Origin of the sequence: Flavobacterium sp. Arc2 (genome assembly GCF_041431385.1) — a bacterium.
GTDB lineage: Bacteria > Bacteroidota > Bacteroidia > Flavobacteriales > Flavobacteriaceae > Flavobacterium.
Window position 1 is genome coordinate 115,344 of record NZ_JASMRH010000003.1, and the last position, 57,671, is coordinate 173,014.

General features: G+C 35.1%; 44 protein-coding genes, 1 tRNA gene and 1 pseudogene (2 of these 46 cut by a window edge). 29 read left to right on the forward strand and 17 right to left on the reverse strand.

Annotated elements, in window-relative coordinates; genetic code table 11:
• Positions 1 to 197, reverse strand: the start of a protein-coding gene (locus QO182_RS02875; RefSeq protein WP_371559846.1) for a type III pantothenate kinase. Its footprint begins 538 nt before the window's first position; 197 of the gene's 735 nt are visible here — the first part of the coding sequence; its start codon is at positions 195 to 197; the stop codon falls past the left edge of the window.
• A 128-nt stretch (positions 198 to 325) separates the two neighbouring features.
• Here QO182_RS02875 and QO182_RS02880 point away from each other — a divergent pair.
• Positions 326 to 398 (forward strand) — tRNA-Phe (locus tag QO182_RS02880).
• A gap of 146 nt (positions 399 to 544) precedes the next feature.
• Here QO182_RS02880 and QO182_RS02885 read toward each other — a convergent pair.
• The 11 genes from QO182_RS02885 to QO182_RS02935 form a co-directional block, all read right to left on the reverse strand.
• Positions 545 to 1,204 carry a CoA transferase subunit B gene (locus QO182_RS02885; protein WP_371541491.1) on the reverse strand — a complete coding sequence of 220 codons (660 nt, stop codon included), beginning with the start codon at positions 1,202 to 1,204 and terminating at the stop codon, positions 545 to 547.
• 3 nt (positions 1,205 to 1,207) lie between these two features.
• Positions 1,208 to 1,909 (reverse strand): CoA transferase subunit A, encoded by a 702-nt coding sequence (locus QO182_RS02890; RefSeq protein ID WP_371541494.1) that lies wholly within the window; start codon positions 1,907 to 1,909, stop codon positions 1,208 to 1,210.
• Positions 1,910 to 2,014: 105 nt separating this feature from the next.
• A complete protein-coding gene (locus tag QO182_RS02895; protein WP_371541495.1) occupies positions 2,015 to 2,785 on the reverse strand; it encodes a 3-hydroxybutyrate dehydrogenase in 771 nt (256 codons plus the stop codon).
• The gene (locus tag QO182_RS02900; protein ID WP_371541498.1) at positions 2,778 to 3,560 is read right to left on the reverse strand and encodes an alpha/beta fold hydrolase; all 783 of its coding nucleotides are present in this window, start codon (positions 3,558 to 3,560) and stop codon (positions 2,778 to 2,780) included. Before QO182_RS02900 ends, QO182_RS02895 begins: the two co-directional genes overlap by 8 nt.
• 23 nt (positions 3,561 to 3,583) lie before the next feature.
• A complete protein-coding gene (locus tag QO182_RS02905; protein ID WP_371541500.1) occupies positions 3,584 to 6,052 on the reverse strand; it encodes a carboxypeptidase-like regulatory domain-containing protein in 2,469 nt (822 codons plus the stop codon).
• Between the two features lie 136 nt (positions 6,053 to 6,188).
• Entirely contained in the window at positions 6,189 to 7,616 is a 1,428-nt protein-coding gene (locus tag QO182_RS02910) for a hypothetical protein (RefSeq protein WP_371541503.1), read from the reverse strand.
• 18 nt (positions 7,617 to 7,634) lie between these two features.
• Positions 7,635 to 8,498, reverse strand: a complete 864-nt coding sequence (locus QO182_RS02915; protein ID WP_371559848.1) for an alpha/beta fold hydrolase — start codon at positions 8,496 to 8,498, stop codon at positions 7,635 to 7,637.
• 65 nt (positions 8,499 to 8,563) lie between these two features.
• The gene (locus QO182_RS02920) at positions 8,564 to 10,069 is read right to left on the reverse strand and encodes a class I adenylate-forming enzyme family protein (RefSeq protein ID WP_371559849.1); all 1,506 of its coding nucleotides are present in this window, start codon (positions 10,067 to 10,069) and stop codon (positions 8,564 to 8,566) included.
• Positions 10,066 to 11,553, reverse strand: a complete 1,488-nt coding sequence (locus tag QO182_RS02925; RefSeq protein ID WP_371559851.1) for a sodium:solute symporter — start codon at positions 11,551 to 11,553, stop codon at positions 10,066 to 10,068. The genes QO182_RS02920 and QO182_RS02925 overlap by 4 nt, the downstream gene beginning before the upstream one ends.
• A gap of 254 nt (positions 11,554 to 11,807) precedes the next feature.
• Positions 11,808 to 12,422, reverse strand: coding sequence for a PolC-type DNA polymerase III (locus QO182_RS02930; protein ID WP_371559853.1), 615 nt, complete (start codon positions 12,420 to 12,422; stop codon positions 11,808 to 11,810).
• On the reverse strand, positions 12,423 to 14,342 hold the full coding sequence (locus QO182_RS02935) for a DUF294 nucleotidyltransferase-like domain-containing protein (protein WP_371559855.1): 1,920 nt from the start codon (positions 14,340 to 14,342) through the stop codon (positions 12,423 to 12,425).
• A gap of 219 nt (positions 14,343 to 14,561) precedes the next feature.
• Here QO182_RS02935 and QO182_RS02940 point away from each other — a divergent pair, with 219 nt between their 5' ends.
• The 8 genes from QO182_RS02940 to acs all read left to right on the forward strand — a co-directional run bounded on the left by QO182_RS02940 (position 14,562) and on the right by acs (position 25,595).
• Positions 14,562 to 14,981 carry a helix-turn-helix domain-containing protein gene (locus QO182_RS02940; RefSeq protein WP_371541518.1) on the forward strand — a complete coding sequence of 140 codons (420 nt, stop codon included), beginning with the start codon at positions 14,562 to 14,564 and terminating at the stop codon, positions 14,979 to 14,981.
• Between the two features lie 108 nt (positions 14,982 to 15,089).
• Positions 15,090 to 16,328: a hypothetical protein gene (locus tag QO182_RS02945; RefSeq protein ID WP_371559856.1), complete on the forward strand. Its 1,239-nt coding sequence runs from the start codon at positions 15,090 to 15,092 to the stop codon at positions 16,326 to 16,328.
• Positions 16,329 to 16,355: 27 nt separating this feature from the next.
• A complete protein-coding gene (locus QO182_RS02950) occupies positions 16,356 to 16,616 on the forward strand; it encodes a DUF4212 domain-containing protein (RefSeq protein WP_187009457.1) in 261 nt (86 codons plus the stop codon).
• Positions 16,617 to 16,644: 28 nt separating this feature from the next.
• Positions 16,645 to 18,396: a sodium:solute symporter family protein gene (locus QO182_RS02955; RefSeq protein ID WP_371541524.1), complete on the forward strand. Its 1,752-nt coding sequence runs from the start codon at positions 16,645 to 16,647 to the stop codon at positions 18,394 to 18,396.
• Positions 18,397 to 18,664: 268 nt separating this feature from the next.
• Complete coding sequence (locus QO182_RS02960; protein WP_371559858.1) at positions 18,665 to 21,379, forward strand: ATP-binding protein; 2,715 nt, start codon at positions 18,665 to 18,667, stop codon at positions 21,377 to 21,379.
• Positions 21,376 to 21,738, forward strand: a complete 363-nt coding sequence (locus QO182_RS02965) for a response regulator transcription factor (protein ID WP_371541529.1) — start codon at positions 21,376 to 21,378, stop codon at positions 21,736 to 21,738. The genes QO182_RS02960 and QO182_RS02965 overlap by 4 nt, the downstream gene beginning before the upstream one ends.
• Positions 21,739 to 21,754: 16 nt before the next feature.
• Positions 21,755 to 23,671, forward strand: a complete 1,917-nt coding sequence (locus QO182_RS02970; RefSeq protein WP_371541532.1) for an acetate--CoA ligase — start codon at positions 21,755 to 21,757, stop codon at positions 23,669 to 23,671.
• 16 nt (positions 23,672 to 23,687) lie between these two features.
• The gene (gene acs, locus QO182_RS02975; protein ID WP_371559861.1) at positions 23,688 to 25,595 is read left to right on the forward strand and encodes an acetate--CoA ligase; all 1,908 of its coding nucleotides are present in this window, start codon (positions 23,688 to 23,690) and stop codon (positions 25,593 to 25,595) included.
• Positions 25,596 to 25,734: 139 nt separating this feature from the next.
• Here the strand turns inward: acs and QO182_RS02980 are convergent, their stop codons facing one another.
• The 4 genes from QO182_RS02980 to QO182_RS02995 all read right to left on the reverse strand — a co-directional run bounded on the left by QO182_RS02980 (position 25,735) and on the right by QO182_RS02995 (position 34,341).
• Positions 25,735 to 28,593, reverse strand: a complete 2,859-nt coding sequence (locus QO182_RS02980; RefSeq protein WP_371559862.1) for an alpha-amylase family glycosyl hydrolase — start codon at positions 28,591 to 28,593, stop codon at positions 25,735 to 25,737.
• A 73-nt stretch (positions 28,594 to 28,666) separates the two neighbouring features.
• On the reverse strand, positions 28,667 to 29,758 hold the full coding sequence (locus QO182_RS02985) for a SusE domain-containing protein (protein WP_371559865.1): 1,092 nt from the start codon (positions 29,756 to 29,758) through the stop codon (positions 28,667 to 28,669).
• 21 nt (positions 29,759 to 29,779) lie between these two features.
• Positions 29,780 to 31,372 (reverse strand): RagB/SusD family nutrient uptake outer membrane protein, encoded by a 1,593-nt coding sequence (locus tag QO182_RS02990; RefSeq protein ID WP_371541542.1) that lies wholly within the window; start codon positions 31,370 to 31,372, stop codon positions 29,780 to 29,782.
• 17 nt (positions 31,373 to 31,389) lie between these two features.
• On the reverse strand, positions 31,390 to 34,341 hold the full coding sequence (locus QO182_RS02995; protein ID WP_371559867.1) for a SusC/RagA family TonB-linked outer membrane protein: 2,952 nt from the start codon (positions 34,339 to 34,341) through the stop codon (positions 31,390 to 31,392).
• 333 nt (positions 34,342 to 34,674) lie between these two features.
• Here QO182_RS02995 and QO182_RS03000 point away from each other — a divergent pair, with 333 nt between their 5' ends.
• From QO182_RS03000 to QO182_RS03055, 12 genes and pseudogenes are all read left to right on the forward strand, one after another.
• On the forward strand, positions 34,675 to 35,700 hold the full coding sequence (locus QO182_RS03000) for a LacI family DNA-binding transcriptional regulator (protein ID WP_371559869.1): 1,026 nt from the start codon (positions 34,675 to 34,677) through the stop codon (positions 35,698 to 35,700).
• A 292-nt stretch (positions 35,701 to 35,992) separates the two neighbouring features.
• Positions 35,993 to 37,522, forward strand: a complete 1,530-nt coding sequence (locus tag QO182_RS03005; protein ID WP_371541549.1) for an MFS transporter — start codon at positions 35,993 to 35,995, stop codon at positions 37,520 to 37,522.
• Positions 37,515 to 38,168, forward strand: coding sequence for a beta-phosphoglucomutase (gene pgmB / locus QO182_RS03010; RefSeq protein ID WP_371559871.1), 654 nt, complete (start codon positions 37,515 to 37,517; stop codon positions 38,166 to 38,168). The genes QO182_RS03005 and pgmB overlap by 8 nt, the downstream gene beginning before the upstream one ends.
• Positions 38,169 to 38,277: 109 nt before the next feature.
• Positions 38,278 to 40,593, forward strand: coding sequence for a glycoside hydrolase family 65 protein (locus QO182_RS03015; protein ID WP_371559873.1), 2,316 nt, complete (start codon positions 38,278 to 38,280; stop codon positions 40,591 to 40,593).
• Between the two features lie 213 nt (positions 40,594 to 40,806).
• Complete coding sequence (locus QO182_RS03020) at positions 40,807 to 42,684, forward strand: glycoside hydrolase family 13 protein (RefSeq protein WP_371559875.1); 1,878 nt, start codon at positions 40,807 to 40,809, stop codon at positions 42,682 to 42,684.
• A 52-nt stretch (positions 42,685 to 42,736) separates the two neighbouring features.
• On the forward strand, positions 42,737 to 44,401 hold the full coding sequence (locus tag QO182_RS03025) for an alpha-amylase family glycosyl hydrolase (RefSeq protein ID WP_371541561.1): 1,665 nt from the start codon (positions 42,737 to 42,739) through the stop codon (positions 44,399 to 44,401).
• An 82-nt stretch (positions 44,402 to 44,483) separates the two neighbouring features.
• Complete coding sequence (locus QO182_RS03030; RefSeq protein ID WP_371559879.1) at positions 44,484 to 45,161, forward strand: glycerophosphodiester phosphodiesterase; 678 nt, start codon at positions 44,484 to 44,486, stop codon at positions 45,159 to 45,161.
• Complete coding sequence (locus tag QO182_RS03035; RefSeq protein WP_371541566.1) at positions 45,158 to 46,366, forward strand: NAD(P)/FAD-dependent oxidoreductase; 1,209 nt, start codon at positions 45,158 to 45,160, stop codon at positions 46,364 to 46,366. Before QO182_RS03030 ends, QO182_RS03035 begins: the two co-directional genes overlap by 4 nt.
• 132 nt (positions 46,367 to 46,498) lie before the next feature.
• On the forward strand, positions 46,499 to 47,599 hold the full coding sequence (locus QO182_RS03040; RefSeq protein WP_371559881.1) for a leucine-rich repeat domain-containing protein: 1,101 nt from the start codon (positions 46,499 to 46,501) through the stop codon (positions 47,597 to 47,599).
• A gap of 130 nt (positions 47,600 to 47,729) precedes the next feature.
• Complete coding sequence (locus tag QO182_RS03045) at positions 47,730 to 48,473, forward strand: hypothetical protein (RefSeq protein ID WP_371559883.1); 744 nt, start codon at positions 47,730 to 47,732, stop codon at positions 48,471 to 48,473.
• A 76-nt stretch (positions 48,474 to 48,549) separates the two neighbouring features.
• Positions 48,550 to 48,788 (forward strand): annotated as a pseudogene (locus tag QO182_RS03050) (aminoacetone oxidase family FAD-binding enzyme); the annotation flags it as partial.
• A 104-nt stretch (positions 48,789 to 48,892) separates the two neighbouring features.
• Complete coding sequence (locus QO182_RS03055) at positions 48,893 to 49,636, forward strand: hypothetical protein (protein ID WP_371541573.1); 744 nt, start codon at positions 48,893 to 48,895, stop codon at positions 49,634 to 49,636.
• A 33-nt stretch (positions 49,637 to 49,669) separates the two neighbouring features.
• On the opposite strand, the gene QO182_RS03060 is transcribed toward QO182_RS03055, so the two are convergent.
• Positions 49,670 to 50,146, reverse strand: coding sequence for a TspO/MBR family protein (locus QO182_RS03060; protein ID WP_371541575.1), 477 nt, complete (start codon positions 50,144 to 50,146; stop codon positions 49,670 to 49,672).
• A 137-nt stretch (positions 50,147 to 50,283) separates the two neighbouring features.
• On the opposite strand from QO182_RS03060, the gene QO182_RS03065 reads away from it, so the two are divergent.
• From QO182_RS03065 to QO182_RS03100, 8 genes are all read left to right on the forward strand, one after another.
• Positions 50,284 to 51,387: a diphosphomevalonate/mevalonate 3,5-bisphosphate decarboxylase family protein gene (locus QO182_RS03065; protein WP_371541578.1), complete on the forward strand. Its 1,104-nt coding sequence runs from the start codon at positions 50,284 to 50,286 to the stop codon at positions 51,385 to 51,387.
• 42 nt (positions 51,388 to 51,429) lie between these two features.
• A complete protein-coding gene (locus QO182_RS03070) occupies positions 51,430 to 51,624 on the forward strand; it encodes a hypothetical protein (RefSeq protein WP_371541581.1) in 195 nt (64 codons plus the stop codon).
• Positions 51,625 to 51,674: 50 nt separating this feature from the next.
• Positions 51,675 to 52,613, forward strand: a complete 939-nt coding sequence (locus tag QO182_RS03075; RefSeq protein WP_371541583.1) for a mevalonate kinase — start codon at positions 51,675 to 51,677, stop codon at positions 52,611 to 52,613.
• A 72-nt stretch (positions 52,614 to 52,685) separates the two neighbouring features.
• Entirely contained in the window at positions 52,686 to 53,642 is a 957-nt protein-coding gene (locus QO182_RS03080) for a geranylgeranylglycerol-phosphate geranylgeranyltransferase (RefSeq protein WP_371559885.1), read from the forward strand.
• Positions 53,643 to 53,901: 259 nt separating this feature from the next.
• A complete protein-coding gene (locus QO182_RS03085) occupies positions 53,902 to 54,810 on the forward strand; it encodes a pseudouridine synthase (protein WP_371541588.1) in 909 nt (302 codons plus the stop codon).
• 84 nt (positions 54,811 to 54,894) lie between these two features.
• Positions 54,895 to 55,257 carry a nuclear transport factor 2 family protein gene (locus tag QO182_RS03090; protein ID WP_371559886.1) on the forward strand — a complete coding sequence of 121 codons (363 nt, stop codon included), beginning with the start codon at positions 54,895 to 54,897 and terminating at the stop codon, positions 55,255 to 55,257.
• 183 nt (positions 55,258 to 55,440) lie between these two features.
• Positions 55,441 to 56,292 carry a cytochrome c family protein gene (locus QO182_RS03095; protein ID WP_371559888.1) on the forward strand — a complete coding sequence of 284 codons (852 nt, stop codon included), beginning with the start codon at positions 55,441 to 55,443 and terminating at the stop codon, positions 56,290 to 56,292.
• 201 nt (positions 56,293 to 56,493) lie between these two features.
• On the forward strand, positions 56,494 to 57,671 hold the 5' portion of the coding sequence (locus tag QO182_RS03100) for a DUF885 family protein (protein WP_371559889.1). It continues 598 nt past the right edge of the window; only the first 1,178 of its 1,776 coding nucleotides appear in the window; its start codon is at positions 56,494 to 56,496; the stop codon falls past the right edge of the window.

The following is a 57,671-nucleotide window of genomic DNA, read 5'->3' on the forward strand; positions in this document are numbered from 1 at the left end:
AACTCTAAAAAAGACTGTTTTTCGATATTTCCGACCGATGCAACAACCAAATGAGAAGTATTTTTAAATTTTTTTAAAATATTTTTAATTTTTTTTTGGAGCTCTTCCTTCGAAAAAACAAACTGCTCCAAGAGGATATCATCCTCAAAAACAGCAGCTTTAATTCTTGTATTCCCCACATCAACTGTTAGAATCATAATTTGGATTTTGATTTTGCGAAGATACGAATTGATTTTTTTAAAAAAATGTATTGGATATATTAAAAAACATTCTATCTTTGCACCCGCAATCAACAAGCATTACAGCTTACGAAAAGCAACCAAATGGTACCTTAGCTCAGATGGTAGAGCAATGGACTGAAAATCCATGTGTCCCTGGTTCGATCCCTGGAGGTACCACTTTAAAACCCGAATAGAAATATTCGGGTTTTTTGTTTATATACGTTTTTCAATAAGGTACTACTTCAGTATCGATCAAAACTAAAACGACTCTTAATCATACAAAATTCAATTACTAAGAATCCATTTTTTTGGAAAGTGAAATTTTAATCGATTGCCATCTCTGGAATTTCAAAATCAATGATTAATCGGGCTGCGGTGGCTTTTATGATTTCTTCAACAGAAACTCCAGGCGCTCTTTCTACTAATCTAAAACCATTAGGCGTAACTTCTAAAACAGCTAACTCAGTAACTACCTTTTTTACACAACCAACACCGGTTAATGGCAGCGTACATTTTTTTAGAATTTTAGATTCTCCTGCTTTATTAACGTGCATCATTGCCACGATGATATTTTCGGCCGATGCCACTAAATCCATCGCACCCCCCATGCCTTTTACCATCTTTCCTGGAATTTTCCAATTGGCAATATCTCCGTTTTCAGATACTTCCATGGCACCCAAAATTGTCAAATCTACTTTTTGAGCCCGAATCATGCCAAAACTAAATGCCGAATCAAAAAAACTTGCCCCAGGCAAGGTCGTAATCGTTTGTTTTCCGGCATTAATGATATCGGCATCTTCTTCTCCTTCATAAGGAAACGGTCCCATTCCTAAAACTCCGTTCTCGCTTTGAAATTCTACTGAAATATCACCTTGAACAAAATTTGCCACCAGTGTAGGAATACCAATTCCTAAGTTCACAAAATAGCCTTCTTTCACCTCTTTAGCAATTCTTTTTGCTATCTGATTTTTATCTAAAGCCATGATTTAATTTCTTTTGCGTGTTGTACGTTGTTCAATTCTCTTTTCAAATTTCTCTCCTTTAAAAATGCGCTGCACCATAATTCCGGGTATGTGAATTTGGTTTGGATCCAATGCTCCTGCAGGCAGTAACTCTTCTACCTCAGCAATTGTGATCGTAGCTGCTCCAGCCATACATCCGTTAAAATTTCTCGCCGTTCCTTTAAAAATCAAATTCCCAGCCTCATCTCCTTTCCAAGCTTTTACAATTGCAAAATCGGCTTTGTATGCTAATTCCATAAGGTGCATTTTTCCGTTAAACTCGCGTACTTCTTTCCCTTCGGCTACTTCCGTTCCGTAACCTGCGGGAGTAAAAAAAGCAGGTATTCCGGCCTGAGCTGCTCGACACTTTTCGGCCAAGGTTCCTTGCGGAGTAAGTTCTACCTCTAATTCACCCGAAAGCATCTGACGTTCAAATTCTGCATTTTCGCCTACATAAGAAGAGATCATTTTTTTGATTTGTTTCTTTTGCAGCAATAGTCCTAGTCCAAAATTATCGACTCCTGCATTATTTGAAATACAGCTTAGATCGACTATTTCTTTTTTTACCAATTCAGCTATGCTATTTTCTGGAATTCCACAAAGGCCAAAACCACCTAACATAAGCGTCATTCCATTCTCGATTCCTTCCAGAGCTTCTTGCACCGTATTTACTTTTTTATTTATCATAATTTATCTTGTTTATTACCTATTAGAATTAAAAAAAAATCTGTCAAAATTACTTCTGACAGATTTAATCCAAACGAAACTAATTTAAAAAACCAAACCAAAATATTATTGAGCGCTCCAACCTCCGTCTAAAGTAAAAGTCGACCCTGTTATTGTCGTTGCGTGTTCGCCAGCCAAAAGAAGTGCCATTTCAGCAATAGCCTCAATAGGAATAAATTCTTTTACAGCCTGCTTTTTTAGCATAATCTTCTCTACCACCTCATCCTCTGAAAGATTATGTGCTTTGGCCTGATCCTTAATTTGGTTTTCTACCAAAGGTGTTCTTACATATCCAGGGCAGATTGCATTAGACGTTATATTATATGGTGCTCCTTCTAATGCCATTACTTTTGTCATCCCCACAACACCATGTTTTGCAGTCACATAAGCCGACTTGAACTCAGAAGCCCTAATTCCATGAACAGAAGAGATATTGATTATGCGACCAAACTTTTGTTCTTTCATGTATTTCCATGCTGCTTTACCAGCATAAAACACAGCATTCATATTAATCGCTATTATCTTTTCATACATTTCATTTGGGAAGTCCTCGATTGGAGACACATACTGAATCCCGGCATTATTAATCAAAACATCAATCGAGCCCAATTGCGACACTGTGTCTTCAACAAGCTGAGCAACTGCAGCTGACTCCAACAAATTAGCATTTGAATACCCCGTTTTTACTTTATATTTTTCTCCAATGTTTGATGCAATTTCAGCACCATTTGCTTCCAGTCCATGAAACATTATTTGGTAGCCGTTTTTTGCAAAAACTTTAGCTATCCCCAATCCGATTCCGCTGGTACTTCCTGTAATAAGAACTGATTTACTCATTTTCTAAAAAGTTTAAAATGATCTTGTTAAAAGCTTCGTGTTGATCCATTACAACTCCATGTCGTGAATTAGAAACAATAGCTACAGTTGCATTTTGCATTCTGGAAGCATACTCTTCTTTATAAGACACAGGCATATAGTCCATATCAGATCCAACTACTAGTGTTTTATGGGGAATAGTTTCTAGTTTGTCTCCTAGCCCCCATTCCATCAATGTCACAAATGTTTTGTAATATACTTCTGGATTATTTTTACCGCAACGTTCTTCAAATTCCTGTCGAAGCTTCTGTTGTTGTGGCTCAGGAAACATGTTTTTTGAAATTTCTTTGGCGAGCTCTTGAAGTCCTTTCATTTTTAGAAACGCAGTTCTACTTTCTAATAGTTCCGTCCCCATTTTTCCCATATTGTCAAAATCAGGTCCACTGTTGACAATTATTAGTTTGTCAACTATTTCCGGATGCGATACAGCCATTTGAAAAGAAACAGCTCCTCCCATGGAAAAGCCGACAAAAGAAGCTTTTTCAATCTCTAATTTTTGCAGCAACTGAAAGATATCTTCTGTTAAGAATTCAACTCCAAAATCATCGTTATTAATCCCTGATTTTCCATGACCTCTAAAATCAGGAATAATTAATCTAAATTTTTCAGATAAGACTGGGATTTGAAAATCCCAGTCTTTTATTGTTGAACCCAAACCATGAAGCAGCACTAGAGTTTCCCCACGACCAACATCTTCATAATTGATTTCTATTGAGTTAACCATTGTTTTTGGCATTCCAATTGTTTTTAGTTAACTACTTATTTTTTAGCAAAAAAGTCTATCGTATACTTCATCTCAACATTAAATAAGGTGCTGATTACTGGCGAAGCGACAAACTCTCTCACTTTTGCGTTGAAAAGATTCGTAAAACTAGCCCCAAACGACAAGCGATCTGTTGCATAATAACCCACGTTTGCATCAACTGTAAAACCACCTAATTGCCCGTAGTTCCATGTTCTTCCGTTTCTTGCATTTTCTACTACATCATTAGTTCCGTCACCGTTTAAATCCTGTGTTTTAGCAGCAATATTAATTCCTGAGAAGAAGTCATACTTTTGAACGTATCGTCCATAGATAGCACCATAGAATTTACCTTTGTTGTAGTGTAGCCCCACACTGAATTTGTGCGTTGGCGTATTGATTGGCAAATCCGTTTCAAGTACTTTTCCATCTTGATTCCCGTCATTACCTAGATCATTAGTATCTAAATCTCTTCCAAAATAGGAATAGTTGATTGTAGTTCTAAAAGCATCATCAAAATAGTAATTTAATCCAAGGTCAAAACCATAAGTATCTACTGCTCCAAAATTAGAATAAGTAAGTATATAAGCTCCATTAGAACCAGGAACTACCTCTCCAATTGGTTTATCTCCAACATAAGTTACCGTTCTTCCGTTTGTAGCGATGTTAACTAATGGACTAATGAATTTATCAGATTGGTTATAATAAGCATTTACATCAATAAAAAGTTGTTTCGAAAGCTTTCCTTTGTATCCTACTTCATACGAATTGATTGTTTCCACTTCTAATTTTGCTATTTTAGTTCCATCCGATAGGGTAAAACCTTCTCCATTCCCTAATACCAAACCACCAAATAAATTTCCTTTCAAATTCAGAATAGAAGGTACTGCCATTCCTTTCCCATAGGTTAGACGAAAAGTACCCGTTTCAAACGATTTTGTAATTGCAGCTTTAGGAAGAAAATTGGATCCATAAAAATCATGGTTATCTACACGCATAGCGGCTAAGAATGCCCATCCTGATTCTGGCGCTTTGTATTCAAATTGGGAATACACACCAGTTTGAGCTATCTTGATTACTCCATCCTGGTCTAATAAGTAAGTCCCTTTAGAATCGGCCATATCGTACTGATACTGAGCCCCAGCAGTTAAGTAGAAATTACTCCAGTTGTTATTATACTGCCCTTCAGCATTGTATCTTTTTGAAGCGTCTTTGAATAATGCTCCTCTTTGCAAGGGCACTCCTCCTGATCCTATTGGAAACCATTGTTCAGCATAAGATCTTCTTAAGGCCTCTTCCTCTGAAAAACCATTGTTGATAAAAGAAACATAATTTTGCGTTCTTTGGTTAATAGCGTAGGTTTTATCCGTTTTACTCCAGCTGTAATACGTATTCAAAAATAGACGTGGCGAAACATATTTCAATTGCGCTACATCAATAGACCAATCTTTAATTTGATTTCTACCAGCACTCGTTACTCCTAAGTTATTATTGTTACTATGTCCATAATAACTACTTAATTCTGAATTAGGAGTTAGTTTATAAAATAATCCAGCTCCATATTTTTGAGTATCAAACTTGCGGTCTAATTCTAACTCTTTATATGCTTTTGTACCCACATAAACAGAATCCGTGTAGTTGAACTCCGTTCCTTGTGATCTTTCAAAATGGAATTTATAAGCAAATTTATCAGAAACCGCCTGTGCATGACGCACTCTTGCCGTTAATACATCTTGGCTTCCCGCACCAATTGCAAAAGTAGTACCCTGGTATTTGAATGGATTTTTAGTAATAGTATTCACTAAACCATTGTGCGCATTTGGGCCGTATAGGGTTCCGTTTGGTCCCAATAAAATTTCGACTCTTTCCACATCATCCTTAGTCACGGTTTCCATAGATCCTAAAGGCAATCCCGTTGCTACTAAAGAAGACAAACGGTCGTCTGTTATCTGAAGGTTTTTAGAGTTGAATGCGGAGTTAAATCCCCTAATATTGATTCCTGTTCCCAAAACTCCTGTTCGAACAAAATCAACTCCTTTTTGTCTTGATGCTAATTCCCCTAAGTTGAAGCTTGAAAACTGCTCAATTTCTTTAGTTTTTATAACATTTACCGTGGCCGGAACCTCGGTCAGTTTTTGTGGCTTCTTGCCGGCTGAAACGACAACCTCGTCTAATTGCCCATAAGATTCTTCCATTTTCAGGTTCAGTTGCGTGGCCCTACCAGCTTGAATTGTTACTGATTGAGTAAAACCCTCAAAACCTACAAATGACACAGCTACTTTATAACTTCCCGCAGGAACTTTATCAATAGCAAACTTTCCATTTATATCTGTTACAGTCCCTATTTTAAGACTGACTATCTGAATCGTCGTTCCTGAAAGCGGCATACCGTATATATCAGTAATTGTTCCATTTAACGAGCCATTATCCTGAGCACAGATGAGCTGAGCAAACAGGACAAGAAAAAGGTAAAGATGTTTTTTCATTGGATTAAGTATTTGATTAGTAGGTGCAATCTAAAACGAAATCAAAGAGAGCTTTCCTACATTTGACGATTTTTTGGTATGACTATAATAATAAAAAAGCCCAAAACACACAGAGACTACATTAGACCTCCTTAATTTACTTGGAATTTTTCAGGTGTGACTTTAATTTTGAAAAAGCTTCGGGAAGATTTTTTGACAATCGATTTATCACTTGAATCATTAGATTCCTTTGGCTTTCAGAAATAATCATTCCCTTCAAAGGCTCTTTAATTTCTTCCAATAATCGAGCTGAATTGATTTTTCCCTCCATATAATTGGACAAGGAAACGCTCCATGTAATCGTAGGCACATAATTATCTCTTTTCCTGCGATCATTTTCAAGTTCCTGGAGTTTGTATTTTTGAAAAATTTGCAAAACGGCATCGTATTTTTCTTTTGTAATCAACACATTAAAATAAGACGTAAAGAAAAGATGCCAGCGGTGTTTTAGAATTGCTTCTTCGTTTTTCCTTAGAAAAAGACGCGCAATATTTTCAGCTTGTAAAAGTTGGCCGAATTCAGTCAATAATCGAATGTGATAGGAAGTGTAACTGATTTTTTGATGGTAATTGTGTGTCAACTCTGAAAGCGATTTGAAATTCTCCAAAAGCTCTAATGCTTTTTTGGGCTTATTGTTTTTTATCAAAATAGCGACTAAGTTATTCACATACATCAAGGTATCATCATTATCCTGACGAATAGAAAGAAATCCGAAATACTCTGCTTTTATCAGTTCATTTTCTTTACTGTGCAGCAAAACTCTATTAGCATAATAATTTGATAACAACCTGCGTGAATACATTTCGCCTCTACTGAAAAAGACATCAATTTGATCAAAAAGCAGTTTCAATTTCTGATTGTCGTTGTAATTTGTAAACATAAAAGCCAATAAAACAAAAGCCTGATACCTATTCCTACCATCAATTGTTGTGGTACTAAAAACTTTATACAACCATTTTTCCCAATATTTAGTTTCGCTATTCTTGAGCGTATATTGGTTAGTAATTTCAGTGGTTGCCTGATAGAGTTTATCCTGAATTGTTTTTGCTTTTGTAAAATGGGGCGAAAATAGCTCCAGAAAATCTGCGATAATTTGATGATCATTGTACCTCATCCGGATCAAAACATAAGCTCTGTATTCTCGGGCTAATTCATAAAGGTTCTGGAAGTTGTAGTCGAGTTGTTTGTAGTTTTGAATGTATTGAAGAAAGTGGTCTTCTTCTAATGACGAAATTGTGTCAGTTAGAATTTTCTTTTTATAAAGCATAATCCATTCGGTAGTCAGGTCGACATCGATGAAAGTTAGCTTTTTTTCCATCCAGTTTTTAATATAATTGTACTTTCTCTTATCGATATTTTCGTCGAAAGAAATAAAAACGCTCTGCGAAAGTGCATTTTTGACAACTTGATTAAAAATTTGCTGTTTTTCCTCATCCTGAAAATTATGAATCAAAGCGAGGTATTGCGCTTCATGCGGCAGGATTTTTTTGCTGAGCTCAGTAAATTTTTTTAGTTTAATCTTCATTAAATAACCTTATGACTTTTACTCTAACCAAGTTGTAATTATACGATTTACTTCGGTAGGTTTTTCAAACTGAACAAAATGCCCACTTTCGGAAACAAAGTGTAAGGTACTGTTTTTGATCTTTTCCTGTGCGATACCGCCTATTAAATTTGTTGTCAAATTTGGATTTAAGTACCTATTCGGAATCAGATTATCGTTTTCTCCAAAAACCACTAATGTTTTCACTGCAATCAAATTCAGTTCTGCATGAGTAGGCTCGTCTAACATCCCTGCAATACTTTTTACAATTGCATCACAATATTCCGGAAAATCAGCGGCTTGCTTAATTCTTTTTCGATCAGAAATCATCGTTTGCGCTTCTTCAGGCAACTTAAAAAAATTGAGTTGATAATTACGGTCAATCTGCTCGTCTGTAGTTTTAGACACCATATCAGCAGTTACAGCATTTTTCATCAAAAGAGCCTGTTGCGCATTGAATTCTTCTATTCCTGCCGGAGCAATTAGAATAAGTTTTTTTAGTTTTTCAGGATGCTTTAAAGCTAATTTAATAGCCGCCTGTCCACCCATAGAATGCCCTGCCACAATAACATTTTTCAATTTCAGTTTATCTATTAATTTCACCACAATATCAGCATAATAAGTGGGCGTATAAGCTGGTGCAACTTTCGATGATTTACCAAAACCCGGTAAGTCTAATGCTACGCAGGTATATTTATCTTTCAAGTTTTCAATATTGCGAGACCAGGCATCAGCATTACTACTCAAACCGTGAATAAAAACTATCGTTTGCTTTCCTTTACCTTCCTTAATGTAGGCAATTTCCAAATTATCAATACTGGTATAATGAGTGGCAAACGTATAATCTGAGGTGATATTTTTCATGGTTTCAGCTTTTTGAGAAAAAGAAACAGTACTGATGACAAGACTTAAAAACAAATACATTTTGATCATGATTTTGGAATTAATGAGTTAAAATATTCATATAGTTTTTTACGCGAGACTTTACCTAAACTCGTCAGCGGAATTTCATCTAAGATAAAAATGTATTTCGGGTGTTTGTAATCTGCTAAATTAGCGCTGAGAAAATCATGGACCTTTTCACTCGTAAGTAACGCATCATTACGTGTCACAAAAGCAATACTACATGACCCCCATTTTTGATCTTTTACAGGTAAAACCAGAGCTTCTTTGATACCTATTAATTTTTCTATGCAAAACTCAATCTCTTGCGGATAGATATTTTCTCCACCGGAAATATACATATCATCTTTTCTCCCTTTTAGGTACAAATATCCTTCAGAATCGCTGCACACTAAATCGCCCGTATGTAACCAGCCGTCTTTAATTTTATCCCTTGTAGCTACTGAGTTGTTCCAATAACCAGGAGTTATAATATCTCCCTGAATACATAACTCGCCAATTTCATTTTCTTTGAGCCTTTTTCCATTTTCATCTATGATTTTAATTGAAAGATAAAAGTTAGGTTTACCAATAGAATTTGGTTTTAATAACGCCATTTCATGATGGAGAGAAGTGATGCTTGGTCCAGCTTCCGTTAAGCCGTAACCAGGTCTAATATCAATATTTTTTTCTGTTTTCCAATGTGAAACCAATTCAAAACTAACCATTTCTCCTCCCGAAATGATATAACGCAAATCAGCTAATTTTGCTTTTTGAAACATAGCAGTTTTTTGCATCATCGTCAACATTGTTGGCAAAGCCATAAACAAAGTTGTTTTATTCTCTTCCAAAAGATATAAAACGCGTTCAGCATCAAATTTTTCTACCATCCCAATGTGTGCCCCTTTGTGCAATAAAGGAGTAATAAAAATATTCCACCCTGAAGTATGATAAGGCGGTAGCGCATTAATAGTAGAATCCTTGAAAGTGATTCCCAATTGCATTGAGGTATTCAAACTGTTCCAAAACAACATTTTATTGGTATACAAAACACCTTTTGGCATTCCAGTTGTTCCTGAAGTATAAAAAAGAAATAGCGGGTTACTCTCTTTTATTTCTTTTTTAATTACGAAAGCGGATTGCTCTTCTCTTTTGAAAATAACCGTCAATTCCGAAACATCATAAAAAGGAATATTTAATGCCCCAAAATTAACTTTTGCCTCCTGGGCTTTACTGTAAATCAATAAAGAGGGACGACAGTCGGCTATTAAACCTTTGATTTCAGCCTCTGAAAGCCGATAATTCAAAGGAGTCAGTATTGCGCCTAACCTTTGGCATGCCGAAAAAAGCACGAGATAAAAAGGGCCGTGCTCTGCTAAAACAGCAATTCGATCTCCTTCCTGAATATTTATACTAATTAGATGGTTTACTACATGGTTAGCATAGTTATAAATAGCCGCATAAGTGTAACTCTCCTGATCATCATATGATGTCACAGCTATCTTATCAGGCGTATAATCAGCCCATTTCGCAATCCAGTCTAAGGTATTCATATGTTGGCAGTTTTATTACTTAATTTATAAAAAATCAATCCAGTACATAAGGAAGTCAAAATTGCAATCGCTGCTGATACTCCAGGATTATTTACAGTCTCTTGCATATAAGGTGTGATACGTAAATAATAAATTCCAAAATGGGACACTAAAGCCACTACACTAGCGGTAAAAACCACTTTTATAGGCACTTCTTTAAAAAATGTACCAAACAAAACTGGAACAAAAGCTGCAGCAAAATAAGCATAAACTCCATTTTGAGCAAAAATAGCGACACTTAATGCTGGATGTTGAATTTGTTCCCAACTTAAAATAAAACTAACAACGGCTAGCAACACAATTACCACCTTATTGATTAAAAATGATTTTTCTTTCGATTTTGGAGCTACTGTTCCAATAATATCTGTTGTAATTGTAATGGATAATGACTGAATCAAACTCTCTAAAGTAGATAAGCCAGCAGAAATAAGCCCAACAACTACCAATACTCCTGCAGCTACAGAGAATTTAGTAACCACATAAGTAGGAATTATTTCATCCATTTTTAGAGGCTTGCCATCAACAGTTAAATCAGGAAAAGTTAGTCGCGCGTATAGCCCCACAAACACAACCAAAAAATAAATCGACATAAAAAATATACTGCTAAGCAAGTATAAATTTACTTTAGAAGGATCTTTTAGCATCAAGGACTTAGTAATAATATGAGGCTGACAAACAATGGCTACCCCAATCACGATTTGTGCAAAAATAATTTCGAAATAATCCCTAAACAAAAAACTGCTTTCATTTGTTGTTTGTGTCAATTTAGGGTCAATCGCGTTTAGCTGATCTATAAAACCTGAAATGCCATTTTCAAAAAACTCTCTTCCGGAGTAAAGCATCATAATAGCCACTATGAGCATTATTATCGCTTGGATAGTATTGGTGTAAACCATAGAATTAGCTCCTCCAAACATCATATAGCCGAAAACAAAAATCGTAATTCCCATTAAGACATAAAAGGGATCTGCTTGTAGTGATTTAGAAATTACCTGTGTTAAACCAACATTAATTAGAACAATAAAAGTAATCAATAACAAAGCAATAACACCGAAGAAAAACTTGTATGAATTACTATTATAACGGTTCCCCATCCATTGTGCCATCGTAGTTGCTTTTACCTTACTACCGTATTTTGCAAAGCCTTTGGTAAAAACGATGAGAGAAATAATTGCCGCTATTGGCATTACAATTCCAAATGAAATGAATCCGGAAACCCCGTACAACGCAATAAACCCTGGATTAATTACAAAAGTAGCCGCACTTGTCATCGAAGCAGCTAATGACAAACCAACGACCCACGAAGGGAAGCCCATATTACCCACCGCATAATCAGAAATACTTTTTGCTTTTAAAGCGCCTCTGACAACAAAGAACAAAATAACTAGAGCATATAAGACTAATATTATACTGATATACAGCGTCCAATTTTGGGAATCCTTCATATTTTCGAAATTTATCTATAACAAAAAAAGACAATTAATGACTACAGTTCTATACCAGTGTATTAATATCCAAGTGTGACTATTACAATTAAAAACTAATTTTAATGTAAAACGTCAATAAAAACGATCATTAAAGAACAGTGTGACTTAAAATTATATTGAAAATCATCATGTTTCAAGTCCATTCTAAACGTCCTAAATTTTTGAATATGCCCGCTATCACACTTATGATTGAACCTTAACAAAGATGATTACTACTTCCATTTGTTTTTAAGTCGTAAAAAAATCAATGCTGTTATATATGCATCGCCAATCGCTGTGTGTCGATCACTTGTTTGAATTTTAAAAATGCCACATAATTCATCCAAACCAGTATGCTGATCTTCCTGCAGTCCTTTAAATTTTTGATACATCAAATCAGTATCGATACTTCTATTTTTGAGTTTACCCAGCCCCATCCGTTTTAATGCTTCATTTATCATTTTAACATCAAAACTCACATGATGACCCACAAGTACCGCATCCTTTATAAAAGCGAGAAATTCCATTATTGCTTCGGTCTCTGCAATTTTTACTTCCTTACCCTCCTTTAAAATCCCATGAATAGGCACTGTTTCTTTCTTAAAAATATCTTGCGTCAAAAACAGTTCTAAATAATCGTTTACGCTAATGGTGTTTTCATAAATACCAACAGCACCAATAGACAAAACAACGTCTGTTCTATAATTCAAGCCTGTAGTTTCTGTATCAAAAGCCACAAGCCGCCGCTCTAAATCGTTTTTTACTTTAGAGTCAAAACAGGACAAATAGCTTTTCCAAAATTCAGGATAGACTTTCGTATCTTTTTTAAACCAATCGAATAGCTTCATTTACGTAAAATAAGTGAGTTGAAATCGGGTTTTGAGAATTTCCTGTACATCATGAATCGGCTGAAAAGCATTTTTAAGTTTTAGCCTATCCAGTTTTGACAATTTATTTAAATCCAGGTATCTTCCACCGGAATTATTTGCAAAACCTTCTTCACTTCTAAATTTTAGCAAAACAGAGAATGCATCAGAACAAGCCTCGTAAATCGCAGCATTTTGAGGTTCTAAAGCTGCCAATTCTTTAAATCGTACGAGAGTATTATTTGTTCCTGTGATTTTTTGATCCAAGCACAACAATCTGGCAGCATCAATTAAAGGCATTAAGCCACGGCCTTTAACATCAAAACTATCTTTATGTTCGCCATCTTTCTCTACTAAGAACTGCCTGAAAAAACCAAGTGGAGGCGGGTTTTTCATAGCATCACCTCCCAAGTATGCAAAGAAAATCTGATTGTTAGCTACATTTTTAAAAATAGCCTCCGTGATTGAATCAACCAACTCTTTATTGCCATAAACAAAGTCATAATCAAAAAATATGGAGCACATTAAAATCCCTTTCTCTCCCGGACTATTGATCCAGGTAGCATATTGATCCTTCCATTCAGTTACAGACTTGCACCATAATGGATTACTCGCCATCATTTCTGCAGGACAAAATTCGTAGCCAACAACATTTAATATATTGGTCACATTTTCCGCTAATTGAATAAAATATTTCTTAACCTCATCGTGTTTTTCTGCAGCTACATCTTCAAAAACCAAAGCATTGTCTTGATCTGTCAATAACAATTGCTCTTTTCTTCCCTGACTCCCTATATTCAACCATGCAAATTGAACAGGAGGCTGTTGCTTCATTTTTAAAACAGACAACTCAATTGCTCTTTTTGTAATAGCTGAATTAATCTCCCCTGTAATCTGGCAAATATGACCAATAGGAATATTTTCATCCAAAGCATTCTGAATTAATTGCGTTAGGTTTTCTCTAATCCCTTTAAGCTCTTCTGCTGTGTTTGCCCGTTTTGTTTGTTTTATAAGTACTCCTGGATTATTCGCCTGAGCAGTAAAAACATCATGTTCAGAAATAATTCCTATGATTTCTGACGCTGGCGTACCATCTGACGTTACACATAGATGCCCAATATTGTGCTGCATCATCAACAACTGGACTTCAGCAACAGATCGATTTACCGCTACAGTAATTACGGGTGCCGACATAATTTGGTCTGCACTATCATTTATAGAAAACATTCCCGTAGCAATTTTAGAACGTAAATCTTTGTCGGTAATAATACCTATTGGCAATCGATTCTCTTCAATAACAACACTGCCTATTTTATACTTTACCATAATTTCAGCTATGGCCTTTACGGTTTCTTTTCCGTTAGCTGTAATAGGATTTTCAGTATGCGAAATAGGTTTGAAATACTGAATTACAGCATCTTGTTCATTATAGATTATATTTTCTGAAATCAATTTTCCCTTATTTTCTTTGTCGTAGGGATTTCGTGTATTAGAAGCAAAACTCTCTAATAAAAACTCAGATACCTCTGGATTTTGAAAAACATACTTTTTAAAAACAGCAATAGGAATCGCGTAGAGCAAACTTTCTTCTCGAGCCATGGCGTCCATCAGATAATTATCCTTGGCAAAAAAAGGTCGGAGTCCCAAAATATCACCTTCATCACATTTATCGATAAGAATTTCTTTTTCGTCATAAGAAATCGACAAACCCACTGCTCCGTCTTTAACAATATAAAAAAAGGAATGCGGTTGGTCATTCACATTAAAAAGCACCTGATTCTTTTCCAAATAAACCACCTGCGATTCTTTAGAAATCACAATCAAATCAGGCATGCTAAGACTTAAAAAAGGAGGGTGTTTTTTTAAAAAATCGGCTATTCGCTCTGCTATTGAGTTTTTCATAAACTTATTATTGATATCTAAAATTACACAAAATAGACAAGGTTCTGACTAAAGGCTAATTAAACTGTAAAAAAAATAAAGGTAAATCGCGCTTAAAAGTGCCAAAACCCTAACAAATCAACACTAAAAATAAGTTATCTATAAATTAAAAGCATTTTATTTACATTATTCTTTTAAACATAATTGCTAATTTACTATATTTATGCAAATTTTATATACATGGAGATTTTAGCCTGCCCAAAATGCCAAGGAAACCACATCATAAAAAGTGGCGTAATCAACAACAAACAAAGGTATTTATGTAAAAAATGTAATTATTTTTTTACTGTTAACAAAATCGGAAAAAAGATAGACGATTACTATGTCACCAAGGCACTCCAACTATATCTCGAAGGATTGAGTTATCGCGAGATTGAGCGTATTATTGGGGTATCGCATGTAACTGTTAGTAACTGGGTAAAGTCTTTTAATATAAAAAAACCATCTCACGCTAACTACCACCCTACTTATAAGATTTTTAATCACTTAGAACTAGTCGAATACATCAAAAACAAAGATTTACTATCAGGAGCAGGTATGATAATAACCGAGCTCGGGGATAAGTTCATGCTTATAAAATGGGAACGTTTTAAAGATTAACTATAGTTGTTTACATCTATATATAGCTTACTTTTTTTTCTTAACAAAAAATTAGACTTTGGTACTCTAGAAACTAACCATTTCTCCTAACCAAACTAAAAGTTTATTATGAAAAAAGTTTATTTGATCGCAGCAGTCCTGCTTTTATCTTTAAAAGGCTTTTCACAAGGCTCTCCTGATTATGGAGCCGGAATGAAATTTAATCTTAATGAGGATGGCTCAAAGTACCTTAGAGTATTGTCATGGGCCCAAATTTGGGGACAATACAATTCTGACCGTCCACTTGACGGTAACGGCAATGAACAAGCTGATCTGGACTTCAGCGTAAGAAGGGCACGTGTATTGATTTACGCGCAAATTAATAAAGACTTTTTAATTGTAACTCATTTTGGACTTAACAGCCTAAACGTAGATACAATGAGTCCAACAGGAAAAGGGGATGGTTCCCAACTATTCATGCATGATGCTTATGTGCAATACAGTCTTGGAAAGGACAATGCAGTTGGAGGAGGATTACATTACTGGAACGGAATCTCTCGTTTAAATAATCAAAGCACATTAAACCTAATGACACTGGATAACCAAAGACAAGCATGGGCAACTCTTGGTTTATCTGATCAATTTGCCAGACATATTGGAGCATTCGCAAAAGGTGCTTTTGGTAAATTTCAATATCGCGTTGCCATAAACGGTGCATCTACAAATAATTTACAAGCCTCTACAGTACCTGTAAACAATGGCGCAGCAACTTACACTGGCGCTAGATTACTAGGCTCAAAAGAAGCAGGAAGAACATACGCTGGTTATTTTGAATATGGCTTTTTAGATTCTGAAAGCAACTTTTTACCTTATAAAGTAGGTACTTACTTAGGAACAAAAAAGGTCTTCAATATTGGAGCTGGTTTCTTCTCACACCCTAATGGTTCCGTTATAGCTGATGCCGCTGGAAATTTGAGCGGAGAAAACGTTACAATTTTTGGACTAGATGCTTTTTACGATGTGCCAGTAGGGACAAAAGGCGCCGCTCTTACTGCTTATGCCTTATATCAAAACACCGATTACGGAAAAGATTATAGACTAGGAACAACTTATGAAACTGGATCAATGGTTCATGCCCATCTGGGTTATGTTCTTCCTGGAAAATCAAAAACTCGTTTTCAGCCGTATGTATCTTACGATGAAAGACAAATAGATGCCATAAACGATAATGCTTCTCAATTTGGCATTGGAGCAAATGCATTTTTTAGCGGTCACAATTCTAAACTGACTTTAGAATACCAAACCTTAAAATATGCTACAAACAAAGCAGTAAATACACTTACGCTGCAAGCAATGATTTACCTATAATCTATTAACTTTTTAATCACAACTATCATGAGCGATAAACAAGACAACGCAACTGCGTATTGGAAGGAAAACCTAAGATACCTTCTGATATTATTAAGCATTTGGTTTGCTGTTTCCTACGGAGCAGGAATCCTTTTCAAAACTGCATTAGACTCCATTAAGTTAGGTGGCTTCCCACTTGGTTTTTGGTTTGCACAACAAGGTTCTATTTATGTATTTGTCATACTGATATTTGTCTATGTTCGACTAATGAACAAGCTAGACAAAAAATACGGTTACGACGAATAATTTAAAAACTATAAAAAAATAAAACATCATGGATTTACAAACTTGGACCTATATACTCGTTGGAATAACATTTACGCTCTATATCGGGATTGCAATTTGGTCTCGTGCGACATCGACTAAAGAATTTTATGTTGCTGGTGGAGAAATTTCACCATTAGCAAATGGTATGGCTACGGCCGCTGACTGGATGAGTGCTGCTTCCTTTATATCTATGGCCGGAATCATCTCCTTTGATGGATATGACGGTGCCGTCTATTTAATGGGTTGGACTGGTGGATATGTATTACTAGCACTTCTACTTGCACCTTATCTGAGAAAATTCGGGAAATTTACTGTGCCGGATTTCATTGGAGAGCGTTACTATTCTAATAGTGCTAGAACCGTTGCTGTCGTTTGTGCGCTAGTTGTTTCATTTACTTACGTAGCTGGACAAATGCGTGGTGTGGGTCTCGTATTCTCTAAATTTTTAGAAGTTGATATTAATACTGGCGTTATCATAGGAATGGTAATTGTTTTGTTCTACGCCACGCTGGGAGGAATGAAAGGAATCACTTATACCCAAGTAGCACAATATTGTGTTTTAATATTTGCCTTCATGGTTCCAGCTATCTTTATTTCGATACAAATGACAGGAAACCCAGTTCCACAATTAGGAATGGGAGCAACAATCACAGGAACTGACACTTATTTAATTGACAAATTAAACGGTCTTTCTACAGATCTTGGGTTTGCAGTTTATACCGATGGTACAAAATCAATGATCGATGTTTTTGCAATCACATTAGCCTTAATGGTGGGTACGGCAGGATTACCTCACGTAATTGTACGTTTCTTTACCGTTAAAAGAGTAAAAGATGCAAGAAAATCTGCGGGATATGCTTTGATCTTAATTGCCATATTATATACTACTGCACCAGCAATTGCTGTTTTTGCAAAAACAAACTTAATCGAAACTGTTAACGGAAAAGACTATACTTCAATGCCAGCTTGGTTTACTAAATGGGAGAAAACAGGTCTATTGACATTTGAAGATAAAAACGGAGACGGAAAAATTCAATATTACAATGACAACTCTAAAGACGCTGCATTTTTAGCAGCGGAAGAAGCAAAAGGAAATAAAGGTAGTGAGCTGATTATCGATAAAGATATCATGGTTCTTGCTAATCCAGAAATTGCCAACTTGCCTAACTGGGTTATTGCATTAGTTGCTGCTGGAGCATTAGCTGCTGCCTTATCTACTGCTGCTGGTTTATTACTAGTAATTTCAGCTTCTGTGTCTCATGATATTATCAAAAAAATGATCAACCCTAATATTTCTGAAAAAGGAGAACTTTGGGCTGCTCGTGGAGCCGCAGCTGTTGCTGTAATTATTGCAGGTTATTTTGGTATCAATCCTCCAGGCTTTGTGGCCGCAGTTGTGGCGCTCGCTTTTGGACTAGCCGCTGCCTCTCTTTTCCCTGCAATTATCCTTGGTATTTTTGACAAAAAAATGAATAAAGAAGGTGCTATATCAGGTATGGTTATCGGATTATTATTGATGCTTTTCTACATGTTGAAATTCAAATTTGGACTTTTTGATGGTGGAAAAGATGCTGTTGCTGGCTTAAAAGAAAGCTGGTGGTTCGGAATTTCTCCTGAGGGTTTTGGAACCATAGCAATGATTGTAAACTTTGCCGTAGCATTTGCTGTCAAAAGTTTCACACCAGAACCTCCACAAGATGTTCAGGATATCGTAGAGCATATTAGAATTCCTTCTGGTGCTGGAGAAGCAACACACTAGAAATTATTAAATAGGTTATAAAAATATTTTTAAACTATACAATCTCTACATTTGTTTGTAGAGATTGTATTATTTAACACCATGAAAAAAAGACACGAACAAAAGTTGGTTATCCTCTCAATGCTTTTAGTATTAGCACTGAATATTCCGCTATTGCTATTATTTGACAATTCAAAGTCTCTCTTTGGTTTTCCAATTATCTACGTGTATATCTTTTCAGCATGGTTGTTCTCTATAGCGATCTCATACATAATCATAAAAAAATATTATGAGTAGTATTGGTCTTATATTGATTTTAGGGCTCTATGTATCTATCCTCTTTTACATAGCGCATTGGGCAGAAAAAAGGAGTAATTCTAAATGGACTACTAATCCGTATATCTACTCATTTTCCTTAGCTGTATATTGCACGGCTTGGACTTATTATGGAAGTATTGGAGTGGCTGCACAATCAGGTCTAAGCTACCTGCCTATTTATTTAGGTCCAATTATCATCATTCCAACTTGGATGATTATCCTTAAAAGAATTGTACGCATCTCAAGAGTAAACAAAATATCCAGTATTGCTGATTTTATTTCTTTGCGTTATGGAAATAGTAGATTTCTGGGTGCACTAGTAACCTTAGTATGTATTTTTGGTATTTTACCGTACATTGCTTTACAACTAAAATCCATTTCAGACACTTTTAATATTGTAACTAATACACAGTCGAGTTCTAATATTTTTAGTGATACCACCACTTACGTTTGCATCGCACTCGCATTATTTGCGTCCTATTACGGGACAAAATATGTAGATGCTTCCGAAAAAAGACACGGAATCGTTACCGCTGTTGCGATGGAGTCTATCTTAAAATTAGTCTTCTTTTTAATCATAGGTATTTATGTTACCTACTTTGTGTTTGATGGCTTTGATGACATCTATGCTAAAGCAGCATTACTTGATAATTTTGACAAAAAAAATACTATTGGAGGATTAACAGAAGGTATCAACTGGTTTTTTCTTTGTGTTTTGTCCATGTTTGCTATTTTTCTATTACCAAGACAATTTCATACTGCTATTGTCGAGAACAATAAGGAAACACACATTAGAACAGCAATATGGCTTTTTCCACTGTATTTATTACTTTTTAATATTTTCGTTTTTCCTATCGCTTGGGGTGGAAACATTCTTTTTGAAGGACAGGGCTTAAATGCAGATACCTATTCGCTATTAATTCCACAATTTTTCAACAACAACGTTCTTACCGTTTTAGTATTTCTAGGAGGGTTTTCGGCTGCAATTTCCATGATTATTGTTTCGTCAATCTCCTTATCCACTATGCTTAGTAACAACTTATTAATTCCTTATGGATTTGTAGGTTCGTTAGAGAACTCTTCGCAGAAAAAAAACAACAAACGAATATTGAACTCTAGGAAAATTGCTATTTTCTCATTGATTATTTTAGCTTATTTTATCTATAGATTTTTTGTTTTAGATTACTCATTAGTTTCAATAGGTCTAGTTTCATTTGTAGTTATTGCGCAATTAGCACCTGCTTTTTTTGGTGCTTTATTTTGGAAAAGAGGATCTAAAAAAGGGGCCGTAACAGGAATTATTCTTGGTTTCCTTGTTTGTTTTTACACTTTATTGCTTCCGTATGCTATAGGAATCACGTCTTCTTCTAGCACATTCATTCAAGAAGGACCTTGGGCAATTGAAATATTAAAACCTTTTCAGCTTTTTGGACTGGATTATTTAGAGCCTATCCAACATGCCTTTTTTTGGAGTTTGTTGCTAAACTCGATGAGTTACCTCGCCGTTTCAGTGAGTTTCAAAGGAAATTACAGAGAGCGCAACTATGCTGAAATGTTTGTGGACATTGATAAATACATCACAAATCATGAGAATGCATTTGTATGGAAAGGAACCGCCTACATCTCTGATATTCAAAAAGTGTTGCGCCGTTTCTTGGGTGAGGAAAGAACAGAACGCGCCTTAAACATTTTTAACTTGAAATACAGTATCGACAAAAACATTACTACTGCCGATGCCCGATTTATAAAATTTGCAGAGAATCTATTGACTGGTCATATTGGTACGGCTTCTGCCAAAATTTTAATTTCAAGCGTAATTAAAGAAGACAAAATTAGCCTTCCTGAAGTATTGCGCATTCTAGAGGAGTCAAAAGAAAACATAATTATCAACAAAAAATTGACCGATACTTCAAATGAGTTAAAGAAAATAACAGATCAGTTAAAAAACGCAAATCAGGAATTGATAAATAAAGACATTCAAAAAGATGAATTTCTGGATACTGTTACGCATGAACTGAGAACGCCTATTACTGCAATACGTGCGGCAACTGAAATCCTGCATGATGACGATGATGAAATTCCAAATGAATTAAGAAAACAATTTCTAAAAAGTATTATATCAGAGTCTGATCGTTTGAATCGTCTGATTGATAAAATACTGGATTTAGAAAAATTTGAAACAGGGAAGCATAAAATTTACTTGTCAAAAAATAACATTTCAAAAACCATAAAAAATACGATCGATTCAGTAAGACAGTTAATAAATAACAAAAACATTACTATTATATTTAATGCCGCTTCAGAAGAAACAAAAGCCTTTTATGATGAGGAAAGAATCATTCAGGTTGTTCATAATTTAGTATCAAATGCCATAAAATTTTGTCCTACAACAGATGGAGAAATTACGATTACGGTAACTGAGAATACCAAAGACATAGCTGTCCGCGTTCATAATAATGGCAAAGGAATAAAGGTAGAAGAGTTTGAGCCCATATTTGATAAATTTTATCAATCTCGAAATCAGAATGTAAAAAAACCTATAGGAAGCGGTTTAGGACTTGCGATTTGCAAACAAATTATAGAACACCATAAAGGAAGTATTTGGGTCGAAAGTACCGAAGGAAATGGCGCTACATTTATTTTTACATTACCCAATTATAATACAACTGAAAACCAACAGAGATGAAGAAAATTTTAATTGTAGATGACGAGCCCAATATTGTTATGTCTCTGGAATATACATTCAAGAAGAATAATTTTGAAGTTTTCATCGCACGGGACGGACAAGAAGCATTAGATATACTGAATAAACAATTACCAGAGGTAATCATTCTAGATGTCATGATGCCCATGGTTGATGGTTTTGCCACATTGGAACAAATAAAAAAAGACGAACGATTACAACATTGCAAAGTCATCTTCCTATCAGCAAAGAACAAGGAGAAGGACATTGAAAAAGGACTATCATTAGGAGCTAATCTTTATGTCACAAAGCCTTTTTCGATAAAAAAACTAGTGGAACAAGTACAAGAATTAATTCAATAATTAAGATATTACTATTATGAATTACAATGAATATTACGCAAAAAGCATCACTCAACCTGAAAAATTCTGGAAGGAGCAAGCAGGCACAATAGAATGGTACAACAAACCTGAAATCATTTTGTCAGAAGACGAGAACGGTTATCCACTATGGTATAAGGACGGTGAACTAAATATGTGTTACCTCGCCCTCGATAAGCACATCCAGGATGGCTACGGTGATCAGGTGGCAATTATCTACGATTCCCCAGTAACCCAAACTGTAAAGAAATATACTTTTTCTGAAGTAAAAAACGAAGTAGCAAAACTCGCTGGAGGGATGCAATCCTTAGGGTTAAAAAAAGGACACACCGCTATAATTTACATGCCAATGATTCCCCAAGCAGCCTTTGCAATGTTAGCTTGTGCTAGAATTGGCGTAACCCATTCCGTGGTTTTTGGTGGTTTTGCCCCACATGAATTAGCGATAAGAATAGACGATTGCAAACCTAGATTGATTATAACCGCCTCCTCTGGAATAGAAGTGGACCGACTAATCACCTACAAACCACTAGTGGATGAGGCTATTGAACTGGCTTCCCACAGACCAAAAAAAGTAATCGTATTCAATAGAAAATTAGGAGCCCGAGTTCCATTTAAGAAATATGATGTGGATTATGATGCATTAATTTATGGCTCAGAAGAAGCGCCCTGTGTACCTGTTAGCGCCACACATCCATTGTACATCCTGTACACTTCTGGAACAACTGGGAAACCAAAAGGAGTAGTAAGGGACACTGGCGGATGCGCAGTTGCCTTAAAATTTTCGATGCAAAAAATATACAACATAAAAGAAGCCGAAGTTTTTTGGGCGGCTTCAGATGTAGGTTGGGTTGTAGGACACAGCTTTATCGTTTATGGTCCTTTAATTAATAGAAACAGTACTATTATTTTTGAAGGAAAACCAATAAAAACACCAGATGCCAGCACTTTTTGGAGAATTATTGACGAACACAAAGTAAATGCAATGTTTACGGCACCGACAGCTATTCGCGCCATTAAGAAAGAAGATCCAAATGGGGATTTTATAAAAAAATATGATTTAAGCTCTTTAAAAACACAATTTCTGGCTGGAGAACGTTGTGATGTTCCCACCTTAGAATGGTATAACCAACACATTCCTGCTCCAGCAATTGACCATTGGTGGCAAACTGAATCAGGATGGCCTATGATTGCAAATATGATAGGAGTTGAAACTTTACCAATAAAACCAGGTTCTGTAGGTAAGGCAGTTTGTGGCTACGACATTAAAATATTTGATGAAGAAGGAAATGAAGTGCAAGCAAATCAGCAAGGATATGTGGTGGTAAAACTACCCCTACCTCCTGGAACGCTACTTGATTTATGGAATGATAGTCCACGATTTAAGTCAGGCTATTTAAAACAATTTCCTGGTTATTATTTTTCAGGTGATGGAGGATATAAAGATGAAGACGATTATATTTACATCACCGGAAGAGTCGATGATGTCATCAATGTTGCGGGACATCGTCTTTCGACAGCCGAAATGGAAGAAGTAGTTGCCTCGCATCCATCGGTAGCAGAATGTGCCGTTATTGGCATTAACGATGCCCTAAAAGGACAAATACCTTTGGCATTGGTGGTAACTAAATTATACGACGATACAGAACATTTTCAATTAGAACATGAAATTATCAAGATTGTACGCCAAAAAATAGGAGCTGTCGCTTCTTTGAGAAATGTGGTTGTCGTAAATCGATTGCCAAAAACACGTTCCGGTAAAATTCTCCGGAAACTCATGCGAAGTATTGCAGACGGGGACCAGTTTCAAATCCCGTCGACAATCGATGATGAAGCCATCATCGACGAAATCACCGAGGTCTTACAAAAATATGAAATCGGTACTTTTAATAAAAATAACACACTAACTAATTAAATATATCCCACAGATTATGAGTCGCTATAAAATTAACAATCTAGAAGAATACTTTAAAGAATATAAAAAATCAGTCCGCGAGCCAAGAAAGTTTTGGGACAAAATTGCTTCCGAAAACTTCACTTGGTACCAAGAATGGGACAAAGTGGTTGACTTTAATATGGCTGAAGCCGAAATAAAATGGTTTGTCGATGCTAAAGTGAATATCACCAAAAACTGTATTGACAGACATCTTGCCAAAAAAGGAGACAAAACCGCAATCATTTTTGAACCCAATGACCCTAGTGAAGAAGCCCTTCATATTTCCTACACTGAATTGCACGAACGCGTTTGTAAAATGGCAAACGTATTACGTGAACAAGGAATAGAAAAAGGAGATCGCGTTTGTATTTATTTACCAATGATTCCTGAACTGGCTATTACCACTTTGGCTTGCGCTAGAATTGGAGCCATCCATTCCGTTGTTTTTGCTGGGTTTTCAGCATCAGCAGTGGCAACCAGAATAAATGACAGTGATTGTAAAATGGTCATCACTTCAGATGGTGGATATCGCGGAAACAAAACGATAGATTTGAAAGGAATCATCGATGAAGCATTGGTAAACACACCTTGTGTTGCTAACGTTTTGGTGGTAAAAAGAACAAACAGCTCGGTAAATATGCAAGAAGGACGTGACCAATGGTTACAACCCCTTTTAGATGCAGCTTCAGACAATAATACGGCAGAAATTATGGATGCCGAGGATCCGCTATTTATACTTTACACTTCCGGTTCAACTGGGAAACCAAAGGGAATGGTACATACCACAGCAGGATATATGGTTTACGCAGCCTACACTTTCAAAAATGTATTCAACTATGAAGACAATGATATATTCTGGTGTACTGCAGATATTGGTTGGATAACTGGGCACTCCTATATTTTATACGGACCTTTATTGAACGGCGCTACAACGGTAATTTTTGAAGGAGTTCCTTCTTATCCAGATTATAGTCGTTTTTGGGAAGTTATTGTTAAACACAAAGTAACACAGTTCTATACTGCGCCAACTGCTATTCGTGCTTTAGCAAAAGAGAGTTTAGATTTTGTACAGAAATACAAATTAGATACCCTCAAAGTAATCGGTTCCGTAGGAGAACCTATAAATGAAGAAGCTTGGCACTGGTACAATGACCACGTGGGCGATAAAAGGTGTCCTGTAGTAGACACTTGGTGGCAAACAGAAACAGGAGGTATTATGATCTCCCCTATTCCTTTTGTGACTCCTACTAAACCAACTTATGCTACACTCCCATTACCAGGAATCCAACCCGTATTAATGGATGAAAAAAGAAATGAAATAGAAGGAAATCAAGTAGTGGGTAGTTTGTGTATTAAATATCCATGGCCAGGGATTGCCAGAACCATCTGGGGTGATCATAAAAGATATAAAGAAACCTATTTCAGTGCCTTTCCAGGAAAATACTTTACTGGAGACGGTGCCTTACGTGATGAAGTAGGTTATTACAGAATTACAGGTCGTGTAGATGATGTTGTTATCGTTTCTGGTCATAATTTAGGAACTGCTCCTATTGAAGATGCTATCAACGAGCATCCAGCCGTTGCTGAGTCAGCGATTGTAGGTTTCCCTCATGACATTAAAGGAAATGCACTATATGGCTTCGTTATTCTAAAAGAAACGGGGGAATCTCGTGACAGAGAAAACCTAACAAAGGAAATCAACCAACAAATTTCGAACCAAATTGGGCCTATCGCCAAGTTAGACAAAATTCAATTTGTATCTGGTTTACCTAAAACTCGTTCTGGAAAAATTATGCGTAGAATCTTGCGAAAAATAGCTGAAGGAGACTATTCTAATTTTGGAGACACGTCCACTTTATTGAATCCGGAAATTGTGGAAGAAATAAAGAACGGTAAAGTTTAATTTTTTATTAGCTTTAATTTGTTAAGAAACTGCTTCATAAATGGAGCAGTTTCTTTTTATATAAAAATGCCTCCAAATAGTGTCTAACTTTTTGGAGGCAGTTTATTAAGCAACAGCTTTTTTAAAACAGAATCAAAAACTATTTTTTTATAAATTTCATCACTTGAACCTCATTGTTTTCATTCAGTGCTTTTACAACATACACTCCATTACTTAAATCACTCACGTTATATTGAGACGATGTAGACTGATTGCCGTTGAAGCTTTTCATCAATTGTCCAGTGACAGAATAAATTTGGACTTTAGAAGCTGCCGTATTTAATGTGAAGTAATTAGTTGCAGGGTTAGGATATAGATAGATTCCATTTTCTTTTTCAAAATTGGCTATAGCCAAATTAGCGACCTTATTACCATATATTCTAAATTCTCCGGCAGGAATACTAATTGCCGCATTAACATCAGTAACAGTAATCGAGGTATTATCCATTAAATTATACCAAGTTCCTGTGTAAGGAAAACCAGTAGGTACATTTTTAGTAGCTAAATCAAAATTAGCTAACACTAAAACATCTTTCAATTGGCTTGAAGCCAATGAACTATTAGTGATTTTAATAGTAGGAGTTAATGATGAACTACTGATGGTTGCAGTCCCTGAAAAAACAGGTTCCTTAATTTTCATCGTAATCATTTTAGCCCAATCGGTATAAATTTTATTTCGATTGTTATCGCCAAGCCAATTGTTCACCCATTGCGGTTGCGGCTTAGTGTCTAATTTACAATCTCCTGAAATAGCATCATCAGAAGTATTTACAGAACCATTGTTGCATGTAAAAATGGAAAGATCCCACCCCAGCTCACCAAAATGATAAATCATCTTTGGTCCCGGAACTAACAATGTCACAGCCCCTAAAGCAGACATTCTGGAAAGTGCAGTAGCTGGTGTTTTTACATTGTATCCATTTAGATTAGCACCATACTGTATGTTTTTATACATTAAGCGCTCCTCATCATGGCTCTCTGCATAACCCATTAATCTATTCTTTGTAAATCCGTGAGCAGTACTATTTATTCTAGAAATGTTATTATCTGAATTATACCCCATGGTCAACTGATTGTATTGTTCAGTCATTTTACCCCACATCATAATCCCTTTGCTAACCGCATCATCAATTCTATAATTCGCCCATTGTTGTTCCTCAGTATCTGTACCTAAATGCTCAAAAATGGTATAGTGTGTAGCGTCCAAACTCCAAGAATAATCTGCATACGTTTTCAATACCGCTACTCTGTCCGCTTGCAATTGATTTGTACAATTATCTTGACCACCAGCAACACTTGAAGGACAGTTTTGAGTAAAACCTTTGGTTAAATCCCAACGCAATCCATCAATTTTATATTCTTCTATCCATTGTTTGACTACTCTTTTTACATAGTTTTGAGTTCTAAGCATCTGATGGTTAAAATCGCTCCCTACATTATAACTGTGCATGGCTTCTGTATTAAAATAAGGATTTTCAGCTGATGGCGAACCCCAACCGTCACCGTCAGGATCATTCATCCACATACGCACCATAGGGTTTCTTCCGAACGCGTGATTTAAAGCAACATCAAGAATTACGGCAATCCCGTTTTGATGACAAACATCTACCAGTTCCTTGAATTTACTCGAAGTTCCATAAAACTTATCCAAAGCCATATGAAAAGAAGTATTGTAACCCCAACTTTCATTACCTTCAAATTCCATTACTGGTAATAATTCGATAGCGTTTATCTTTAGATTTTTGAAATAATCCATTCTATCAATTACACTTTGATAAGTTTTGGCAGCATCAAAATCACGAACCAATAGCTCATAAACCACCAATTTCTCTTTTTCTGGTTTTACAAAATTAGTTGTTGCAGTACTCCATGGATATGGAGTCTGTCCTGTTTGCAAAACAGTAACATCTCTTTGTTGACCTACTGGATAAACAGGTAAATTTGGATACGATAATGCTGGAATATAAGGATCATCATCCGCCGATAATACCAAAGTAGAATAGGGGTCAGCCGTTTTTACCAGTGATGGTGTTCCTGCGATAGGTGTGACATCAACTACCCAATATTGATAGCTATAATTTGTACCTGATATCAATCCAGTTAGTTCTAACCAAAACTTACCTGAGCTAGGATCCTTTTTCATGGCATAGTTAGTATTTGGCTCCCATCCGTTGAAACTTCCCGCTACATAGATAAAATCTTTTAGCGGAGCATCTAAAACTAACGTTGCCTTTGTAGCATCTGCAGTATTATAATTGATACCATCCAATAATCCAGAAGGCATTGCTGCCGGGATTGTACCTGGATTAAGAACCACACTGAATTTTTTGCTAACTGTTGTTGCTCCTTGTGTAACTACCAATTCATAGTTTTGATTAGCGTTTATATTCGTATGGTTATAGCTATAACTTGAAGTGCTGGTATTTGTATTAATACTTACTCCATTAGCCTTTAAATTATAACTGGCATTTCCACTAGTATTATTTGCGACAATATTTAGACTTCCTCCTGAAGAAATAATTGATGAACTATTTTCTGCTGGAGAAGTTAAACTAACTTGAAAAGCTCCTACATTAAAAAAAGTATCTGCTGTTTGCATATTTCCAGCATCATTTCTTAATACCACACAAATTTCAGTGATCGAACTTGAAGTGGGCACGCCAAAATAAGTAAACAAATCTGGTGTTAAATCTAATTTATAAGTTGTTCCAGAAACTAAAGTCAATGTAGGTTGTGTTGCATTAGTTCCCCAAGTCCCTTTGACGTTTTGCCATCTTGTTCCATTAACCGTCAAACCAATATGTGCATATATCGTACCCGTATATGCAGCTAGTGGCGTACCTGTTTTATTGAAATTAAGCGTTACTATTCCACTCGCAATTGCAGGTGATGGAGAAGTGGTAAACTGTGCAAACCCAAAAGATGATATTAGTAAAAATAATAAAGTAATTTTTTTCATAATATTTATTTATTAAATATGGATTTTATTAAAAAAGGGCTATCGAAAAGATAGCCCTTTGAAGTTTAAGATATTATTCTTGATTTGGTATCATTAAATAACTACCGTCTAAATCATTAAAATAAATTATATATTTAGACTTCGCAACAGGAATATTATCCCCTGTTCCTCCTCCTGAGAAAGCTGTTTTACCTCCCCAACTATCATCCCAAAGATTATTTGCTCTGAACTTTGCTTCACCATCATTTAATGTAGTTACTCCTAAAGTCCAACTATGAGCGTCAAAAGCAGATTTTGTCAAAGCAGTTGAAGCATTCCACCCTCCAGCAGTACTACTTCCTATAATACCAACTGTAGTGAAGGTTTTAGTTGTTGTACCAGTATAAGGTACTAATATGTAAGTCAATGCAGTACTGTCAAAAGTAAACTTGTAATACCCAGCAGTAGCGATTGTAAATTCACCCGCATTACCGTTAAGTTCAATAGCTGTAGCACTTGCTTTACCTAATTGAAAATCCCAGCTTCCTTTTTTAGATATTAATTTGAAGTTACCTGCGCCAAAGTATCCTGTAAAAGAGTATTTGTTAGCAGCCGTAGTGATTCTAAACATTGGTTGGTGTTTCGTATCTGCATTATTATCCCATCCTCCTTGAACAGCTGCACCAATTAGATACCAATCTGTAAATGGATAAGCAATTAAACCAGTATAAGAATTAACCAAAATAGTTAATGGCTTTGCAGAAGTCATTATTTCACCACCTGCTAAGCTTGAGATCACTTTTACATCAAAAGAGCTCGCTACTCCTGCAACACCACCTAATTCAACAACGGCTTGATTTAATGTTTTAACACTTACTTCAACTTGTGTCGCACCAGCAGTTCCACCTAATTCAATTGCTTTTTTAAAGTCACCGCCTTTAACATCAATCATTAGTTTATATCCTATCTGAACATCTCCACCGTATGTAGCTGCTGACCAAACAAAACGTTCCGCTACCTTTTCAGCATTAACTTCTACTAAAGTGTATAATTTATCATTTTGTGGCGCCACTAGTTCTGGAGTTTCTATTCCTTGAATTACTGGTCTATCTTGAACGTCTTCAACACTACAAGACAAAGCAACTACTGCAAATAAAGCAATTATTGATTTTGTTATATTTTTCATTTTTATAAATTTTTAAAATTATTAGTATCCAGGGTTTTGTATTAATTTACTATTTGATGCTAGGGCTGTTGCAGGAATTGGGAATAAATCTCTGTAAGACTGTGTTGGAGATCCTCCGGCCACATTTCCTTTCCAAGGCCATAAATAACTTCCTCCAGAAAATTTACCAAAACGAATTAAATCCGTTCTTCTGTGTCCTTCCCAGTGTAATTCTCTAGCTCTTTCGTCAAGAATAAAGTTCAAATTAAGATCCCCTTGAGTTACTGCCGCACCTTTAGCTCTCGTTCTTAAAGCATTCATGTATGTTGTGGCAGTTGCTAAACTTCCACCCGCACCTCTTACAGCACATTCTGCATACATTAAATAAGCATCTGCCAAACGGAAAATAGGAAAATCTGAATCTGAAAAATCCCCAGACTTATCAGAACCCTGTACTCCGTTTACAGTCACATTTCTAAACTTTTGAATAGCGTACCCATCAGTAAAAGTCCCTATATCCTTAATTTCTTTAGTTTGTCCTTCTGTATAAAACTGTCCACGTCTATCAGTTGTATTCGCAGTAAACTTATCTACAAATGCTGCAGTAGTTCTGATACCAGCCCAACCACCATTGATTCCAAATTCAGCTGCTTTCATGCTTCCACCTACTGGTGCATGCGTTAAGAAAGTAGTTCCACCATAAGTTTGTGTACGAAGACCATCAAATGCGATAGCAAAAATAAATTCGTTTTGCGCACCATTTTTATCATTATCAGCAAGAAACAACTGATTGTAATTGTTGTGCAATGAATAAGATGAACCAACAATTTTTGTAATTAATGGTACAGCAGCTGCGTAATTATCAGTACCGATATACACTTTTGCATTCATATACAATTTAGCTTGTAACATCCAGGCAGCGGCCTGATCTACACGATAAGCCTCATTTGTTTTTGGCGCTTTCATTAACGGAGTAATAGCAGTTAACTCTTCATCAACAAATTTGTACAATTCAGCTCTTGTTGCATATTCTGGGTAAAAGAAAGTACTAGGAGAATCTTCAGTAACCAATGAACCACCTCCAAATGTATCAATCAAATGCCAGTACGTCATTGCTCTCAAGAAACGAGCTTCAGCTCTATAAACAGCAATTTCTGCTTTTAATGCAGCATCTATTCCTCTAGCAGCCAATTTCTCATCAGTAGTCTGACGCAAAAATTCGTTACAGTTTACAATTTGAAAAGAGAAACGAGCAAAAGTTGCATTAATAAAACTATCCGAAGAACTCCATGTTTGAGAATGGAAATCTTTAATAGACCCATCATTCCACCCAATAACTGCTTCGTCAGTTGTCAATTCTTGCATCATCCAATACCCTCTCACATATTGACTTGTTCCCTCATCAATGCCTGAAATATCTCCTTTTCCTGCAGGACCTTGTTGACCTGATGTAGCAAAACCAGCATATAGTTTTGCTAAATTTTGTTTGTACGATTCCGGCGAGCTAAAAAACTCCTCACCTGGAACTGAATCTCCTTTATCTGGAGATTGGACTAAATCATTTGTACATGATGGAAAAGTAAGCACCAGCAGGAACAAAGAAACACCCAATAATCGTTTATATATATTTTTCATTTTTCTTATTATTTGTATTAGAAATTAACGTTCAAACCTAACGTAAAAGTAATTGGTCTAGGGTATAAATTTTTATCAATACCACCAGAGATCTCAGGGTCTAAGCCATCATAATTGGTTATTACCAAAATATTTTGAGCAGCCAATGTTAATTTAACCAATGACGTAGCATTTTCTTTTTGATTAAAAGTATAGCCTACACTTACATTGTCCAATCTAATAAATGAAGCATCTTGTACGTAATAATCAGAGTGTAATTGAAAATTATCCGAATTAACAAAACCAGTTTCTAAAAGATTAGCAACACCATTGCTTAAATCAGTACTTCTAGTTAAAACACTGTTGTAAACTCCTTTATTAGAATCGATATTGTTATAATTATAATTACCCCATGATCCTCTCCAGTTCATTCCCATATCCCAGTTTTTATAAGATATGCTTGTGTTGAATGCATAAAACACATCAGCAGCTGGTTTATGAAAACGGTATTTATCATCACTATTAATGATACCATCTTTATTTCTGTCAATAAAAACCCCCTCAAGTGGTTTTCCATCAGCTCCATAAGCTTGTTCGTAAACAAAAAATGAACTTGGTGCATAACCTACTTGATGACTTTGGATATAATTTCCTGTACCGCCATCAATACCTCCTACATCAGTAATACCTGGAGTATTGTCTTGAGTCGTTGTTAACTTAGTGATTTCAGAATTTTGAAAAGTAACGTTTCCACCAACAGTCCATTGGAAATTCTCATTTCTTACAGGAATTACTTCTGCAGCTAACTCAAGTCCTTTGTTATCAATTGTTCCAATATTATAATTATCTTGGTTAGAGAAACCAAAGAAAGATGGATTGTAAGTATACAATAATAAATCTTTGGTAGTTCTTTGATACGCATCAACGCTACCCGTAAATCTATTGTTAAACAATCCAAAATCAACACCTACATTTGCAGTTGTTGTTTGTTCCCATTTTAAATTGCTATTGTAGGCCTCTGGTCTATATGTTGTATAATATGTATCCCCTAATTGATATTGAGCAGAACTATTAGACGCCAAGTACAAAGGAATAGACGGATATGAGTTACCAATATTTTGTTGTCCAGTAATACCCCATCCACCTCTAAGTTTCAAAGTAGAGATACTAGCTACATCTTTTAAGAAGTTCTCTTCGTTTAACTTCCAACCCACAGCAACTGCCGGGAAGTTTGACCATCTGAAGTCTTCAGTAAATCTTGATGTCCCATCTCTTCTATAAGATAAGGTTAGCAAATATTTGTCTGCAATTGTAATGTTAGTTCTGGCAAAGAATGATTGTAAGTTAATACGTGTTGGTGTAGATAGCTCCACATTAGTAACACCTCTTTCCACATTGTAAGAAGATTTATTTTTTGATTCTTTAAAATCTTGATAAGTATACCCTCCTGTTACATCAAACTGTGTATCAATTGCATCTACTTTTTTATTGTAGTTTAAATATAAATCCATTAACTTATTGTCACGAGACTCTATATTTTCATACGTATTGCCATATCCTGAACCCGATAATCCATTACGATAATCTAACGCATTATCTCCATATCCTCTACCACTCATTTGATCATAACCAAAGTTAGCTACCGCTTTTAACTCTGGAAAGAAATGCAACTTATAATCAAACTGAATGTTTCCAATGCTTCTATAAAAACTACCATAGTTGTTTTGTTGTTCAATTTGAGAAACTGGATTAACTCCTGCTAATGAATTTATTTCATCTCCTTCATCACCTTGTTTATACCATTGAAAATAAGTTCCATCAGCATTTTTTACTGGTTGCGAAGGGTCAAAGCTAACTGCTCCACCAATAGCACCATTAGTACTATAATTACTTTTTATTAGCGATGTATTATTATTGATTTCAATTTTCAAATGTTTATCAAAGAAATTCCCTGTTACATTAGCTCCAAGAGTACTTCTTTCCATGTTGTCTCTTTTTAAGATACCATTTAGATTCGCATATCCAACAGACGCTCTATATACTACGTTATCAGTACCACCGCTTAATGCGATATTGTGATCTGTACCAATAGCAGTTCTATAAATCTCATCTTGCCAATCTGTGTCAGCAGTACCTACAAGTGCTTGTTGAGCTGCATTTCCATTAGCCGCAACAAAATCTTTAAATTGTGTACTAGATAACGCATCCACTTTACTGGTAATTTCAGATACTTGAAGATTTCCATTATAACTTACTTGTAATTCACCTGATTTACCTTTTTTAGTAGTAATAATAATTACCCCATTTGAAGCACGTGATCCGTAAATAGCAGTAGCCGAAGCATCCTTTAATACTGAAATCGATTCAATATTATTTTGATTAATGGTACCTAATGGGTTTTTACCACCTTCAACACCTCCACTAGCCACTGGAACACCATCAATAACATATAATGGATCATTACTCGCTGATAATGAAGATCCACTTCTAATTCTAATAACCGGATCAACTCCTGGAGAACCTCCCCCGTTGATGATTTGCAAACCTGCTACTTTCCCTTGAATCATTTGATCTGCAGAAGTCACTGGTCCTTTATTAAAATCTTTCGATGTCAATACGGTTACTGCTCCTGTAGCATCTTTTTTCTTAACGGTACCATAACCCACTTGGATTACTACTTCACTTAATTGATTTGCATCTTCTTCTAATGAAACCGTTACTGATTTTTGACCATCATAGTTAATGACTGTGTTTTTGTATCCAATGAAAGAAAAAACGATTTTAGAACCTTTCTTAGCATTTGGCAATTGAAACTTTCCATCAAAATCCGTTGAAACGCCATTTGTGCTACCTTGTACATTTACATTTACTCCCGGAATGGGCTGCCCTGATGACTTATCAAGAACAGTTCCACTAAGAGTATTCTGAGCCAGAATACTAAAAGGCAGTAATAGTAATAAAAATAACAACTTTTTATAAATTGTTTTCATACTTTTTGTTTAAATTAATTTTTTTTTTGAGTTGTGTTTTTAACATTTAATTTTACTTCGAATGCTAAATTTATATAAATTTTAACAGCCTCAACACGGACTCTATTATATTAGTTTACGAAAACGTGATAGTGTTGAAAACTTTCTCATTTATGTAAATTTTTAGGGGTTAAATTGTCATTAATCAAAACAAATTCTATCTTTATTACGAAAATAATTTTTATCAATATTACAATTATGTAATCGCCAGTAACAAAAAATTTGATGCAAGCAAGCACCAAAAAATAAAAAAGCGATACCACATATAATCACTAAAAAACAAAGTCTAACTATATGAAAAGAAAAGTAACGCTTAAACAAATTGCTAAAGAACTTGACGTTTCAATCTCTACAGTTTCAAAATCATTAAGAAACAGCTTAGAAATAGGAGAAGACACCCGACTAAAAGTGCAGGCTTTTGCCAAATTTTACAACTACAGACCCAACAATATTGCCCTAAGTTTAAAGAACCGAAAAACAAAAACCATAGGAATTATTATACCAGAGATTGTCCATTATTTTTTCTCCACGGTCATCAATGGAATAGAACAAGTGGCTAATGAAAACGGCTACAGTGTAATTATAACCCTATCTGACGATTCTTTTGATAAAGAAGTCCTTAATATGGAAATGCTGGCTAATGGAAGCATTGATGGATTCATTATGTCATTATCAAAAGAAACCCAATTTAAAGGTGATTATCACCATATCACAGAAGTTATCGATCAGGGTATGCCCGTGGTTATGTTTGATAGAGTTTCTAATGAAATCCTGTGCGACAAGGTGATTATTGACGATAAGCTTGCAGCGTATGAAGCCGTTCAAAGCCTTATCGACAAAGACCGAAAAAAAATAGCCTTAGTTACCACAGTTGACTATGTAAGTGTAGGTAAGCTAAGAACCGATGGTTATACAAAAGCTTTATTAGACAATGGACTCCCTTTTAATGAGGACCTAATCATTAAAATTGAAGACGTTGACACTTGCGAAATCATCATTGGTAAATTACTGGAGGAAAAAGCAATAGATGCCATTTTTGCTGTAAACGAACTTTTTGCTGTCACTTGTATAAAAGCCGCAAATAAAATGGGCTTGAACGTTCCTAAAGACCTAGCTGTAATTGCATTTACAGATGGAATTATTTCTAAATACTCTACTCCTACTATTACCACCGTGAGCCAAAGCGGTAAAAAAATGGGAAATAAAGCGGCAAAAATGCTTATTGACAGATTAGAGTCAGAGAATGAACATCTAGAAGAAGAAAATTATAAAACTGAAGTTATTGAAACCCATCTTATTGAAAGAGAATCAACCAATTAATATATGAAGTGAAAAATAGGAAGTTAGAAGGAAAGTGTTCCGCTAAAACCTCCTATTTCTAACTTCTTATCGCTAACCTTTAACCTCCGCACTCCTTCCACTTTCCTTTTTTTCCTATTTTATTCATTACTACAACCTTGTAGTGAAAAAAGTTGCTTTTAATTCCCCTCTAAAAAATAAAACATTAAAATTAATTTTTATATTTACCCCGTCAATACTTTTACTTTTACTTCGAAAAATAAGTTTAGTTTTGATAAGCACAGCGCTTATCGTTAATATATAAATTACGATAATGGAAAAGCGTAAATTAAGTTTCTGGCAAATTTGGAACATGAGTTTCGGATTTCTGGGAATTCAAATGGGTTTTGCCTTGCAAAATTCAAACGTCAGTAGAATATTTCAGACTTTAGGTGCCAGTATTGATGACATTCCTATTTTATGGGTGGCCGCTCCTATGACCGGATTAATTATCCAACCCATAATTGGCTATTTTTCAGACAGGACCTGGACAAAATTAGGACGAAGAAAACCTTACTTTTTAGCAGGTGCAATTTTAGCTTCGGCAGCATTATTTATAATGCCCAACTCTCCTGTTTTATGGTTTGCAGCTGGAATGCTCTGGATTATGGACGCATCTATCAATGTTTCGATGGAACCATTTCGTGCTTTCGTTGGAGACAATCTTCCAGAAAAACAACGAACCATGGGATTTGCCATGCAAAGTTTTTTTATTGGAATTGGAGCCTACTTCGCATCAAAACTGCCATTAATCTTTACCTATTTCGGAGTTCAAAACACTGCTCCTCTTGGTATCATTCCTGATTCAGTTAAATATTCCTTCTACTTTGGTGGAGTCGTATTTATTGCAACTGTTCTATGGACTGTTATCACTTCTAAAGAATATTCTCCTGAAGAACTAGAAGCTTTTGAAAAACACAAAGAAACCACATTCATAAAAGAAGAACATTCTGCTGAGTGGTTTGTAACTAACGGACAATCCCATTTAACTAAAGGAATTTTATTCCTAGTGGTGAGCGCATTATTTTCAGCATTGATTTATGAATACGATTTAAAGAAAGACTTGTACGTTCTATCACTAGGACTTATAGGTTTAGGAGGATTGGCAATGTTAGTTTCTGGCATGATGCAAAAAAACAATACAACAGACAATGGATTTGTGACCATCATGAATGATTTTCAGTTTATGCCAAAAATCATGAAACAACTGGCATGGGTTCAATTCTTTTCTTGGTTTGCACTTTTCTCCATGTGGATTTACACGACTCTTGCAGTTACGCAACATATTTACGGAACTACAGATACTACATCTGAAGCGTATAATACTGGTGCAAATCAAGTAGGTGAAATGTTTGCTAATTATAATTTAATTGCTGCAATTGCCGCTTTTCTACTACCGGTATTAGCCAAATATACCAGTACTAAATTCACGCATTTTGTTGCATTAGTCTGCGGTGGACTGGGTCTTATATCCATATACTTCATTCAGGAACCAACTGTTTTTATGATGGAATGGCTTCCAATGATCGGTGTTGGAATTGCATGGGCAAGTATTCTGTCTATACCCTACGCAATGTTATCCGGTTCATTACCTTCTAACAAAATGGGCTATTACATGGGAGTTTTTAACTTCTTTATCGTAATCCCACAATTAGTGGCTGCATCTATTTTAGGATTTTTAGTTTCTAAATTTTTTAACAGCGAACCTATTTATGCTCTTTTAATTGGTGGAGTCTCGATGATTCTTGCCGGAATTATTTCTCTGACCATTAATGACGAATCAAAAATTATAATAAATGAATAAGAAAGCATTCATCTTCGACCTTGACGGAGTAATTGTTGACACCGCCAGATATCATTTCTTAGCGTGGCAAAAAATTGCAAATGAATTACAAATTGATTTCACATTAGAAAACAACGAGCTATTAAAAGGCGTAAGTCGAGTACGCTCTCTAGATATTATTTTAGGATTAGGAAACGTGGAAGCTTCGCAAGAAGACAAAAACAGATGGCTAATTGAGAAAAATGAAGAATACTTATCCTATTTAATCGATATGGATCAAAGTGAATTATTACCAGGTGTTTTATCAATGTTACAATACTTGAAAGAAAAAAATCAACCAATTGCCTTGGGATCAGCCAGCAAAAATGCTAGACCTATTTTGGAAAAAACTGGAATAAGACATTATTTTGATGCTATAGTGGATGGAAATGATGTTACTAATGCTAAACCAGATCCAGAAGTGTTCTTGATTGCGGCCAAACTATTAGGTACAAGTCCTGAGAACTCTATTGTTTTTGAAGACTCTGTAGCAGGAGTTCAAGCAGCAAATATTGGAAAAATGACAAGCATTGGAATCGGGGAAGAATCTGTTTTATATGAAGCAAAATACATATTTAAGGATTTCAACCATATAGATAGGAGTTTCATTGAAGGATTAATTAATTAATAAACAGATTAAATAAAGAGAAACAAGAGGTAATAGAAACTGTCGTCTATTTTCAACAACTGTAAACTTCTAAACCTTATACTTTTTAAACTTTAAACAAAAGAAAAGAATGAACCAAGATTATATAAAACCAGACAATTGGTCCATCATTGAAGAAGGATTTGATGCAGAAAGCGTAAAATCTTCTGAAAGCCTTTTTAGCATTGGTAATGGTGCGATGGGACAACGTGCCAATTTTGAAGAAAATTATACAGGTGAAACTTTCCAAGGAAGTTATATTGCGGGAATTTATTATCCAGATAAAACCAAAGTAGGATGGTGGAAAAATGGCTATCCAGAATATTTTGCCAAAGTATTAAATGCGCCAAACTGGATTGGAATTGAAATCGAAATAAACGATGAAACTTTCGACCTCAATACCTGCACCGAAATAAAAAACTTCCGTCGTGAATTGAATATGAAAGAAGGTTGGTACAGCCGTTCTTTTGAAGCAAAATTAAAAAACGGAACTGAAATCGCTGTGAATGTGGTGCGTTTTCTTGCTTTAGATTTAGACGAAGTGGGTATTATCAATTATGAAATCACTCCTTTAAATAAAGATGCAAAAATCGTATACAAACCCTATATTGATGCTGGTGTTACTAACGAAGACGCTAACTGGGATGAAAAATTCTGGGAACCGCTTGAAGTAAAACACACCGGTAACGAAGCATTTGTAACTGCACAAACGTTTAAAACGCATTTTAAAGTGACTACTTTTATGCAAAATAGCATTTTAGAAAACGGTAAGAACTTAAACCTTTCACCTACAAATTTTAATACCACGACTGATAAGATCCAGAGTATTTATGCAGTAATTGTAGCAAAAGGAAAAACCTCTTCTATTCAAAAAATAGGTGGATACACTGTTTCTTTAAACCACAGCAATACACAATCTGCAGCTGAGAAAGCAATTCAAGCGGCATTAGCAAAAGGATATAATCAATTATTGGAAGACCAAATTGCTGCTTGGGCAAAAATTTGGGAGATGTCTGACATCACTATTGAAGGGGACGTAAAAGCACAACAAGGAATTCGTTTCAATATTTTTCAATTAAACCAAACGTATTTAGGTAAGGACAGCCGATTGAATATTGGTCCAAAAGGATTCACTGGCGAAAAATATGGAGGATCAACTTATTGGGATACCGAAGCCTATTGCATTCCGTTTTATATGGCAACAAAAGATCAGCAAGTTGCACGGAATCTTTTGACGTACCGCTACAACCAATTGGACAAAGCAATTGAAAATGCGCAAAACAATCTAGGTTTTAAAGACGGAGCTGCTCTCTACCCTATGGTAACTATGAATGGTGAAGAGTGCCATAATGAATGGGAAATCACACATGAAGAAATTCATAGAAATGGCGCGATCGCTTTTGCTATTTTTAACTACCACCGTTTTACTGGTGATTACTCTTATATTCCTGAAAAAGGATTAGAAGTTCTAATTGCCATTGCACGTTTCTGGCACCAAAGAGCTAATTTCTCTAAAGACAAAAATCAATATGTAATCTTAGGAGTTACTGGACCCAATGAATATGAAAACAACATAAACAATAATTTCTACACAAACTATATTGCAAAATGGTGTATTGATTATACGTATGAACAACTTCAGAAAGTTTCATTAGAATTCCCGTCAGATCACAAACGAATTATTGAGAAAACAAAACTGGCTGAATCTGAATTGAAAGAATGGAAAAAAGTAGCTGACAACATGTATTTTCCGGTTTCTAAAGAACTAGGTGTATACTTGCAACAAGATGGCTTTTTAGACAAAGATTTAGTTCCAGTAAAAGATTTGGATCCGGCACAACGACCAATTAACCAAAAATGGTCTTGGGACAGAGTATTACGTTCTCCTTATATCAAACAAGCTGATGTATTGCAGTGCTTTTACTTCTTTGAGGAACATTTCTCTAAAGAAGAATTGAAACGCAACTTCGAATTTTATGAATCCTTTACCGTTCATGAAAGTTCACTTTCTCCATGTGTGCATTCTATACAAGCGGCTTCATTAGACAAGATGGACATGGCTTATACTTTTTACTTACGAACATCACGTTTAGATCTAGATGATTATAACAAAGAGGTTGAAGAAGGCTGTCATATCACCTCTATGGCTGGAACTTGGATGAGTATTGTTGAAGGTTTTGGCGGAATGAGAGTCAAAAACGACACTCTTAGTTTTTCTCCAAAAATTCCAAAAGAATGGGAAGGATATTCCTTTAAAATCAATTTTAGAAATCAAATTATAACAGTGGCAATCACTCATGTTGAAACTACATTTTCAGTAGATGGAACTAAAGATTTAGCCATTTTAGTGAACGAAAAAAAGATTACGGTATCGCCAAATAGTCCGATTGCTGTACCTCAAAATTAATTGTAAAGAACTTGTAGACAACTCTTTCATTTAATTACAAGTCCTCTGTGGCTAACAAACAATCCCAATATTCATTGGGATTGTTCAATTAGTTTAAGTTGTACTTTAAAACTATATAGCAATACAGCGACAATAACCCACACATTTCAAGTGGCACTATTCTCTAGTTTAATTGCTTTAAAAAATTTAATAGTAATCATTATGTGCATAAATATGAATAAATTTACCTCGATTTCAATGGGAAACTCCTCTTTTATAAAAATCATTCCCTTAATCCTTTTTTTTATGTCCCTTACCACAAACGCACAAATCGACAGGGTCGAACCTCCTTTCTGGTATGCCGGAATGCACAATCCAGAATTACAGATTATGTTTTACGGTAAAAATATAGCGCAATATGACGTCACAGCTTCTAACTCTATTGCCATCACTGAGCTAAAAAAAACAGAAAACCCGAATTATTTATTTGTTACCATTAATACTAAAAATGTAAGTGCCACCGAAATCATCTTTTCGTTCAGAAATAAAAATCAAATTGCTTTTACACACAAGTACGCGCTGAAGAAAAGAAGAGAAAAATCAGCAGAACGCAAAAGCTTTGACGCATCTGATATGCTATATCTTATAATGCCAGATCGTTTTGCTAATGGCAACCCACAAAATGATAGCAATAGTACAACTGTAGAAAAATACAATCGTGATTTACCTGGTGGAAGACACGGTGGAGACATTCAAGGGATCATAAAAAACTTAGATTACATTTCTTCTCTTGGAGCGACGGCAATCTGGAGTACGCCATTATGCGAGGATGACGACAAAGCCTTTTCCTATCATACCTATGCACAATCTGATGTATATAAAATTGACCCCCGTTATGGAACTAATGATGATTATGTGCGTTTATCATCTGAGATGCATAAAAAAGACATGAAACTAGTAATGGACTATGTTACTAATCACTGGGGAATTGAACATTGGATGATGAAGGATTTACCCACACACGACTGGATTCATCAATTTGAAAACTATACACAAACAAATCACAAACGCTCTACGATAAGCGACATTAACGCTTCAAAAATAGACACAAAGGTTTGTCTTGACGGTTGGTTTGTTCCCTCGATGCCTGATTTAAACCAATCAAATCCTTTGGTATTAAACTACCTCAAACAAAATGCTATTTGGTGGATTGAGTATGCAGATCTAGACGGTTTCAGAGTCGATACGTATAACTATTCTGACCCTGCCGGAATTGCATCGTGGACAAAATCCATCACCGATGAATACCCAAATTTCAACATTGTAGGAGAAATATGGATGCACGATCAGGCTCAAATGGCCTATTGGCAAAAAGACAGTAAAATTGGCGCTATACAAAACTACAATTCGTACTTACCAAGTGTTATGGACTTTACGTTACACGATGCCATTGGTACCGTTTTCAATGAAGATGACGGAACTTGGGACAATGGAATGGTAAAAGTCTACGACAATTTTGCTAATGATTTTTTATATCCCAACATCAATAGCATCATGGTTTTTGCCGAAAATCATGATACCAGCCGAATTAATCACGTATATCAAAATGATTTTAGAAAATACCAAATGACCATGGCTTTAATAGCGACTGTCCGCGGGATACCGCAATTGTACTATGGCAGCGAAATAGGAATGAGCGGCGACAAAGACAAAGGCGATGCTGACATACGTCAAGATTTTCCCGGAGGCTGGTCTGGCGATAAAAACAATGCTTTCACTAAAGAAGGTCGAACTGTTGATCAAAATGAATATTTTGACTTTACTTCTAAATTGTTCCAATGGAGAAAAACAAATGAAGCAGTACATTTTGGAAAAATGACGCATTACATTCCTGAAAACAATGTCTACGTCTATTTTAGATATACTGACAAGAAAACGGTTATGATCATAATAAACAATAGCAACGAAAATCAAACGATGAATACAGCCCGTTTTAAGGAAAACATAAAAGACTTTACAACCGCGAAAAATATTTTAACAGATTTATCTTTCGAAATCTCTACAGAAATTAGTTTGGAAGCAAAGTCAGTTGTAATTTTAGAATTAAAATAAAGCACATCAAAACTGATGTAACAAACACATCACAAAAATCAGTTCAACAATAATGAAAAAATATTCAAGCGTAGTACTACTGTTAACCTTATCTTTCTTTGTGAGCTGTACCACAACGCAACCACTCGCAGAAAAAACAACCAGAAAAAAAGTGCCCTTTGTTTGGGAAGCGGCTTCTGTCTATTTCTTAATGACAGATCGATTCAATAATGGAGACAAAACAAACGATCTCAATTTTGACCGGACAAAAACTGCTGGAAAACTGCGTGGTTTTGAAGGAGGCGATATCAAGGGAATCACAAAAAAAATTGACGAAGGTTATTTCGATAAATTAGGAATCAATGCTATTTGGTTTACACCAATAGTGGAACAAATTCATGATGCTGTAGATGAAGGAAGCGGTTTAAGTTATGGATTTCATGGTTATTGGGCTAAAGATTGGACGGCATTGGATCCTAACTTTGGAACAAAAGCAGACTTGGCAAACTTAGTTAAAAAAGCACATGCGCACGGAATTAGAATTGTTCTGGACGGCGTAATCAATCATACTGGACCCGTTACAGATATAGATGTTGCATGGCCAAATTACTGGGTGCGTACCAGTCCTGTTTGTGATTATAAAAATTATCAAAATACTACTGCCTGTACATTGGTTGCTAACCTTCCAGACATTAGAACAGAGAGTACACAAAATGTTGACCTCCCTCCTTTTTTGATCGAAAAATGGAAAAAAGAAGGACGTTACGACCAGGAAATGAAAGAATTGGATGCGTTCTTCAAACGAACTGGCTACCCCAAGACACCTCGTTATTATATCATCAAATGGTTAACGGATTATATTACTGAATATGGAATCGACGGATACCGTGCCGATACAGTAAAACACACTGAAGAAAGTGTTTGGGCTGATTTCAAAACACAAAGCGACTATGCCTTTGCCACTTGGAAGAAAAACAATCCAACAAAAGTCTTAGACAATAATCCTTTTTACACCATTGCCGAAGTATACAATTATAATATCAGTGCTGGGAAAAATTTTGATTTTGGAGACAAAAAGGTAAATTATTTCGAAAATGGTTTTAACAACATGATCAATTTTGAGTTTAAATATGACGCTCAAAAAGACTATGAATTTATATTCTCAAAATATTCCAAAATCCTAAACGGCGAGTTGAAAGGATATAGTGTTTTGAATTATTTATCGTCTCATGATGATGGTGGTCCATTTGACGCAAAAAGAACCAAAACTATTGAAGCGGGAACAAAACTATTACTTTCTCCAGGAGTTGCGCAAGTGTATTACGGTGATGAAAGTGCCCGTCCTTTAGTCATTGAAGGAACACAAGGTGATGCAACCTTACGTTCATTTATGAACTGGAATGAAATTAAAGTCAATCCTGAAGTTAAAAAGACACTAGCCCATTGGAGAAAACTGGGGAAATTTCGCAAAAACCACCCTGCTATCGGTGCTGGTGTACACAAAGAAATTTCAGCGCAGCCTTATACTTTTTCAAGAACGTATTCTAAAGGAACCTACAATGATCAGGTCTTAATTGGGTTAGATTTACCTATCGGTAAAAAAGTGCTAGAAGTGTCAGCTGTATTTGCAGATGGAACCCGAGTTAGAGATGCTTATTCTGGAAAAACCGCTGAAGTATCTAAAGGTAGAATTAAAATAAAAACTGATTTCGATATCGTATTATTGGAAAAAAGATAAAAATACATTGTTATACAAAAAGCACGAATCGATTCCGGTTCGTGCTTTTTTATTTATGTTACCTTTGTAAAAAATCAATCCAATGTTAAAAATAGGTCATCGTGGCGCTAGAGGTTATGAACCGGAGAATACCCTTATTGGTTTCCAGAAAGCAATTGACCTGCATGTGGATGACATTGAACTAGATGTACATTTAAGTGCAGATGGGGAAATAATGGTCATTCATGACGAGACAATTGACCGAACAACTAATGGAAAAGGTACGATAAACCAACTCACGTTGCAAGAACTGAAACAATTCCAGATTGAGAAAAATCAACGCATCCCGACATTAACTGAAGTATTAAACTTCATTAATCAACGCTGTGATGTTAATATCGAATTGAAAAGTTATGAAACTGCACATAAAGTGGTTGCTTTAATCGAAAAATTCATTGCCAAAAAGCATTGGAATTACAGCCAATTTGTAGTTTCCAGTTTTGATTGGAAGGCATTACAACAAGTTGCTCTTTTAAATTCAGAAATACGTATTGGTGTGTTAACTGAAACAAATATAGATCTGGCGTTGGCTTTCGCCAAATTTATTCAGGCAAAATCAATCCATCCTGATTTCCATTTGTTAACCGCCGAGAACACGGCTAAACTACAGGAAGAGGGATTCGAAGTTTTCCCTTGGACGGTTAACGAGCAAGACGAAATAAAAAAAATAAAATCATTTAACGTAAACGGAATCATAAGCGATTTTCCAGATAGAATATGAACCAAAATTTTGATATAATAATAGTAGGTGGTGGAGCAGCAGGTTTTTTTACCGCAATTAACATTGTGGAGAAAAACCCAAAACTAAAAGTAGCCATATTAGAACGTGGTGCCGAAGTACTGCAAAAAGTCCGCATTTCTGGCGGAGGGCGTTGCAACGTAACCCACGCTTGTTTTGAACCAAACGAACTAGTGAAGTATTACCCGCGTGGCGAGAAAGAACTTCGTGGTCCTTTTCATCAATTTTGTTCTGGTGACACCATTGAATGGTTTGAGAAACATGGTGTCGAACTCAAAATTGAAGATGACGGAAGAATGTTTCCCGTTTCCAATTCGTCACAAACTATTATCGAATGCTTTTTACAAGCAACACAAAAATTAGGAATCGAAGTCTTGACAGGACAAAGCGTACAATCTATCTTCAAGAAGGAAAATATCTGGAAAATAGAAACCCAAAACGAGAACTATCTTGCCGAAAAATTAATTTTAGCAACAGGAAGCAACCCTAAAATATGGGAAATGTTACAAACTTACGGTCATGCGATTGTAAGCCCAGTCCCTTCCCTATTTACTTTTAACATCAAAGATTCAAGAATCAAGGAATTACCAGGTGTGGCGGCGCAAGTTACCGTTAAAGTAAAAGACACTAAACTCGAATCGACAGGTCCTCTATTAATTACGCACTGGGGAATGAGCGGTCCTGCTGTTTTAAAACTTTCGGCTTGGGGAGCAAGAATATTACATGACAAAAACTATCAGTTTACCATTTTTGTGAATTGGCTAAATGATGTCGATGCTAGTGATGCTGAGAAAAAACTAAAAGAACTAAAACAAGAACACGCCAAAAAAGCGGTATCTAAGAAATCACCTTTTGACTTCCCAAATCGTTTGTGGGAAAGCTTAGTGCTGGCTTCAGGAATAGAAACCGAAACCAAATGGGCTGATTTATCGAAAGCGCAATTGCAAAACCTATCGAATCAATTGACGAACGGTACTTTTCAAGTAAACGGAAAAAGCACCTTTAAAGAAGAATTTGTTACAGCCGGTGGAATTGATTTGAAGGAAATCAACTTCAAAACCATGGAAAGCAAACTACACAAAAATCTTTATTTCGCAGGAGAAATAGTGAATATTGACGCCATTACGGGCGGATTTAATTTCCAGAATGCGTGGACAAGTGGGTTTATTCTGGCGAATAGCATTTAGTTTTCATCTTCCATTTAATACCTTACATAGGAATCACTTATTTTAAAAAAACTAGTGATTCCTATGCGAAAAAGATATATTTTTGAGTTAGCAAACAATAAAATTTGATTCATTTATAAATATATCGTGAAAATGAAAAATAGAATTACACTTAAAAAATTATTTGTTCCTTTTAGTTTTTTTATTCTTTTTCTATTTATAACTGCTTGTACCTGCGATGACGACAAAGTAGATGACGACCAAAAATGTATTGAAGGCCAAATTTTAAACATACCAGATCCAGTTTTCAAAGCAAAGCTATTAGCTTCTACATCTTCTAATTTAATTGTTGGAAGCTTAATAAATGAAAGCATTAAAATAGACGAAAATAATGACGGTGAAATCCAAGTTTGTGAAGCAGAAAAAGTGGGCTATTTAGACCTTCGCAAATCAGGAATTACATCATTGGAAGGAATTTCGGCATTTAAAAATCTTATTATAATTCGTTGTGACGATAATGAACTAAAAACATTAGACCTGTCTAACTCGCCAAACTTAGAACAAATACACTGCAACAACAATCTATTAACAGCTTTAAATCTTAAAGGATTAAGTCGCTTACGAATTATTTATTTTCAACATAACCAAATCTCTTCGCTGAATATTACAGGCGCCAATAATATTGCTCGTTTGGAAGGTGCTTACAACTCACTAACAGAAATATCATTACTGCAACTAAAAAAATTAGAGAATTTATATATTTCTAATAATAAGTTAACAAATTTAGATGTACAAAACCTGGAAAATCTCATCTCTCTAAATTGCACTGAAAATAATTTAAAGACAATAAATGCTACCAATTGTATTAAGTTATTTGGTTTAGAATGTAATAGAAACCAAATAACCGCATTAACACTCAAAAATTGTAAAAACTTGAAAAATTTAGGTTGTTGGGGCAATAATTTGACATCACTTGACACTTCAGATTTGGTTGAGCTTTTTAATCTTGATTTAACCAACAATAAAATGATTAGCTTAGATTTGAGAAATTCAAAAAAAATTGAATACCTATCTTGTTCAGTAAACAAATTAGAATCTTTAATTATAAAAAACGAAAGTAATTTCAGAAGCTATTCCATAGAAAATAACCCAAATCTAAAATATATTTGTTGTGATTCAAGCGAAAAAGACGAAGTCTTAAGTCATGTTGCATTACATGGTTATAATTGTAGCGTAGTAACTGATTGCTTTTAAAAGTTATTCCCGTAAAAAACCTATTTAACAAAACGAATCTCGCAATAATTAACAAGATTTTACATATTTACTAAGCTTTCATTAAGACGAATCTAATAAATTTACTATCAAGTTATTAGATTCGAAACCTATGAAAGTAAAACTACTCAGTGCACTAATTCTATTCACTTCTCAATTTAGTTTCTCACAAACAATTAAAGGTAAAGTAGTCTTTAATAATTATGCAATTCCTAAAGTCGAAGTCGTTAATTCTAGTACAAAAACACTTGCAGTTTCTGATGCAAATGGAGAATTTTCAATTATTGCAAAAGCGAATGATATACTAGTATTTGTATCTAAAGAACACGAGCTAAAAAAAATAACACTTACTCCTGAAACAATTAGTAATACGCCGCTAATCGTTGAATTATCATTAAATGCAGAAGAACTAAACGAAGTTCTTATCACAAATACCCCAGCAATTACCTTATCAGCTGCCCCAGAAGTGGAACAAGTACAAAGAGATGAGATCGCGGCAGATAGAGCTGATAAAATTTTAAAGCCTCTAATGATTGATGATTTAAATATAAATAAAGGACTGAATATAATGCGAATAGGAGGATTTGTTGCAAGTCTACTTAAAAAAGAGAAAGAGGAAGTCAAAAAAGCAGTTCCTGAAATTGAATTTTCTACACTGGCAAAAAACAGTTACGACCAAAAATTCTATCTCGAAACCTTAAAGCTACAAGCTGATGAAATTGAGCTGTTCCTTCAGTTCTGTGAAGCAGACCCCAAATCAAAAATAGTTGCAGCAAACAACAATACGCTAAGTACAATGGATTTTTTATTCTCCAAAATTACGGAGTTTAAAAAGTTCGCTGCTTCAAAAAAGTAAATTCCTTTTCATCCCGTTGAACGAACTGATTAGTACTTATTCAACCACCCAACACTTGCATTTACTACCATAGTACAACCTATCAAACCAGCTGACAAATGGAACTGTTGAAATAAATGGTAAAAGTACTTTTAAAGAAGAATTTGTTACTGCCGGTGGAATAAATTAAAAGGAAATCAACTTTAAACCATAGAAAACAAGCTACCCAAAAAAAATTATTTTACCGGAGAAATTGTGAATATCGATGCAATTACTAGATGTTTTAATTTTCAGAATACGTGGACAACCGGATTTATTCTCGCGAGTAGTAGCTAGTATCAATATTTCAGATAAATAATTAACAAGAATTTACATGTTTACTAAGCTTTCATTAAGACGAATCTAATAAATTTACTATCAAGTTATTAGATTCGAAACCTATGAAAGTAAAACTACTCAGTGCACTAATTTTATTCACTTCTCATTTTAGCTTTTCACAAACAATTAAAGGCAAAGTCATATTTAATAATTATGCAATACCTAAAGTTGAAGTCATCAATGCGAATACAAAAATACTTACAGTCTCTGATGCAAATGGAGACTTTTCAATTATTGCAAAAACGAATGACATCCTAGTATTTGTATCTAAAGAACATCAAGTAAAAAAAATCACACTTAACCCCAAACTATTCACCAAAGACGAATTAGTCGTTGAATTAATTCTAAAAGCCGAGGAATTAAACGAAGTGGTCATTACAAATATGCCATCTATTAAACTAAGTATGGATGACACATGGGAACAAAAAAAGATTGACCAATATGCAATAGAAAAAAATGCAACCACTCCAAAAGTTATTGGTGTTAATATGGGAACAATTGAAAACGGAATGGATCTGAAGCGAATTGGCGGTATGGTTTTAGGTCTATTTATAAAAGAAAAAGAGGAAGTCAAAAAAGCACTTCCTGAAATTGAATTTTCCACACTGGCAAAAAAAGACTTCGCCCAAAAATTCTATCGTGAAAATTTAAAGCTACAAGCTGATGAAATTGAACTATTCCTTCAGTACTGCGAAGCAGATCCTAAATCAAAAATAGTTGCTGCAAACAACAATACGCTGAGCACGATGGATTTTTTATTCGCCAAAAACACGGAGTTTAAAAAGCTCGCTACTTCAAAAAAATAATTTGCTTTTCCATCTCTTTATACAAAGTGATTATTACTTATTCAACCACCAAATACTTCCATTTAATACAGCAGCAAAACTTACCCAAGCCAAATACGGTATAAATAAATAACCAGCGATTTTATTAATTTTAGAAAACTGAAGGTAGGTTTCATAAATCATCAACCAAAGAACAATAATTTCCAATCCTGCTAACATAGGGTTGTGTAAGCCAAAGAATAAATACGACCACAGCGCATTTAGTGCTAATTGTATTGCAAAAACAATTAATGCTTTCTTTACATTTTCTTTATCTGATTCCATACGATCCCAAACCAGTCCGGCAGCAATTCCCATCATAATATACAACATACTCCACACTGGCGCAAAAATCCAATTTGGAGGGTTAAAACTTGGCTTTATCAATGTTGGATACCAGTCTAAAATGGCAGAACGAGTCGAATTTCCAGAAAAATAACCAATCGCAAGACAGGTAACAACAACAGTAAGTATTTTGGTAAGCTTATTCATTTTGGTTTTCTATTTGCGCCAAAAATAGTCAAACTTCAGCATATTTAAAATTAAAATCCATCAATGTATGCGTTTCAAAAAAATAATACAAGGAACGTATAAACCAAAAAAGTATCTTTGCGTAAATTTTATATTTCATGTTGACAACAAACGATTTTATCCCTAAAGCTTATTCTCATAATATAGAAAGTGGTACGTTCCATTGGAGTGCTCCCAGCAATATCGCTTTGGTGAAATATTGGGGAAAAAAAGACAATCAAATCCCAGCTAATCCATCGGTGAGTTTTACCTTGAACAACTGTAAAACTGTTACTACGCTAGCTTTCACCAAAAAAGACATTTCAACTACGCTCAATGCGGCAAATAATACTTTTTCGTTTGATTTACTTTTTGAAGGCAAACCAAAAGAAGATTTCAAGCCTAAAATTGCAAAATTCTTAGAGCGAATCGAAATCTACTTGCCTTTTTTGAAAGAATATCATTTTACTATAGACACTCAAAACACCTTTCCTCATAGCTCTGGAATCGCTTCATCAGCATCTGGAATGGCGGCTTTAGCGATGAACTTTATGAGTTTAGAAAAAGAGTTGAATCCGGAAATGTCGCAAGAATACTTTTATCAAAAGGCTTCTTTTTTGGCAAGATTGGGGTCAGGAAGTGCTTGCCGAAGCGTAAAAGGACAAGTAGTGGTTTGGGGAAACCAAGCTAATATTAAAGGAAGCTCTGATTTATATGGAGTCGAATTTCCAAATCCCATTCACGAGAATTTCAAGAATTACCAAGATACTATTCTACTAGTTGACAAAGGCGAAAAACAAGTTTCGAGCACTGTAGGTCATGATTTGATGCACGATCATCCCTATGCTGAAAGACGATTTGCCCAAGCGCACGAAAACCTAGACAAACTAATTGCGATTTTTGAAAGCGGGAATTTGGAAGAATTTATTAAAGTAGTCGAAAGCGAAGCCTTGACTTTACATGCGATGATGATGACATCAATGCCGTATTTTATTTTAATGAAACCAAACACTTTGCAAATCATTAATGCGATTTGGAAATTCAGAAATGACACTAAAATCCCAGTGTGTTTTACACTCGATGCCGGAGCAAATGTCCATGTATTGTATCCCGAAAACGTTAGCGAAAAAGTTTTGCAATTTATTCAGGACGAATTAGTTGGCTTTTGCCAAAATGGGCAGTACATTTGTGACGAAATTGGAAATGGAGCTGTATCTAATTAATTCCATTTTTTTGCTTACCTTTATATCCAAAGCATTGAATTTATGGATATTCCAGTAGAAAAATTAGAAATAATTAAATTATTGATAGAAACCAATGATAGTTCTATTGTTGAAGCCATAAAAAACATTTTCGAATTGCATAAAAAAACGGTTTGGAACGAATTGTCTCCTGAACAACAAGAAGAAATTGAGTTCAAGATTCTGGAAGAGAATCGAGGAGATCAAGTAGAATTATAAAAAATAATACCAATATAATTACCAACCCCAAATTGATAATTCACGAAAATATGAAAGGACCTTTATTTTACTCAAAAATATTACTCTTTGGAGAATACGGAATTATTCGTGACTCGAAAGGGCTTTCGATTCCTTATAACTTTTATAATGGCGCATTGAAAAGAGATGAAGATCCATCTCCCCAAGCGATTGCATCTAATGCAAGTTTGAAGCGTTTTGCTGATTATCTTGAAACAATGCAAAACGAGCAACCGGAGTTGGCAACTTTTGATTTAGCTGAATTAAAAAGCGATATTGAAACAGGAATGTATTTTGACTCTAGCATTCCACAAGGATATGGTGTAGGAAGTAGTGGTGCTCTAGTAGCAGCTATCTACGACAAATATGCTCAAAACAAAATTACTGTTCTTGAGAATTTGACACGCGAGAAACTATTGCAATTAAAAAATATATTCTCTCAAATGGAAAGCTTTTTTCACGGAAAAAGCTCAGGATTAGATCCTTTAAACAGCTATTTAAGTATACCAATATTAATTAATTCTAAAGATAATATTGAAGCCACTGGCATTCCAAATCAAATTTTGGATGGAAAAGGCGCTGTATTTTTGTTAGATTCAGGAATTGTTGGAGAAACGGCCCCTATGGTGAGTATCTTCATGGAAAACCTAAAAGACAAAGGCTTCCGTACCATGCTAAAAAATCAGTTTGTAAAATATACTGATGCTTGTGTAGAAAATTTCCTTGGCGGAGACATGAAAGCATTGTTTATGAATACTAAAAAATTATCAAGCGTAGTTTTGAATAATTTCAAACCTATGATTCCAGAACAATTCCATGCTATTTGGCAAAAAGGAATTGATACTAATGATTACTACCTAAAATTATGTGGTTCTGGCGGAGGTGGTTACATCTTAGGTTTTACCGAAGATTTAGAACGCGCTAAAGTTTCCTTGAAAGACTATAAACTAGAAGTAGTGTACCAGTTTTAATTGGCAATAAAAAATCTATTTAAAGCTTAAAATCCCTCGTGATTTTAAGCTTTAATCTTTTAAAAAAACACCATGTTAGGCAGAAAGCAGAAGCTTTTAATAATGAAGATCGTAAGTTTATTCTCGGTGGTAAGAGGATATAATATTCCTATTATTATTTTGGCGCAATACCTTTCAGCCATTTTTATCCTAGCTCCTGAAAAAAGAGCACTCGCTGTACTACTCGATTTCAACTTATTCATTCTTGTCTTTGCTTCCTCGTTAACAATTGCTTCAGGCTACATCATTAATAACTTTTATGACAGCCGAAAAGATTTGATTAACCGTCCTAATAAGTCTATGCTTGACCGACTGGTTAGCCAGAAAACAAAACTTACTGTGTACTTTTCGCTGAATTTCATTGTAGCCATAATGGCTCTATTTATATCATGGCGTGCTTTTTTATTCTTTTCAGCGTACATCTTCTTGATTTGGTTTTACTCGCATAAAGTAAAAAGATACCCCGTAATAGGAAATCTAACTGCTGCTTTACTAGCTGTTATTCCGTTTTTTGCAATATTGTTGCATTACTATAACGATCTTACCTTTGAAGAATTCGAAAATTACAAAGGACATTTCGCTGTTATTTTTGCCCACGCTAGTTTTCTTTCGCTATTGATTCTCATACGTGAAATGATCAAAGATTTAGAAAATATAAAAGGGGACTTGGCTAATGATTACAAAACGATTCCCATTGTCTATGGCGAAATACTTTCTAAAAAAATAATAACAGCCCTAACAGTGCTAACCATCTTACCTGTTTATATGCTGATCGAAATTTATGATGTGGGTTACATGGATATTTATTTTTACTTCAGCTTCATTGTCTTGATTTTCTTTGTCCTTTACTTGTGGAAGTCCACTAAAAAGGAACAGTACCTATTACTTCACAACGTACTTAAATTCTTGATTGTCTCTGGTGTCTTTTGCATCGTGTTGATTAACCCCTCCGTATTATGGAGTGGAAAGAAACTATTACTGCTTATATAAGCGAAAATCACCGCTTTAAAACCTGATTTTTATATTTTTCTTACCCTGATTGAAATGACATCCTGTTTATCCTGAACTTGTTTCCGGATTCTGAAACAAGTTCAGAATAAAAAGATATACTGCCCCAACGCTTCGGGAGTGGAAACAGCTCCAAGAAAACAAAATAAAAACTTATTAATTAGATAGTTACCGTTTTATAATTGCCTTATATCGATTAGCAATAATATAAATACTATCTTTGCACAAATTATGGAATATTATGAATAATAAGGAAGGCAATAATAAAAAAAGCGGTGCTAGACCAACGAGTTCTAGACCTAGCTCTAATAAGCCAAAACCTGCGATGCAAAAAAGGGCACAAGGGCCAAAAAAAGTAAAAATAAACACTAAAGTTGCAGAAGTAGTTTCTGACAAGGTTGAAAAAAAACCGAATCAGGCACCTAAGAGACCTAAAGTTAAAGACGAAATTCGTTTGAATAAATATATCGCCAATTCTGGTGCTTGCTCACGTCGTGATGCTGATATTTACATTCAATCCGGAAACGTAAAAGTAAATGGAATCCCTGTTGTTGAAATGGGATACATGGTTAAACCGGGTGATGTAGTGAATTTTGACGGAGCAACTTTGACTCCTGAGAAAAAAGTTTACATTTTATTAAACAAGCCTAAAAACTTTACGACAGCACTTGATGAAGGTCAGGAATTTCGTAATGTTTTAGAATTAGTAAAAGGTTCTACAACTGCAAAAATTGGAGCTGTAGGAAGAATGGATAAAAACACAACTGGTCTTTTATTGTTTACAAACGATACAGACATGTTGCGTAAATTCACTTTACCAAGCCAAAAATCATCTAAAATCTACCACGTATCTTTAGACAAAAATCTGAAATTTGAAGATTTAGAAAAAATCAACAAAGGGTTAACTCTTGACGGACACCGTGTTTTTGTAGAAGACATAAGCTATATTGAAGGAGAAGCTAAAAGCGAAATAGGATTGAAATTAAGATCATCAAATGTAAAAGTAGTTCGTTCTATTTTTGAACATTTTAGTTATGATGTTTTAAGAATTGACAGAGTATCGTTTGCAGGTTTGACTAAGAAAAACCTACCAAGAGGAAACTGGAGATTACTTACTGATCAAGAAATCATCAACTTGAAAAACGTATAATACTTCATTGAAATTATTACATAGAAAATCCCGTTCGTGACAAACGAATGGGATTTTTTTAATTAAATATACAAAGCCTACACCATGACGCCAGAAAAATTACAATCAATTGCATTTAAATGGTTTGAGACTTTCAACAATAAAGAATTAGAAAAACTCTTAGCTTTATACGATGAAGATGCCGCGCACTATAGTCCTAAACTAAAAATCCACAAGCCGGAAACAAATGGTATTGTAAAAGGACAACAAGCATTACGCGAATGGTGGCAGGATGCTTTTGAGCGTTTACCTACCTTAAACTACAAAGTGACTTCACTTACCGCAAACGGCGACCGCGTTTTTATGGAATACATAAGAACAGTAGATGGAGAAGATGAAATGCTTGTTGCAGAAGTATTAGACATAAGAGAAGACAAAATTGTTGCTTCAAGAGTATATCACGGATAAAAGTATAATTTATATTCTAAAAATCCATTTCGACTAGATCGAAATGGATTTTTTTTTATAACACTACTTCAATAGTCTCATAAAAGGCTTTCATCGTAAATTATAGCAAATAATTGCCTAATTTTGAATATCCATATCTCTCTTAAATTTTGTCAATTAAAGGCTTTCATTCAAAATAGAATAATGCGTACACTCTATCTTAATTTATTTGTACTACTGTTAATTTCATTTGCAAGTTGCCAGCAAAAGGAAAAACCAAGCGCTATAGCCAAAAAAAATATTTTTACCAATACACAAAACCAAACACGAGATTCACTAAGTATCAATTTAATAGATTTGCAAAAGCTTGGTAAATTAAAAAAAACTCAAGTAGTAACCGTAGCTAACGACCCCGTTTACCACAGCACAAAACACTACAATGCACTTCCTTTTCTCGATTTACTAAATAGCTACACTGCTATAAAAAACATAGACATTAATAAATACCAAATTGTCTTTGAATGCGAAGACGGATACAAACCGATGATGCCCTTGCAACAATTTGTTTCGGTAAAATCATTTCTTGCCGTTAGTGATGTAGACGCACCAAAAGGACAGTTATGGTCAAAAATTACTAAAGACGGACACGAAATGAATGCGGCTCCTTTTTATTTAGTTTACCAAGAGGTGTCCACAAAAGACACTGATCTAAAATGGCCTTACAACCTTATAAAAATACACCTTGTCGCTAACAGTCAAAATATCGCTTTACTGTTCCCCAAAGATGACGCTAAGGCTCAGCTAGGCTTTGAATTATTCAACAAAAATTGCGTCACTTGCCATTCCATTAATAAGACTGGAGGAAATATGGGACCGGAATTAAATTACCCGAAAAGCGTAACCGAATATTGGGACAAAAAACAATTAAAAGAATTCATCAAGAATCCCGCTTCCTTTAGGAATGGAGTAAAAATGCCAATTCCTGCAAACGTCACTGCAAAAGACATAGATGAAATTGTCTATTATTTAGAATACATGGCAAACCATAAGCTATAAAACCACATTAAATTCAGAAAGAGTTTTTTAAAAAAACAACTTCATTTTTAGATATCAAAATAGCTTCTCACTTTATAAGCCGTTCTTGTAATAGTCTAAAAAACAGAACATCACATGCGAATTATTTCGAAGAAAACTATTATTAATCTGAAATCAATTTTTTTGAGTAAATTAGCTTCAGCTACCCAACAATTAATTGATATGAAAAGAACATCCGTCCTTATTTTATTACCTATTTTTTCCTTACTGCTTGTGAATTGCAAAAAAGAGAACAATAAAGAGATTGACAAAAGAGACTTTAGCGCCTTAACAAAAAGCTATTTCGACGATAAAAATACCTTGGATCCTTTGAGCGCAACGCAAAGCGGTCAAAATGAGTACAACGATAAGTTACAGTTTGAGATGACTGACAGTTTCAGAAAAGATCAATTAACTTTTTTCAATAAATATGAAACTGCCTTAAATAAGGTTAAAGACACAGAACTTACCCCTGAAGAAAAAAATAGTTATGAAATTATAAAATGGGAAGTTGAAGTTGGTAAAGAATTATTAAAACAACCTACTAACCTGATACCGATTCATCAGTTTTGGGGAACCCATTTAACAATGGGGCAATATGCAGGCGGAACCAGCGCACAACCCTTTAAAACAGAAAAAGATTACACCAATTTCCTAAAGAGAATGGACTCGTATAGCGTCTGGATTGATTCAGCAATGGTTTATATGAAAAAAGGAATCGAACAAGGAATTGTATTACCAAAAGCATTGACTACGAAAGTGATTCCGCAGTTTGAAAATATGCCCACCGCTAATATAAAAGACAATCTGTTTTATTCTTCCATCAATTTAATGCCTTCTACATTTTCTGAAGAAACAAAGAAGAATTTAACGGCCAAGTATACCGCCGCAATCAATGACAAACTGATTCCTCAGTTTAAAAAAATGACTGCTTTTCTTAAAAACGAATACCTGCCCGCATCTAGATTAACCAGTGGCATAGGAAGTTTACCTTTTGGGAAAGAACTATATGCCACTTACGCAAAGCAGTGGACTACAACTAACATGACTCCTGGAGAAATTCATGAGTTAGGATTAAAAGAAGTAGCAAGATTAAATGCGGAAATGGAAAAGGTAAAAGCTCAGGTTGGCTTTAAAGGAACATTACTTGAATTTTTTGATTTCGTAAGAAACAAGCCCGAACTAAAACCATTCAAAAAGCCAGAAGAGGTAATTGCTAATTTTGAAAGAATCTACACTACAATAAAACCAAACGTAGACAAGTTATTCTCACTCCAGCCCAAAACAAAATTTGAAATTAGGAGAACAGAAGCATTTAGAGAAAAAACAGCTAGTGCAGAATACAGTCAAGGTACCGCAGA

Excerpts from the sequence above, each read along its gene's own strand:
- QO182_RS02905 (WP_371541500.1), bottom strand. The coding sequence starts at position 6,052 with ATGAAAAAACATCTTTACCTTTTTCTTGTCCTGTTTGCTCAGCTCATC.
- QO182_RS02920 (WP_371559849.1), bottom strand. The coding sequence starts at position 10,069 with ATGAATACCTTAGACTGGATTGCGAAATGGGCTGATTATACGCCTGAT.
- QO182_RS02945 (WP_371559856.1), top strand. The coding sequence starts at position 15,090 with ATGAAAAAAGTTTATTTGATCGCAGCAGTCCTGCTTTTATCTTTAAAA.
- QO182_RS02970 (WP_371541532.1), top strand. The coding sequence starts at position 21,755 with ATGAATTACAATGAATATTACGCAAAAAGCATCACTCAACCTGAAAAA.
- QO182_RS03090 (WP_371559886.1), top strand. The coding sequence starts at position 54,895 with ATGACGCCAGAAAAATTACAATCAATTGCATTTAAATGGTTTGAGACT.
- QO182_RS03075 (WP_371541583.1), top strand. The coding sequence starts at position 51,675 with ATGAAAGGACCTTTATTTTACTCAAAAATATTACTCTTTGGAGAATAC.
- QO182_RS02900 (WP_371541498.1), bottom strand. The coding sequence starts at position 3,560 with ATGCCAAAAACAATGGTTAACTCAATAGAAATCAATTATGAAGATGTT.
- QO182_RS02885 (WP_371541491.1), bottom strand. The coding sequence starts at position 1,204 with ATGGCTTTAGATAAAAATCAGATAGCAAAAAGAATTGCTAAAGAGGTG.
- QO182_RS02980 (WP_371559862.1), bottom strand. The coding sequence starts at position 28,593 with ATGAAAAAAATTACTTTATTATTTTTACTAATATCATCTTTTGGGTTT.
- QO182_RS03025 (WP_371541561.1), top strand. The coding sequence starts at position 42,737 with ATGAAAAAATATTCAAGCGTAGTACTACTGTTAACCTTATCTTTCTTT.
- QO182_RS03005 (WP_371541549.1), top strand. The coding sequence starts at position 35,993 with ATGGAAAAGCGTAAATTAAGTTTCTGGCAAATTTGGAACATGAGTTTC.
- QO182_RS03020 (WP_371559875.1), top strand. The coding sequence starts at position 40,807 with ATGAATAAATTTACCTCGATTTCAATGGGAAACTCCTCTTTTATAAAA.
- QO182_RS03035 (WP_371541566.1), top strand. The coding sequence starts at position 45,158 with ATGAACCAAAATTTTGATATAATAATAGTAGGTGGTGGAGCAGCAGGT.
- QO182_RS02940 (WP_371541518.1), top strand. The coding sequence starts at position 14,562 with ATGGAGATTTTAGCCTGCCCAAAATGCCAAGGAAACCACATCATAAAA.
- QO182_RS02985 (WP_371559865.1), bottom strand. The coding sequence starts at position 29,758 with ATGAAAAATATAACAAAATCAATAATTGCTTTATTTGCAGTAGTTGCT.
- QO182_RS02960 (WP_371559858.1), top strand. The coding sequence starts at position 18,665 with ATGAGTAGTATTGGTCTTATATTGATTTTAGGGCTCTATGTATCTATC.
- QO182_RS03015 (WP_371559873.1), top strand. The coding sequence starts at position 38,278 with ATGAACCAAGATTATATAAAACCAGACAATTGGTCCATCATTGAAGAA.
- QO182_RS03000 (WP_371559869.1), top strand. The coding sequence starts at position 34,675 with ATGAAAAGAAAAGTAACGCTTAAACAAATTGCTAAAGAACTTGACGTT.
- QO182_RS02955 (WP_371541524.1), top strand. The coding sequence starts at position 16,645 with ATGGATTTACAAACTTGGACCTATATACTCGTTGGAATAACATTTACG.
- QO182_RS02950 (WP_187009457.1), top strand. The coding sequence starts at position 16,356 with ATGAGCGATAAACAAGACAACGCAACTGCGTATTGGAAGGAAAACCTA.
- QO182_RS03055 (WP_371541573.1), top strand. The coding sequence starts at position 48,893 with ATGAAAGTAAAACTACTCAGTGCACTAATTTTATTCACTTCTCATTTT.
- QO182_RS03045 (WP_371559883.1), top strand. The coding sequence starts at position 47,730 with ATGAAAGTAAAACTACTCAGTGCACTAATTCTATTCACTTCTCAATTT.
- acs (WP_371559861.1), top strand. The coding sequence starts at position 23,688 with ATGAGTCGCTATAAAATTAACAATCTAGAAGAATACTTTAAAGAATAT.
- QO182_RS03070 (WP_371541581.1), top strand. The coding sequence starts at position 51,430 with ATGGATATTCCAGTAGAAAAATTAGAAATAATTAAATTATTGATAGAA.
- QO182_RS02925 (WP_371559851.1), bottom strand. The coding sequence starts at position 11,553 with ATGAAGGATTCCCAAAATTGGACGCTGTATATCAGTATAATATTAGTC.
- pgmB (WP_371559871.1), top strand. The coding sequence starts at position 37,515 with ATGAATAAGAAAGCATTCATCTTCGACCTTGACGGAGTAATTGTTGAC.
- QO182_RS02910 (WP_371541503.1), bottom strand. The coding sequence starts at position 7,616 with ATGAAGATTAAACTAAAAAAATTTACTGAGCTCAGCAAAAAAATCCTG.
- QO182_RS02915 (WP_371559848.1), bottom strand. The coding sequence starts at position 8,498 with ATGAAAAATATCACCTCAGATTATACGTTTGCCACTCATTATACCAGT.
- QO182_RS02965 (WP_371541529.1), top strand. The coding sequence starts at position 21,376 with ATGAAGAAAATTTTAATTGTAGATGACGAGCCCAATATTGTTATGTCT.
- QO182_RS03065 (WP_371541578.1), top strand. The coding sequence starts at position 50,284 with ATGTTGACAACAAACGATTTTATCCCTAAAGCTTATTCTCATAATATA.
- QO182_RS03060 (WP_371541575.1), bottom strand. The coding sequence starts at position 50,146 with ATGAATAAGCTTACCAAAATACTTACTGTTGTTGTTACCTGTCTTGCG.
- QO182_RS03085 (WP_371541588.1), top strand. The coding sequence starts at position 53,902 with ATGAATAATAAGGAAGGCAATAATAAAAAAAGCGGTGCTAGACCAACG.
- QO182_RS02995 (WP_371559867.1), bottom strand. The coding sequence starts at position 34,341 with ATGAAAACAATTTATAAAAAGTTGTTATTTTTATTACTATTACTGCCT.
- QO182_RS03080 (WP_371559885.1), top strand. The coding sequence starts at position 52,686 with ATGTTAGGCAGAAAGCAGAAGCTTTTAATAATGAAGATCGTAAGTTTA.
- QO182_RS03095 (WP_371559888.1), top strand. The coding sequence starts at position 55,441 with ATGCGTACACTCTATCTTAATTTATTTGTACTACTGTTAATTTCATTT.
- QO182_RS03030 (WP_371559879.1), top strand. The coding sequence starts at position 44,484 with ATGTTAAAAATAGGTCATCGTGGCGCTAGAGGTTATGAACCGGAGAAT.
- QO182_RS02930 (WP_371559853.1), bottom strand. The coding sequence starts at position 12,422 with ATGAAGCTATTCGATTGGTTTAAAAAAGATACGAAAGTCTATCCTGAA.
- QO182_RS02890 (WP_371541494.1), bottom strand. The coding sequence starts at position 1,909 with ATGATAAATAAAAAAGTAAATACGGTGCAAGAAGCTCTGGAAGGAATC.
- QO182_RS02935 (WP_371559855.1), bottom strand. The coding sequence starts at position 14,342 with ATGAAAAACTCAATAGCAGAGCGAATAGCCGATTTTTTAAAAAAACAC.
- QO182_RS03040 (WP_371559881.1), top strand. The coding sequence starts at position 46,499 with ATGAAAAATAGAATTACACTTAAAAAATTATTTGTTCCTTTTAGTTTT.
- QO182_RS02895 (WP_371541495.1), bottom strand. The coding sequence starts at position 2,785 with ATGAGTAAATCAGTTCTTATTACAGGAAGTACCAGCGGAATCGGATTG.
- QO182_RS02990 (WP_371541542.1), bottom strand. The coding sequence starts at position 31,372 with ATGAAAAATATATATAAACGATTATTGGGTGTTTCTTTGTTCCTGCTG.